This is a genomic window from Alicyclobacillus sp. ALC3 (genome assembly GCF_028751195.1).
GTDB lineage: Bacteria > Bacillota > Bacilli > Alicyclobacillales > Alicyclobacillaceae > Alicyclobacillus_L.
In genome coordinates, this window is the sequence record NZ_CP066784.1 from 4,032,751 (window position 1) to 4,090,421 (window position 57,671).

General features: G+C 56.6%; 58 protein-coding genes and 1 pseudogene (2 of these 59 only partly in view). 54 read left to right on the top strand and 5 right to left on the bottom strand.

What is annotated here, in order from left to right; translation table 11 throughout:
- The 5 genes from ltaE to JC200_RS18580 form a co-directional block, all read left to right on the top strand.
- A protein-coding gene (gene ltaE, locus JC200_RS18560; RefSeq protein WP_274433199.1) for a low-specificity L-threonine aldolase crosses the window boundary here: on the top strand, window positions 1–432 show its 3' end. 633 nt of this gene lie to the left of the window's left edge; the window shows 432 of its 1,065 coding nt (coding positions 634–1,065); its start codon lies off the left edge, out of view; its stop codon occupies window positions 430–432.
- Between the two features lie 32 nt (window positions 433–464).
- A complete protein-coding gene (locus tag JC200_RS18565) occupies window positions 465–1,754 on the top strand; it encodes a replication-associated recombination protein A (protein WP_274433200.1) in 1,290 nt (429 codons plus the stop codon).
- A complete protein-coding gene (locus JC200_RS18570) occupies window positions 1,751–2,161 on the top strand; it encodes an RrF2 family transcriptional regulator (RefSeq protein ID WP_274433201.1) in 411 nt (136 codons plus the stop codon). The genes JC200_RS18565 and JC200_RS18570 overlap by 4 nt, the downstream gene beginning before the upstream one ends.
- 18 nt (window positions 2,162–2,179) lie before the next feature.
- On the top strand, window positions 2,180–3,331 hold the full coding sequence (locus tag JC200_RS18575) for a cysteine desulfurase family protein (protein ID WP_274433202.1): 1,152 nt from the start codon (window positions 2,180–2,182) through the stop codon (window positions 3,329–3,331).
- 259 nt (window positions 3,332–3,590) lie between these two features.
- The gene (locus tag JC200_RS18580; RefSeq protein WP_274433203.1) at window positions 3,591–3,782 is read left to right on the top strand and encodes a hypothetical protein; all 192 of its coding nucleotides are present in this window, start codon (window positions 3,591–3,593) and stop codon (window positions 3,780–3,782) included.
- Between the two features lie 82 nt (window positions 3,783–3,864).
- On the opposite strand, the gene crcB is transcribed toward JC200_RS18580, so the two are convergent.
- Together crcB and JC200_RS18590 are read right to left on the bottom strand one after the other, a co-directional pair.
- Window positions 3,865–4,230: a fluoride efflux transporter CrcB gene (gene crcB, locus JC200_RS18585; RefSeq protein WP_274433204.1), complete on the bottom strand. Its 366-nt coding sequence runs from the start codon at window positions 4,228–4,230 to the stop codon at window positions 3,865–3,867.
- Window positions 4,231–4,268: 38 nt separating this feature from the next.
- Complete coding sequence (locus JC200_RS18590) at window positions 4,269–4,676, bottom strand: fluoride efflux transporter FluC (RefSeq protein WP_274433205.1); 408 nt, start codon at window positions 4,674–4,676, stop codon at window positions 4,269–4,271.
- Window positions 4,677–4,829: 153 nt separating this feature from the next.
- Between JC200_RS18590 and JC200_RS18595 the strand changes: the two genes are divergently transcribed.
- The 12 genes from JC200_RS18595 (at window position 4,830) to rsfS (ending at window position 16,468) form a co-directional block, all read left to right on the top strand.
- Complete coding sequence (locus JC200_RS18595) at window positions 4,830–5,891, top strand: AI-2E family transporter (protein ID WP_274433206.1); 1,062 nt, start codon at window positions 4,830–4,832, stop codon at window positions 5,889–5,891.
- Between the two features lie 376 nt (window positions 5,892–6,267).
- Window positions 6,268–8,934: an alanine--tRNA ligase gene (gene alaS / locus JC200_RS18600; RefSeq protein ID WP_443111835.1), complete on the top strand. Its 2,667-nt coding sequence runs from the start codon at window positions 6,268–6,270 to the stop codon at window positions 8,932–8,934.
- Between the two features lie 119 nt (window positions 8,935–9,053).
- A complete protein-coding gene (locus tag JC200_RS18605) occupies window positions 9,054–9,329 on the top strand; it encodes an IreB family regulatory phosphoprotein (RefSeq protein ID WP_443111836.1) in 276 nt (91 codons plus the stop codon).
- Complete coding sequence (gene ruvX / locus JC200_RS18610; protein WP_274433207.1) at window positions 9,310–9,750, top strand: Holliday junction resolvase RuvX; 441 nt, start codon at window positions 9,310–9,312, stop codon at window positions 9,748–9,750. Before JC200_RS18605 ends, ruvX begins: the two co-directional genes overlap by 20 nt.
- Before the next feature lie 141 nt (window positions 9,751–9,891).
- Window positions 9,892–11,331: a penicillin-binding transpeptidase domain-containing protein gene (locus JC200_RS18615; protein ID WP_274433208.1), complete on the top strand. Its 1,440-nt coding sequence runs from the start codon at window positions 9,892–9,894 to the stop codon at window positions 11,329–11,331.
- Window positions 11,332–11,359: 28 nt separating this feature from the next.
- Entirely contained in the window at window positions 11,360–12,067 is a 708-nt protein-coding gene (sigK, locus tag JC200_RS18620) for an RNA polymerase sporulation sigma factor SigK (RefSeq protein ID WP_274433209.1), read from the top strand.
- A 242-nt stretch (window positions 12,068–12,309) separates the two neighbouring features.
- Window positions 12,310–12,849 (top strand): YqeG family HAD IIIA-type phosphatase, encoded by a 540-nt coding sequence (locus JC200_RS18625; RefSeq protein WP_274433210.1) that lies wholly within the window; start codon window positions 12,310–12,312, stop codon window positions 12,847–12,849.
- Window positions 12,850–12,855: 6 nt separating this feature from the next.
- On the top strand, window positions 12,856–14,013 hold the full coding sequence (gene yqeH / locus JC200_RS18630; protein ID WP_274433211.1) for a ribosome biogenesis GTPase YqeH: 1,158 nt from the start codon (window positions 12,856–12,858) through the stop codon (window positions 14,011–14,013).
- A gap of 15 nt (window positions 14,014–14,028) precedes the next feature.
- On the top strand, window positions 14,029–14,883 hold the full coding sequence (gene aroE / locus JC200_RS18635; protein ID WP_274433212.1) for a shikimate dehydrogenase: 855 nt from the start codon (window positions 14,029–14,031) through the stop codon (window positions 14,881–14,883).
- 41 nt (window positions 14,884–14,924) lie between these two features.
- Window positions 14,925–15,533, top strand: coding sequence for a nicotinate (nicotinamide) nucleotide adenylyltransferase (gene nadD, locus JC200_RS18640; RefSeq protein WP_274433213.1), 609 nt, complete (start codon window positions 14,925–14,927; stop codon window positions 15,531–15,533).
- A gap of 15 nt (window positions 15,534–15,548) precedes the next feature.
- Window positions 15,549–16,118: a bis(5'-nucleosyl)-tetraphosphatase (symmetrical) YqeK gene (gene yqeK, locus JC200_RS18645; RefSeq protein ID WP_274433214.1), complete on the top strand. Its 570-nt coding sequence runs from the start codon at window positions 15,549–15,551 to the stop codon at window positions 16,116–16,118.
- Complete coding sequence (rsfS, locus tag JC200_RS18650) at window positions 16,115–16,468, top strand: ribosome silencing factor (RefSeq protein ID WP_274433215.1); 354 nt, start codon at window positions 16,115–16,117, stop codon at window positions 16,466–16,468. Before yqeK ends, rsfS begins: the two co-directional genes overlap by 4 nt.
- 40 nt (window positions 16,469–16,508) lie before the next feature.
- Here the strand turns inward: rsfS and mntR are convergent, their stop codons facing one another.
- Window positions 16,509–16,940 (bottom strand): transcriptional regulator MntR, encoded by a 432-nt coding sequence (gene mntR, locus JC200_RS18655; RefSeq protein WP_274436594.1) that lies wholly within the window; start codon window positions 16,938–16,940, stop codon window positions 16,509–16,511.
- 206 nt (window positions 16,941–17,146) lie between these two features.
- Here mntR and JC200_RS18660 point away from each other — a divergent pair, with 206 nt between their 5' ends.
- The 6 genes from JC200_RS18660 (at window position 17,147) to JC200_RS18685 (ending at window position 23,540) form a co-directional block, all read left to right on the top strand.
- Window positions 17,147–17,926, top strand: coding sequence for a ComEA family DNA-binding protein (locus tag JC200_RS18660; RefSeq protein ID WP_274433216.1), 780 nt, complete (start codon window positions 17,147–17,149; stop codon window positions 17,924–17,926).
- A gap of 117 nt (window positions 17,927–18,043) precedes the next feature.
- Complete coding sequence (locus tag JC200_RS18665; protein WP_274433217.1) at window positions 18,044–19,171, top strand: transglutaminase domain-containing protein; 1,128 nt, start codon at window positions 18,044–18,046, stop codon at window positions 19,169–19,171.
- A 104-nt stretch (window positions 19,172–19,275) separates the two neighbouring features.
- Window positions 19,276–20,811, top strand: a complete 1,536-nt coding sequence (locus tag JC200_RS18670; RefSeq protein WP_274436595.1) for a ComEC/Rec2 family competence protein — start codon at window positions 19,276–19,278, stop codon at window positions 20,809–20,811.
- Between the two features lie 119 nt (window positions 20,812–20,930).
- Window positions 20,931–22,115 carry an NAD(P)/FAD-dependent oxidoreductase gene (locus JC200_RS18675; RefSeq protein WP_274433218.1) on the top strand — a complete coding sequence of 395 codons (1,185 nt, stop codon included), beginning with the start codon at window positions 20,931–20,933 and terminating at the stop codon, window positions 22,113–22,115.
- A 45-nt stretch (window positions 22,116–22,160) separates the two neighbouring features.
- Window positions 22,161–23,207, top strand: a complete 1,047-nt coding sequence (gene holA, locus JC200_RS18680; protein ID WP_274433220.1) for a DNA polymerase III subunit delta — start codon at window positions 22,161–22,163, stop codon at window positions 23,205–23,207.
- A 99-nt stretch (window positions 23,208–23,306) separates the two neighbouring features.
- On the top strand, window positions 23,307–23,540 hold the full coding sequence (locus JC200_RS18685; RefSeq protein WP_274433221.1) for an alpha/beta-type small acid-soluble spore protein: 234 nt from the start codon (window positions 23,307–23,309) through the stop codon (window positions 23,538–23,540).
- A 19-nt stretch (window positions 23,541–23,559) separates the two neighbouring features.
- Here the strand turns inward: JC200_RS18685 and rpsT are convergent, their stop codons facing one another.
- A complete protein-coding gene (rpsT, locus tag JC200_RS18690) occupies window positions 23,560–23,832 on the bottom strand; it encodes a 30S ribosomal protein S20 (RefSeq protein WP_274433222.1) in 273 nt (90 codons plus the stop codon).
- Window positions 23,833–23,928: 96 nt separating this feature from the next.
- Here rpsT and gpr point away from each other — a divergent pair, with 96 nt between their 5' ends.
- The 12 genes from gpr to deoC all read left to right on the top strand — a co-directional run bounded on the left by gpr (window position 23,929) and on the right by deoC (window position 38,395).
- Window positions 23,929–24,963, top strand: a complete 1,035-nt coding sequence (gene gpr, locus JC200_RS18695; RefSeq protein WP_274433223.1) for a GPR endopeptidase — start codon at window positions 23,929–23,931, stop codon at window positions 24,961–24,963.
- Between the two features lie 169 nt (window positions 24,964–25,132).
- A complete protein-coding gene (locus JC200_RS18700) occupies window positions 25,133–25,672 on the top strand; it encodes a hypothetical protein (RefSeq protein WP_274433224.1) in 540 nt (179 codons plus the stop codon).
- A gap of 181 nt (window positions 25,673–25,853) precedes the next feature.
- Window positions 25,854–27,656 carry a translation elongation factor 4 gene (lepA, locus tag JC200_RS18705; RefSeq protein ID WP_274433226.1) on the top strand — a complete coding sequence of 601 codons (1,803 nt, stop codon included), beginning with the start codon at window positions 25,854–25,856 and terminating at the stop codon, window positions 27,654–27,656.
- Window positions 27,657–27,661: 5 nt separating this feature from the next.
- Window positions 27,662–28,843, top strand: a complete 1,182-nt coding sequence (gene hemW, locus JC200_RS18710) for a radical SAM family heme chaperone HemW (protein ID WP_274433227.1) — start codon at window positions 27,662–27,664, stop codon at window positions 28,841–28,843.
- A 102-nt stretch (window positions 28,844–28,945) separates the two neighbouring features.
- The gene (gene hrcA, locus JC200_RS18715) at window positions 28,946–29,980 is read left to right on the top strand and encodes a heat-inducible transcriptional repressor HrcA (RefSeq protein WP_274436596.1); all 1,035 of its coding nucleotides are present in this window, start codon (window positions 28,946–28,948) and stop codon (window positions 29,978–29,980) included.
- A gap of 43 nt (window positions 29,981–30,023) precedes the next feature.
- On the top strand, window positions 30,024–30,623 hold the full coding sequence (gene grpE, locus JC200_RS18720) for a nucleotide exchange factor GrpE (RefSeq protein ID WP_274433229.1): 600 nt from the start codon (window positions 30,024–30,026) through the stop codon (window positions 30,621–30,623).
- A 99-nt stretch (window positions 30,624–30,722) separates the two neighbouring features.
- A complete protein-coding gene (dnaK, locus tag JC200_RS18725; RefSeq protein ID WP_274433230.1) occupies window positions 30,723–32,552 on the top strand; it encodes a molecular chaperone DnaK in 1,830 nt (609 codons plus the stop codon).
- 144 nt (window positions 32,553–32,696) lie between these two features.
- Window positions 32,697–33,833 carry a molecular chaperone DnaJ gene (gene dnaJ, locus JC200_RS18730; protein WP_274433231.1) on the top strand — a complete coding sequence of 379 codons (1,137 nt, stop codon included), beginning with the start codon at window positions 32,697–32,699 and terminating at the stop codon, window positions 33,831–33,833.
- 73 nt (window positions 33,834–33,906) lie between these two features.
- A complete protein-coding gene (gene prmA / locus JC200_RS18735) occupies window positions 33,907–34,866 on the top strand; it encodes a 50S ribosomal protein L11 methyltransferase (protein ID WP_274433232.1) in 960 nt (319 codons plus the stop codon).
- Entirely contained in the window at window positions 34,866–35,633 is a 768-nt protein-coding gene (locus tag JC200_RS18740; RefSeq protein ID WP_274433234.1) for an RsmE family RNA methyltransferase, read from the top strand. The genes prmA and JC200_RS18740 overlap by 1 nt, the downstream gene beginning before the upstream one ends.
- Window positions 35,634–35,639: 6 nt before the next feature.
- Complete coding sequence (gene mtaB / locus JC200_RS18745) at window positions 35,640–37,100, top strand: tRNA (N(6)-L-threonylcarbamoyladenosine(37)-C(2))-methylthiotransferase MtaB (protein WP_274433235.1); 1,461 nt, start codon at window positions 35,640–35,642, stop codon at window positions 37,098–37,100.
- Complete coding sequence (gene deoC, locus JC200_RS18750; protein WP_274433236.1) at window positions 37,097–38,395, top strand: deoxyribose-phosphate aldolase; 1,299 nt, start codon at window positions 37,097–37,099, stop codon at window positions 38,393–38,395. The genes mtaB and deoC overlap by 4 nt, the downstream gene beginning before the upstream one ends.
- Here deoC and JC200_RS18755 read toward each other — a convergent pair.
- Window positions 38,366–39,316, bottom strand: coding sequence for a Na/Pi cotransporter family protein (locus tag JC200_RS18755; RefSeq protein WP_274433237.1), 951 nt, complete (start codon window positions 39,314–39,316; stop codon window positions 38,366–38,368). The genes deoC and JC200_RS18755 overlap by 30 nt on opposite strands.
- Window positions 39,317–39,525: 209 nt before the next feature.
- Between JC200_RS18755 and rpsU the strand changes: the two genes are divergently transcribed.
- From rpsU to JC200_RS18850, 19 genes and pseudogenes are all read left to right on the top strand, one after another.
- On the top strand, window positions 39,526–39,708 hold the full coding sequence (gene rpsU / locus JC200_RS18760; RefSeq protein WP_274433239.1) for a 30S ribosomal protein S21: 183 nt from the start codon (window positions 39,526–39,528) through the stop codon (window positions 39,706–39,708).
- Between the two features lie 38 nt (window positions 39,709–39,746).
- Window positions 39,747–40,193 carry a GatB/YqeY domain-containing protein gene (locus JC200_RS18765; protein ID WP_274433240.1) on the top strand — a complete coding sequence of 149 codons (447 nt, stop codon included), beginning with the start codon at window positions 39,747–39,749 and terminating at the stop codon, window positions 40,191–40,193.
- A gap of 148 nt (window positions 40,194–40,341) precedes the next feature.
- Complete coding sequence (locus JC200_RS18770) at window positions 40,342–40,638, top strand: YabP/YqfC family sporulation protein (protein ID WP_274433241.1); 297 nt, start codon at window positions 40,342–40,344, stop codon at window positions 40,636–40,638.
- Window positions 40,635–41,831, top strand: coding sequence for a sporulation protein YqfD (locus tag JC200_RS18775; protein WP_274433242.1), 1,197 nt, complete (start codon window positions 40,635–40,637; stop codon window positions 41,829–41,831). Before JC200_RS18770 ends, JC200_RS18775 begins: the two co-directional genes overlap by 4 nt.
- Window positions 41,832–41,897: 66 nt before the next feature.
- Window positions 41,898–42,875 carry a PhoH family protein gene (locus JC200_RS18780; RefSeq protein WP_274433243.1) on the top strand — a complete coding sequence of 326 codons (978 nt, stop codon included), beginning with the start codon at window positions 41,898–41,900 and terminating at the stop codon, window positions 42,873–42,875.
- A gap of 36 nt (window positions 42,876–42,911) precedes the next feature.
- A complete protein-coding gene (locus JC200_RS18785; RefSeq protein ID WP_274433244.1) occupies window positions 42,912–45,002 on the top strand; it encodes an HD family phosphohydrolase in 2,091 nt (696 codons plus the stop codon).
- On the top strand, window positions 44,999–45,451 hold the full coding sequence (ybeY, locus tag JC200_RS18790) for an rRNA maturation RNase YbeY (protein ID WP_274433245.1): 453 nt from the start codon (window positions 44,999–45,001) through the stop codon (window positions 45,449–45,451). The genes JC200_RS18785 and ybeY overlap by 4 nt, the downstream gene beginning before the upstream one ends.
- Complete coding sequence (locus JC200_RS18795; protein ID WP_274433246.1) at window positions 45,448–45,933, top strand: diacylglycerol kinase family protein; 486 nt, start codon at window positions 45,448–45,450, stop codon at window positions 45,931–45,933. Before ybeY ends, JC200_RS18795 begins: the two co-directional genes overlap by 4 nt.
- A gap of 22 nt (window positions 45,934–45,955) precedes the next feature.
- Window positions 45,956–46,894, top strand: coding sequence for a GTPase Era (era, locus tag JC200_RS18800; RefSeq protein WP_274433247.1), 939 nt, complete (start codon window positions 45,956–45,958; stop codon window positions 46,892–46,894).
- Between the two features lie 134 nt (window positions 46,895–47,028).
- Window positions 47,029–47,109: pseudogene (locus JC200_RS24510) on the top strand (YqzL family protein); the annotation flags it as partial.
- A gap of 41 nt (window positions 47,110–47,150) precedes the next feature.
- Window positions 47,151–47,954: a DNA repair protein RecO gene (gene recO, locus JC200_RS18810; RefSeq protein ID WP_274433248.1), complete on the top strand. Its 804-nt coding sequence runs from the start codon at window positions 47,151–47,153 to the stop codon at window positions 47,952–47,954.
- A 92-nt stretch (window positions 47,955–48,046) separates the two neighbouring features.
- On the top strand, window positions 48,047–48,667 hold the full coding sequence (locus tag JC200_RS18815; protein ID WP_274436598.1) for a transcriptional regulator CcpN: 621 nt from the start codon (window positions 48,047–48,049) through the stop codon (window positions 48,665–48,667).
- 38 nt (window positions 48,668–48,705) lie between these two features.
- Window positions 48,706–49,524, top strand: coding sequence for a pyruvate, water dikinase regulatory protein (locus JC200_RS18820; protein ID WP_274433249.1), 819 nt, complete (start codon window positions 48,706–48,708; stop codon window positions 49,522–49,524).
- Window positions 49,521–52,193: a pyruvate, phosphate dikinase gene (gene ppdK / locus JC200_RS18825; RefSeq protein ID WP_274433252.1), complete on the top strand. Its 2,673-nt coding sequence runs from the start codon at window positions 49,521–49,523 to the stop codon at window positions 52,191–52,193. Before JC200_RS18820 ends, ppdK begins: the two co-directional genes overlap by 4 nt.
- Before the next feature lie 353 nt (window positions 52,194–52,546).
- Complete coding sequence (gene dnaG / locus JC200_RS18830) at window positions 52,547–54,373, top strand: DNA primase (RefSeq protein WP_274436599.1); 1,827 nt, start codon at window positions 52,547–52,549, stop codon at window positions 54,371–54,373.
- Entirely contained in the window at window positions 54,370–55,518 is a 1,149-nt protein-coding gene (gene rpoD / locus JC200_RS18835; RefSeq protein WP_274433253.1) for an RNA polymerase sigma factor RpoD, read from the top strand. The genes dnaG and rpoD overlap by 4 nt, the downstream gene beginning before the upstream one ends.
- 181 nt (window positions 55,519–55,699) lie before the next feature.
- Window positions 55,700–56,833, top strand: coding sequence for an acyl-CoA dehydrogenase family protein (locus tag JC200_RS18840; RefSeq protein WP_274433254.1), 1,134 nt, complete (start codon window positions 55,700–55,702; stop codon window positions 56,831–56,833).
- 113 nt (window positions 56,834–56,946) lie between these two features.
- Window positions 56,947–57,537 carry a YdcF family protein gene (locus JC200_RS18845; protein ID WP_274433255.1) on the top strand — a complete coding sequence of 197 codons (591 nt, stop codon included), beginning with the start codon at window positions 56,947–56,949 and terminating at the stop codon, window positions 57,535–57,537.
- Between the two features lie 33 nt (window positions 57,538–57,570).
- Window positions 57,571–57,671: the beginning of a tRNA (adenine(22)-N(1))-methyltransferase gene (locus JC200_RS18850; RefSeq protein ID WP_274433256.1), read on the top strand. 661 nt of this gene lie beyond the right edge of the window; the window shows 101 of its 762 coding nt (coding positions 1–101); its start codon is at window positions 57,571–57,573; the stop codon falls past the right edge of the window.

The window sequence follows — 57,671 nt, forward strand, 5'->3', positions numbered from 1 at the left end:
CTCTGTGCGCCCGTCGGGTCGCTTGTTGTCGGACCGCGCGAGTTCATTGAACGCGCCCGTCAGTGGCGCAAACGGCTAGGTGGCGGCATGCGTCAGGCCGGCATCATAGCGGCGCCGGGCATCATTGCGCTTACAGAGATGGTGGACCGTCTCGCGGAAGACCATGCGAACGCCCGGTGGCTGGCTGAACACCTTGCCGAATTGCCTGGCGTCACGGTGAACCTCGAAACCGTCCAGACCAACATCGTCATCGCGGACATCGGCGGGACAGGCCTGTCGGCGCCAGAGTTTCTCGCCCGACTTCAGGAGAAGGGCGTTCTCGCGACGTCCTTCGGTGGTACGCGGATTCGCTTTGTGACCCACCACGACGTGACACGGACAGACCTGGAAGCGGCAGTCCCAGTGATTTCCCGGGTGATTGCTGGCGCGTAAGGCAGTTTTTCGCCGAGAAAGTGGTGACCAGCATGGATCTCTTCAGCGTCGCAAATGAACGGGAAAACGAGGCAAGTGCGCCACTCGCCTTTCGCATGCGCCCTCGGTCTCTGGATGAAGTCGTCGGACAGAAGTCCGTCGTGGGCCCTGGTACGCTGCTCCGGCGCGTCATTGAGGCTGACCGGTTGGTCAGCGTAATCTTCTTCGGGCCACCGGGGACGGGAAAGACGACTTTGGCGCACGTGATTGCCAATGCGACGAAAGCTCGGTTTGAAACGTTGAATGCGGTCTCGTCAGGGGTTGCGGACATCCGGCGCGTGGTGCAGGAGGCGCAGGACGAACGAAAACTTTACGGGCACAAGACAGTGTTGTTTATTGACGAAATCCACCGCTTCAACAAGTCGCAGCAGGACGCTCTGCTGCCGTACGTCGAAGGTGGTCTGCTGGTGCTCATCGGTGCGACTACAGAGAACCCGTACTTTGAGGTCAATCCGGCGCTTGTCTCGCGGTCCCACATCTTCCGTTTGGAGCCGCTTGCGCAAGCGGACGTGCGGGAGTTGCTGCAACGAGCGTTGGCAGACGAGGTGAATGGGCTTGGCAGGCTGCAGGCCACACTGTTACCAGAAGCACAAGCGGTGTTAATCCAGTACGCTGCTGGGGACGCGCGGCGCGCGTTAAACTCGCTCGAACTCGCGGCGATTTCGGCTCCCGTGGGCGCAGACGGGCACCCTGTGATTGACGCCGAGCAGGCACGCCAATCGATTCAAGAGCGGCAGGTGCTCTATGACAAGACTGGGGACGAGCACTACGACACCATTTCCGCGTTTATCAAGTCGGTGCGCGGTTCCGACCCGGATGCGGCGGTGCTGTGGCTTGCCAAAATGATTGCGGCTGGTGAAGATCCGAAGTTTATCGCGCGCCGGTTGATTATTCTCGCCTCCGAAGACATCGGCAACGCCGACCCGCACGGCTTGCCGCTCGCTGTCGCAGCGCTGCACGCGGTAGAAGCTGTCGGCATGCCGGAAGGTCGGATTCCCCTCGCACAGGCGACGACTTACCTGGCGTCGGCGAAAAAATCGAATGCGGCGTACAAAGCGGTCAATCAGGCACTCGCAGACGTTGGAACTGGCCTTGGTGTACGCGTGCCTGTGCACTTGCGCGGAACTGGCTACAGCGGGGCGGCAGCTCTTGGCAGCGGCCAAGGCTACTTATATCCGCATGACTACCCGGGCCACACTGTCAAGCAAAACTACTGGCCAGAGGGCGTGAATCCGAAAAAGTACTACGAACCAGATGGGGATGAAGGGAGAAAACCCGATTGAAGATTTCGACCAAGGGCCGATACGGGCTCATGCTCCTCGTGGACCTCGCAATTCACGGAGGGGAGTCGCCGATCTCTCTGAAGTCGATCGCAGAACGTCAGGGGCTCTCTGACCACTACTTGGAACAACTCATCGCGCCGCTGCGCAATGCCGGATTCGTGCGCAGTGTGCGTGGCGCGTACGGCGGATATGTGCTGGCTAGGCCGGCGACTGAAGTTGGAGTACGCGATGTGATTTTGACACTGGAAGGTCCGCTTGACATTGTCGATGAGGACTTCGACGATGGGTTGTCGCCGCTCTGGGACCGCCTGCGTGAAGCAGTCGACCAGGTCCTCCAGTCCGTGAGCCTGCAGGACTTGGTCGAAATGCGGCAGGCAGGACAAGGACCGTACATGTTTTACATTTGAGCCGAATGGGTGACTGTCGTGATCTACTTAGACAATGCGGCTACGACACCGCTTTTGCCGCAGGTGCGAACGGCGATGTTGCCGTTTCTCGATGAGCACTTTGGCAATCCATCCAGTGTCCACAGCATTGGCCGCGAGGCCCGTCGGGCGGTGGAGATTGGACGGGAGCGCGTGGCTCGACTGCTTGGTTGCTCACCAGAGCGAGTTGTATTCACGAGCGGCGGGACAGAGGCGAATGAGAGCGCGCTCGTCGGCGCCTGGCTCGCGGCACGAAAAGCAGGGCGGACTGAAATCGTGACGACCGCAGTGGAACACCACGCTGTGCTCGAGCCTTGCGAAATGTTACAGTCGTTTGCGGCGAAGGTGACTTACGTCGCACCACGGCCTGACGGCGGGGTAGAGATTGAAGACATACTGGCCGCAGTCACTGACAAGACGGCAGTGGTCTCCGTGATGTACGTGAACAACGAGCTCGGAACAGTCAATGACGTGGCTGCGATCGCTGCGGCAATACACGAGCGCGATCCGAACGTGATTGTCCACAGCGACATGGTCCAGGCGGCGCCTGTTGTGAGACTTTACCTAGAGGACACGCAGGTCGACCTGGCAACCATCTCCGCGCATAAACTCCACGGTCCGAAAGGCGTCGGTGCACTCTATGTGCGTAAGGGACGACCGTGGCAACCTGTGTTGCGCGGTGGCAACCAAGAACAAAGGCGCCGTGCTGGCACGGAAAACACAGCTGGCATCGTGGGCTTTGGCGAGGCCGCAGACCGGCTGAGCTCTGAATTCGAAGGTCACCTGCGACACCTCAAAGAGTTGCGCGCAGTGTTTCGCGCAGGACTTGCGACCATTCCGGAGGTAGTTGTAAACTCCCCGGACGACGCTTCACCTGCCATCGTCAACGTCCGGTTCGCTGGCATTCTGAGTGAACGCCTGCTGATGCGTCTCGACTTGGCGGGTGTGGCAGCGTCAGCCGGAGCAGCGTGTACAGCCGGATCGCTGGAACCGAGTCACGTACTCGTGGCGTGCGGGCAGTCTTTGTCAGCGGTGAAGTGCGCGGTTCGGTTCAGTTTTTCAAGTCAGACAGCTACCTCGGAAGTTCGTCGAGCAATGCAAATTTTGTCGCATGAAGTCGCGATGCTTCGTCAGACAAATCGGATATCATGACGATCCAATGAACGTTGTCTCTCTGCGTGAGTCCTTCCAGCATTTGCATTGCGCGATTTTTAGGGCGGGGAGTACGATGAAGACGAACTAGCCGCTTTGACTGATGTTCCGTGCAAAGTTTTCACTCAGGCGGTGGGTACGGATGGGGCCAATCACATGGGTTGAAGCTATCCCGTGAAGTTTATGGAAGCAGCCTGCTGGGCAGGCTATGTAATAAGACAGTCATATGATTCTGCAGCTGGCAAAGGAGATAGAGTGAATGAGATGCCCACACTGCAACTGCCGAGATATCGGTAAAATTGGAGCGAACCAGTTCTATTGCTGGGGATGCTTTATGGAGTTCTCCGTGACTGGAGAAGAAGTGAAGGTCTACGAAGTTGCGGAAGACGGTTCATTAATTTCTGTTGCGGACATGCCTGGAGAGGTAGAGGTCAGTACAGGCATTATCTAGCGGCAGTGACCCGGCGCCGATACGATGATAGATGCAGGGAGAGACTTTTGACGAAGTCTGTCCCTGTTTTAGTGGAACCGGCTTAGAGTCCATACAAGCCGATTCCGGCAGCCGCTAGTCCAAACAAAAAACTTGCAGCGGCGTAGGTAGCGGCGGCGCTGTAACGGCGCTCCCGCATTAGGATGACCAACTCGTAGGAGAAGGTGGAAAATGTCGTGTATGCGCCACACATCCCTACTCCGAGCAACAGCATTACGAAGGTATGAACCTGTGGCAACCATGCGGCCATTGAACGGGTGAACAAACCGAGCAAGAACGCGCCGGAGACGTTGATAAAGAGCGTTGCGATGGGAAAGGCGACAGTCATTCTGCCGCTAATGAGACGTGACAATTCATAGCGCATCAGTGCCCCAATAATCCCTCCGGCACCTACCAGCAAAAGTGACAATCCTCAGTACCCCCGTCCCCTGCTAAAGCGTACAACCGTCATCGTTGCGAATCAGACCCTACGGATTCAAACCGCAACCGGGTCTGCCACATGGCGATGTAATAGCCAAGACCAGCGGCGCCGACGCCGAAAACAAACGACAGTCCCACGTACAAGCCTGCTACTGCAAGCATATTCGCATGTACAAGCTGCCATGTTTCTACGCTGAACGTCGAAAAAGTCGTAAACGCTCCGACGAGCCCGGTACCGACGCCGAGTCGGATGTGCGGATGAATCGAGATGCGCTCCAGTGTAATTGTGTAGAACCAGGCGAGGAAAAGGGACCCGGCGATGTTAATACACAGCGTCGCGATGGGGAAGCCATTGACAGTACCGACCCATTCGCCAATCAGAAAGCGAAGACATGCTCCGATGAACCCTCCGATCGCAACGGCAAGGTAAGCCACTACCCAATTCCCCCTTTTGATTCGCCACCGGGTTGGACATCATAGCAAAAGTATACGGAAGGCTTGCTTCGTCGCGCAAGTTGCGAACACGCGAACGCAGCGGACAAGCCGGCGTTGTTCCTGCATATACTCTGTCCGAAGGGGGGTTGAAAAGTGGACGTGTCCAGCAGAACCCTGCGAGTCGTTCTGACGGTGCTGGCAGTTCTTTTGTGCATTTATCTCTTCGGGCAAATTCGCGGTTTCATTTACGACATTTGGGGAATTCTGCGGGCGCTCGTAATCCCCTTCCTCGTCGCGTTGATCATAACCTATTTGCTTGAACCGCTCGTCAACCTTCTGACGGCGCGAAGGGTGCCTAGAGGTGTCGCGATTATCGTGATTTACTGCGCGTTCATCTTGTCTATGGTCGTCGCAGTGCTCAACGCCATTCCGATGATCAATCGGCAAATTGCGCAACTCGGGCAGCACTTGCCCGCACTCATCGCTCAGGCAGACCACTGGCTCGACGAGCTGACACGCCGCAAACAGTACTTGCCGGAAGCGGTGCGTAAAGGGATTGAATCGTCGCTGCAACAGTCAGAGCAGCACCTGACGCAGTACGCCGCTGGTGCGCTCACCATGCTCAGCGGCACGATTAACGTTCTGTTCATAGCCTTTACGATCCCGTTTCTCGCCTTTTACATGTTGAAGGACGCGAAGGCGATTGGACGCGGCATCGTCAAGCTGTCACCTGAGCGGTATCGTGACGATGTGACGAGGACCCTGCGAGGGATTGACGAAACGCTCGGAAGTTACGTTCGTGGGCAACTGCTGGTTATGTTGGCGGTGGGCGTTTTAACCTACGCTGGGCTGCTTGTGGTCCGCATGCCGTACGCGTTGTTGTTGGCGCTTTTTCTCGCGCTCTCTGACCTGATTCCCTACATTGGCCCAGTCATCGGTGCTGCGCCGGCAGTTTTGCTGGCGTTCGCGATGAGTCCGCAGATGGCTTTAAAGGTACTCATCGTCATCGTCATCGTGCAACAAGCTGAAGGGAATCTGCTGTCGCCGCAGATTATGGGCCGGTCACTGAAACTGCATCCGATGGCGATTGTTGCGGCGCTGCTCATCGGTGGCGAAGTTGGAGGAATGTTGGGGTTGCTCGTCGCTGTTCCTGTCCTCGCTGTACTGAAGGTTGTCTGGCAGAACGTCCGCGAGATTAAAGCACCGATTGAGTAACAACAGTCCGTTTGACAAACGGACTTTGCTCTCGTACAATGGCGGCACTTATAGAGTATTGCGATGAGGGAAATAAGTAGGCGCACGCTCATCCGCGCAGAGAGGGCCTCACGAGCTGAAAGAGGTTCCGGAACGCGTCCGCTGAAGCCAGTCCTGAGTGCGCTGAACAGCGACGGGAGCGCCCGTTATCGCGCATCATGAGTGACAGTGCGGAGATGCCCCGTTGTGGGTGGCGCGCTGTAATCAGGGTGGTACCGCGAGTGTGCATCGTCCTCTCGTCCCTGGCCGGGATGAGGGGACGTTTCTGCGTTTTTGCACCGTAGCGTGACACGGCGCGCTTTGTGTCAGGGGAACTTGATTGAGAGGAGAATTTGTTGTGAAGAGCCTATCTGGACAAGAGATTCGAAGAATGTACAAGCAGTTTTTCGCGGACCGAGGGCACCTGGTGTTTCCGAGTGCAAGTCTGGTGCCGCACAACGACCCGTCGCTGCTCTGGATCAACGCTGGGATGGCTCCGCTTAAACCGTATTTCGACGGTCGGGAGGTCCCGGAGCGGCCTCGCATTGTCAGTTCGCAAAAGTGCATTCGCACCAACGACATAGAGAACGTCGGCCACACGGCCAGACACCAGACGTTTTTCGAGATGCTCGGAAACTTCTCGTTTGGCGACTACTTCAAGGCGGAAGTCATCCCGTGGGCGTGGGAGTTTTTGACGCACGACCTCGAGCTTGATTCAGAACGCCTCTCGGCAACGGTGCACTACACAGATGACGAGGCCTGGCACATTTGGCACGACGTTGTCGGAGTGCCAGAAGACCGCATTGTCCGCGGCGACGAAGATAACTTTTGGGACATCGGTGAAGGGCCGTGCGGGCCTTGTTCCGAGATCTTCTACGACCGTGGGGCGGAGTTTGGGTGCGGCACAGAAGACTGCAAGCCTGGATGCGACTGCGACCGGTTTCTCGAGGTCTGGAACCTCGTGTTCACCCAGTACAACCACGAAAAAGACGGGTCGCGCACGGAACTGCCAAAGAAGAACATTGACACGGGTATGGGGCTTGAACGGGTGGCATCGATTCTTCAGGATGTCCCGAACAATTTTGAGACGGATTTGTTCCGGCCGATGATCGACCACACAGCACAAATTGCGCACCGGCCGTACGGGGGTGACGCAAGCGCTGATGTTCACTTCAAAATCATTGCGGACCACATCCGCACCGTGGCGTTTGCTATCGGCGACGGTGTGTTGCCGAGTAACGAAGGACGCGGCTACATCATTCGCCGCCTCTTGCGTCGAGCCATTCGCAGCGGTCGCAAACTCGGCATTGAGCGCCCGTTTTTGAACGAATTGGCGACAACAGTCGCTGACGTCATGGGCGCGGACTACCCGGAGGTGCGTGAGAAACTGGACTTTATCCGTCGCGTGGTGCGCACCGAGGAGGAGCGGTTCCATGAGACTTTGGCAGAAGGCGAGGCTCTCCTCGGAGCGGCACTCGACGCTGTGCTCGCCAGTGGCGGCAGCCTGCTGTCCGGGGCGGACGCGTTCAAACTCTACGACACGTTTGGCTTTCCAATCGACCTGACCGAAGAAATCGCTGCGGAGCGTGGCGTCGCCATAGATCGCGAGGCCTTTGCGAATGAACTTGAAGCGCAGCGCACAAGAGCGCGCAGCGCACGTCACGTCGCGGAGGGAATGAACGTGTCGCGCGGACAGCTCGAATCCTTTACGGACGCAAGCAGGTTTGTTGGCTATGACACACTGCGCACCGAGAGCCGCATCCTCGCGCTGTTTCGCGACGGTGAACAGGTAGCTCAGTTGAATGCCGGAGAGAGCGGACAGGCCATTCTGGATGTGACGCCGTTTTACGCTGAGAGCGGTGGACAGGTGGGGGACAGCGGGCAACTGACCGAACCAAGTACCACTGTCGAGGTGACTGACGTGAAGAAGGCGCCTCATGGTCAAAACTCGCATCACGTCACAGTGACGGAAGGTACGCTCGTTCAGGGCGACACCGTGATGGCAGCTGTGAACGAGTCTGCTCGCCGGGACACCATTAAAAACCACACGGCGACGCACTTGTTGCACAAAGCACTGCGCGAAGTGCTTGGAACGCACGTGGCGCAAGCAGGGTCGTTGGTTGAGCCGGAGCGGCTGCGCTTTGACTTCTCACACTTTGGTCCGCTCTCGGAGGTCGAGTTGCGTGAAGTGGAGAGACGCGTCAACGACGCGGTTTGGAGAGACTACCCGGTGGTCACTGAGGAAATGGATATAGATGACGCCAAGGCCAAAGGCGCCATGGCACTGTTTGGTGAAAAGTACGGTCAAACTGTACGCGTCGTTCAGGCGGGAGACTACAGTGTCGAGCTGTGCGGCGGCTGTCACGTCCCGAGAACCGGTGTAATCGGCTTGTTCCAAATTGTCTCGGAGACCGGAATTGGGTCCGGTGTGCGACGCATCGAGGCCGTCACGGGCCGATTTGCGTACGAGCACGTGCTAGAGCGAGAGAACATGATGAAGTCCGCTGCCAGTCTGCTGAAAACTGCTTCTGCCGAAGAACTGGTCGGTCGAATTGAACGTCTGTTAGACGACATGCGGCAACTCGAACGCGACCTGGAATCTGCCCGTGGCCGCCTGCTGCACGCAAAAGCGGTAGAACTACTGGAGCAAGTGGAGACAACCGTCGGGATTCCTATGCTTGCCGCGATTATAGAAGATGCCGACGCTGATGCCCTGCGCCAGTTGACTGACGAGCTGCGTGTAAAACTCCAGTCCTACGTGTTGGTTCTCGGCAGTGCGACGAACGACAAGGTGACACTCGTTGCAGCGGTGTCAAGCGACCTCCAGAAGCAGGGGCTACACGCAGGGCAGTTGGTTAAGGAAGTTGCTGCAGTCACTGGCGGAGGTGGCGGTGGGCGTCCAGATTTGGCTCAGGCCGGTGGTCGAGACGCGGCGAAGCTGCCGGAGGCCATTGCGAAGGTGGCCGACATTGTAGTAGGCAAGTGGTTGCGTCCGCAGGAAAGCAGCAGTGGCGCAGAGAAGTAAGTTAAAGATTTGGGGTTTGGGCGTACGCCAAAATGGGCGCATGCCCAGTGGGCGGGGTGAGAGACGACACCAGGGTAGTCAGAGCGTCACACCCGCAGCTTTGGAATGAGGTGGCAATGATGGGGGAAGGGTTCGACAAGACGATGCGCTTCGAGTCGAAATCAGAGAACACGGACGCCCGACAGGCCTTTCAAGTGGCTTATCGGGCACTGGTGGAGAAAGGGTATAACCCAATTTATCAGATCGCGGGGTATTTGATTTCGGGTGACCCGGCATACATCACGAGTCATTTAGATGCGCGCAACACGATTCGGCGCATCGAGCGTGACGATCTCATTGAGGAGTTGGTCCGCGCTTACGCGGAGTACACCAAAGATGCGGATTCTCGCCGTTGACTACGGCCTCGCGCGCATTGGACTCGCACTTTCCGATGAGACAGAGTTTCTCGCGCAAGGGCTAACGGTGGTGAAACGAAGCTCCGACAAGCTGGCCTGTTCAGATGTAGCGCGCATTGCGCGTGAGCATGACGCGGGGCTCATCGTTGTCGGGCTGCCCAAACTGTTGAGCGGTGAGCTAGGTGAGCGTGCCAAACAGTGTCGGCGTTTTGCGCAACTTCTGGAGACGGAATCCAGACTGCCGGTTGAGTTGTTTGACGAGCGGTTGACGACGGTCCAGGCCGAGCGGATGTTGATTGGGGCGGACGTCAGCCGCAAAAAGCGCCGTCAAGTGGTTGATGCGGTGGCCGCCACGCTGCTTCTGCAAACCTATCTCGATGCGCGCCGGAATCGGAGACACACGGTGTTTCCAGAGGATTAGGTCGCTGCGTCTGCTGTTCCCATTGTGGCATGTATAATGTTTTCGCGCGCCTGCCAGACTACGACTATGCGCCGTCGACTATCGTGGTGTGTCACCGGATTTTTCCTTTGCTTTGCCGTCCTCACCGGACGGCTCTTTGTATTGTCGGCCTACCCAGAGTTCATTCATCGCCCTACAGACGCCCGTTGGCAGTCAAAACCTCAGGTGGCGGCGGAACTCGAACACTTGCAACTTGTCCAAACCGAAGATGCGCGCGGGCGCATTCTCTACGCGAGCGGTGAGCCGTGGACAGGCTCTTGGCAGTCTAAACGGCTCACAGGTGACAACATGCACTCTGTTCGAGTTGCACTGCACGACGAACGGCGAGCCACTACAAAGTTGCAGAGCACAGTGGTCGGCACTGTTGGTTTGCCAGACCGCTGGCCCGGGCCGAAGTCCGTGCAAGAACAAGGGCGGTCTGGCTTGGAAGCCACGTTCGACGATGCCTTGAGTGGTGCTCGGCCTGGCTATGCAGGGTGGTTTGAAAACGCAGGTGGGGCGGTGACGGGTCAGGTTCGACTGATCCAGGCGAAGCGCGGCGCTGACGCGCGTACAACGATCGATCACGCCTGGCAGCGCGCTGCCGACACTGCACTTGCGGCATCCGGTGTGCACGAAGGGGCCGTTGTTGTGCTCGATGTCCGGTCAAACCGTATCCTCGCCCTCGCGAGCAGGGGGAGAAAACCGACGACAAACGTAGCCCTCAAAGCGCAGACACCAGGATCGGTGTTCAAAATTGTGACGTTGTCTGCAGCGCTGGAATCGTATCGGTTTCACTTGCAGTCGGCTTTCACCTGCGTTGGTCACGTCGTTCATCCGGGCGTGAGGATGCAGTGCTGGACCGTCCACGGTCGGGAAACGTTGGTACAGGCGTTTGCGCAGTCTTGTGACGCAGCGTTCGCAGAGGTCGGCATTGCTGTTGGTCGGCACGCTCTGCAACGGATGGCGGAGCGCTACGGCTTGACACAATACGGTCTACAGACAAAGAGCGGCGCGCCAGTTATAGCTCAGACGGAACCAGGCGTGGTGTTTCGACGTGTTGGAACTGACGCGGGACTGTTGGCCAATACCGCAATCGGGCAAGAGGATGTGCGCATCTCGCCACTCGCTGGCGCGAACCTCGCGGCTACCTTAGGACGCGGCGGCATCGCCGGCCCGGCACAACTCGTCGCAGACCTGGAGCGCGGCGGCGAAGTGGTCCGCGTTTACGACAGCGGTCGGCGTTGGCGTGCCGTCAGTGCTGCGACTGCCGCACAGGTGCGCTATGCGATGCGACTCGCCGTGACGTTGCCGACTGGCACTGCGCACTGGCTGGCGTCTTCGCTAGCTCACCCGGCGGTCAAAACCGGTACTGCGGAACTGCCGGACGGTCGTGTCAACGCGTGGATTGTGGGACTGGCTCCGGCTGAGTCTCCACAAATTGCGTTTTGTGTCTATATCGGAGATACGTCATCGGGTCGTGGACATCGTGCGGCAAAGCAAATCACGCAGGCTGTCCTCACCTCGTACACGCAGTTTTCAGCTCGCTCCGTCATAGGGTAACAACAGCGACCTTGACGGAGGTGACCAGATGCCAGGACTGTTGACTTTTCTCGCACTTGCACTGAAGGACGTCTCGGTCTTCGTCTCCTACGTCAAAAGTAGTGCCTTTCCACAGCCGTTGAGCGCAGAGGAGGAGGCGAATTGTATCGAGCGGATGCGCTCGGGCGACACAAAGGCGCGCAATCGGCTTGTCGAACACAACTTGCGGCTGGTGGCTCACTTGGTCAAGAAATTTGAGGGGTCTGGTGAAGACAGCGAAGACCTCATCTCGATTGGGACGATTGGGCTCATCAAGGCGGTCGAGAACTACCGCAGCAACCGCAACACCAAGCTCGCGACGTTCGCTGCCCGCTGCATTGAAAACGAAATTTTAATGTACCTCCGGCGCACAAAGAAGCACCGTCGCGACACTTCGCTGCAGGACCCGATTGGCACAGACAAGGACGGGAACGAACTGACCTTGGTCGATTTGCTCGGGTCTGACCCGGACGACGTAATCGATCAGGTCGACCTGACGTGGGAAAAACAGAAGGTGTATCAAAGCCTCCCATACCTTGGTGAGCGCGAACGAGAGGTGATTTGCAAGCGCTTCGGACTGCCGGCGGGGGAAGAGATGACCCAACGAGAGATTGCGACCGAACTAGGGATCTCGCGGTCGTATGTGTCGAGAATTGAGCGCAAAGCGCTGAACAAGTTGTACGAACAAATGCGGTCGGGCGACGCAGCCGGTGAATGAGCACAACAACGAGCCCAGGGCGTATCATTTTCGGGACTAACGCCTTGGGAGCGCGTTATGAGCCTGAAAACGGGCATCTTACCCGCGATGACGCCCCAGAACAGCGTTATCGCTGAGTCGAGGTGCCGAAAGCCGGGGCCGAACTCAACAGGCCAGCCCTTTGATTTTGCGAGCCTCGGCGCAGGTATGATAGAGTAAGTCGCACATGTACTATGCACGGATTCGTCAGTCTGGAGGAAGACATGGGAAACTGGATGCTCGAATTGACACCGAACGAGTACATCGCCTCTGTCTACGACCTCGACTTGGACAGGCTGTGGCACAGCGGCAAACGCGCAATTCTCACTGACCTAGACAACACGCTTGTGCCATGGAATACCCCGCTGGTGCCAAACGCCCTCACGGACTTACTCGAGAAGGCCCGTGTACGCGGATTTCGCGTGTGCATCGTGTCCAACAACAAGGGTCAGCGGGTGATGGAATTTGCCGACCGAGTTGGCGTACCTGCGCTCTCCGGTGCGAAAAAGCCGAAACCTGCCGCGTTTTCGCAGGCCATGGCACTGCTTGAGGTTGCGCCGAGCGAAACTGTGATGGTTGGCGATCAGCTGTTCACGGACGTGCGCGGTGGCAATCGCAGTGGACTTTACACTGTGCTAGTGTTGCCGCTTCACCCTCGCGAGTGGTGGGGTACACGGATTGTGCGACAGGTCGAACGGTTCGCCATGAAGCGCCTGCAGGCGCGCGGACTGCAGGTGCCAGAGCGTAGACGGGAAGGGCGGTAAATCAATATGGACACTGTTTGTCAAGGATGCGGGGCACCGCTTCAGAGTTCTGCGCCGGATGCTCCCGGGTATGTCCCTGAGAGCGCGCGCACACGTGAACACCCGGTGTGCCGGCGCTGTTACCGGATTGCCCATTACGGAGACTTTACTCCGGTGAGCTTGACGCCGGAAGATTACGAGCGAGTGGTTCGAAACGTCTTGTTTGACTCGGACACGGTGTTGTACGTACTCGACGTATTTGATCTCGAAGGGTCACTCGTACCGATTCTTCCAGAACTGATCGACGAGCAGCGCGTTGTTGTCGCGCTGAACAAAGTAGACGTATTGCCAGAAGACGTCAATCCCGCAGCTCTGGTACGCTGGGTTCGTCGCGCGGTAGAGGAGCGCGGCACGTCGGTTGCAGACATTGTACCGGTCAGTGGCGTCAGCGGGTGGGGCATCGAGCAATTGATGAAAACCCTGTTTGACAAGGGACCGGATGGGACCATCTGCGTTGTCGGAATGGCCAACGTGGGGAAGTCGACGCTGTTGAACCAGTTGACGAAAGCTGCTCGTGTCCAGCCTGTATTCACTACCTCGCGCATGCCGGGGACTACCCTCGGTGTTGCAGCGGTCGTGCTAGATAGCGACGGTGGGCGTTCGCATGTGCTGATTGATACGCCAGGTTTGATCAACGGGACCAGGGCGACTGACCATCTCTGCAAAGACTGCCTAGAGCAGGCTGTACCTGCGCTGCGACTGCGGCCGCGAGTTTTTCAACTCGACAGCGAACAGACCCTGTTTCTCGGCGGTTTTGCCCGTCTCGATTTCAACTCCGGCCCACACCAGCCGCTGGTCTGCTATGTCAGCAATGACCTGGTGATACACCGAACCAAGTTGGTTCGAGCCGATAGCTTTTACCGCGATCACGCTGAGGACATCTTGGTGACGCCGTGTGCAACCTGCCGCCGCAAGTTGACCGGTTGGACGCAATACCGCATCACCACCCAGGCACCTCGTGACAACAAGACACTACACGTGAGCGCGAATGGCAGCGACATCGTCCTCGCCGGTCTTGGCTGGGTCAGCTTGTTCGGTGGTCCGTTTGAAGGGGTGCTCCATGCACCTGAAGGGCTGCAGGTGACTACGCGCCCTCGTTTAGTGGGCGAACTCAGCAGGCGTTGAGGGAGGTGGGCCGTGATGGGCAAACGGTGGTTTGGTGTTATGGGTGACCCCGTCATGCACAGTGTATCCCCGGCTATGATGAATGCGGCGTTCACTGCGCAAAACTTGGATGCTGTCTACCTGGCCTTTCACGTACCAGCCGAATCCCTCACAGAGGCTGTGAACGGCTTGCGAGCGCTGGGTGCGGCCGGAGTAAACGTGACCATTCCACACAAGCAGGCTGTTTTAGAGGTAACCGACTCGACATCGAAAGAAGCGGAACTGGCGGGGGCAGCGAATACCTTGTGGTTTTTGGAAGACGGGTCTATCCACGCACATAACACGGACATCGAGGGCTGGTGGGGGAGTGTGTCGCCAGTTCTACCGATGCATTGGGAACGCGCTGCTGTACTCGGGGCCGGAGGCGCATCGCGCGCGGTGCTGACCGCCCTGTCGCTGTACAAGCCAGACTGCAAGGTGGACATCGTGGTGCGAGATGTGGGCAAAGCAGAAGCTATCGCACGTCAATTCGCTGACCGTCTGACAATTGACATTCACGACTGGCAGGCGCGCGGTGAAGTGATTTCTGCGTGCGACCTCGCCGTGAACACGACATCTCTTGGCATGTGGCCGCATGAAGATGGTTCTCCGGTCCAAGACGCCGATTGTTTCAAAACAGGTCAAGTGGTCCAGGACCTGGTCTACGCGCCGCTGGAAACGCACTTCCTGCGGTTGGCGCGTTCCGGCGGTGCAACGCCCGTTGACGGACTTGGCATGCTTGTGGGACAAGGAGCGGCTTCGTTTCGGCTGTGGACGGGACTGGCAGCACCGCAGGCCGTGATGCGTCAGGCGGCGGAACAGGCGCTGGCACAGCGCAGGGCGAACGCCTAGCTGTGGTATACTGGGGGCGATGAAATGGGGGATATTCGGTCGTGCAGCGTGATGAGCGCCTAGTAGTTCTGTTTGGCGGTACGTTTGACCCGCCGCACGTTGGCCACTTGGCAATGGCACAACTTGCACTTGAGCAGACCCGAGCATCGCGCGTTTGTCTGTTGCCTTCGCCAGCACCTCCGCATAAAGAGGAACAGTCTCTGCCGTTTGCTGTGCGGGTAAAACTCTGCCAAGCATTGGTGGAGGGCTACGACAGACTCACAGTGTCGACGTTTGAAGCTGACCTGCCGCGGCCATCCTTCACAGTGGATACCGTGTTGGCGTTGCAAGCTCTCCATCCAGATACGCGTTTTCTATTTTTACTCGGTGGAGACAGTCTTGCACAACTGCCGACTTGGGAACGGGCACAAGAACTCGCACGGACCATCCCGTTTCTCGTCGCAGCACGAAGTACCCATCCGCTCGCGTCCACGCTCGACACGGTTCGCCAGCAACTACCGGGTATTCAGGTGCAGGCAGTCGAAATGCCGATTCTCGACGTGTCTTCGAGTTGGTTGAGAGCAAGGTTTGACCAAAATTTGTCTTTGTGTGGACTGGTGCCAGAACCCGTATTGGTGTGCTGGCGGTCTCAGAGTCACGCGAGACAATAGGGAGAGGCGGCACACTTGGAAGAGAAAGAGGTCGCCGAGCGAGTCCGGGCGGAACTGTCAGAAGCCCGGTTTGCACACACACAAGGTGTGGTCGACGCTACCACAGAGCTAGCACGTCGCTTTGGTGCTAACGTTCAAGCGGCGCGGCTCGCCGCGTGGGTCCATGACATCGCGCGCGAGTGGCCGCGTGAGCGACTGTTGCAAGCCGCCCTGCGAGTGGAAATGCCGAGCGGTTTTGCGCTTATCCCAGCCCTCTTGCATGGACCCATCGCCGCCGGTTTGGCAAATGAGTGGTTCGGTGTGTCAGATGCTGTAGCGGACGCCATTCGGTACCACACAACGGGTCGCGTCGGCATGTCTGTGCTCGAAAAGGTGGTCTGTCTCGCTGACGCGATTGAGCGAGGACGTGACTACCCGGGGGTCAATGACATTCGCGCGGCAGCTCTAACTGACCTCAATTTGGCGCTCGCCATGTCGTTTGATTCGACAATCCAATATCTTTTACTGAAGCGAGAACCTATTTTCCCGCTGACAGTAATGGCACGGAATGAATTTTGGGAACTGACCAGGGAGGTTCGTGAATGATCGAGTCGATCGACCACATTGCACGATTAGCTGCACAAGCCGCTGCAGATAAAAAGGCCAGCAACATCGTAGTTTTGGATATCCACGAGTTGACACCGATTGCAGACTACTTCGTGATCTGCTCGGCGAACTCCGGTACGCAAATAGAGGCGGTCGCTAACGCGGTGCGCGACAAACTCGAAGAGTCAGGAGTTTCCTGCCGAGGTGTCGAAGGGCTCAGTGAAGCGCGATGGGTGCTGCTTGACTTTGGTGATGTGGTTGTTCACGTCTTTCGAGCGGAGGACCGTGAGTTTTACCATTTGGAACGGCTGTGGGGCGATGCCAAGACAATCGAGTACGAGGTTCTTTGACACGTCGCTAGTAGTCGGAGGCGCTAGGCCGGACGGACGTTCATACGTTGTCAGTCGCAGAGCTGCCGCCCGACCTACGCTCTTGGCAAAATTCCTCAAACTGCGTACGGCAGTCTTCGTGACTTTCAAAGAACAGAACCAGCGATTGCAGGGTATCGAGTGTTTTGGGACTGACGTGATGCTCGATGCCTTCTACATCGCGGGTAATCGTTTCTTCTCCGACGCCAAGCATGCGCAGAAAATCTGCCAGCATGCGATGGCGTTCTTTCATTTGCTTTCCGAGCCGTTGACCCCGTGACGTCAAGATGATGCCGCGGTACTTCTCGTACGTGACGTACTGGTTATCGTCGAGCTTCTGAATCATTTTTGTGACAGACGAGGGTTGAACCTCCAAAGAAGACGCGATATCCGATACGCGTGCATAGCCCTTTTCGTGCATCAGTTCGTAAATTTTCTCCAGGTAGTCCTCCATGCTTGGCGTCAGCACACGATTCCCCTCCATCTACTGGTTTGTTTATCTTACCCCACCGGGGTGTAGGATGTCATCTCCAAAGTCATCTCAAACTGATCCTCTTTCGAACAGGGGAGCGCGTGCAGAAAGGAGAATCTGTTGATTTAGACCTGCGTTCAGGTGTCGCGTTTCTGTGGTAGGAATGCCGCTCAGGAGGTGGCCAGTACATGCAAGATGAGTCGCCAGAAGGCTGCAACGGTTTGTTGACAGAACCGACAGGGCTCGACGATTGGTTGCCAATCACTGAGGAGGTGTTGCAACACAGAGTTGCACGCCCTCAGTTCCGTCGGTGGGGCGGTCTTACGCTTGCCTTTTTCCTTGGTGGTGGAGTTTGCGCCTTGTTCTTTCTATCCATTGGTCCGAGTCACGTTGTCACACATCGCGCAGTGCCTGTTTCAGCGGTGGGTCAGAGCGGCCATGTGGTCGACAACGCAACGAGTAGCACGAGTACGGTCATGAACGTGATTGAAGTGGATGTTCACGGCGACGTGAAACACCCTGGCGTTTACACCCTGCCGTTTGACGCACGAGTTAAGGACGCTGTCAAAGCTGCGGGGGGTTATCTGCACGCTGCTGACGCCGATAATGTAAATGCTGCCTCCCAATTGACGGACGGGGCAGAGGTGGTCATCTCTGGTCCTGTCCTTTCACAAGGTCCTGATACGTCGAGAGGACCTGTCGGTGCGGGTTCCCCTGCTTCGCCGAGCGGACCGTCGACACCATCGGGGAGCAGCACAACAAATCGGGTTGACCTGAATACGGCGGACCTCGCCACGCTGGAAACGCTGCCGGGGATTGGGCCGGCTCGAGCGTCCGCGATCATCACGTATCGCACACAACACGGTCCATTTGCGAATGTGTCCGACTTAACAAACGTGAGCGGCATTGGGCAGGGGATTTTGAGCCGCATTGCGCCCTATTTGTACGTTGCGTCGAAGATCGGTTGAGAGAACTCGTATAGAATGGTGACAGTGTTGCGCGCCGTGCCGAAATGCTCGGTGACTTGGCGCAGTCCGACACAAATTCGACGGGCGCCTCGCAATTTTATGGGGGGAGGGTGGCAGATGCATGTAAACTGGCTGACGGTCGCGATTGTCGTAATCATACTGTGGTCTGTTGGCTACGGGGCTGTACGCGGCTTTGCTCTTGAAACCGGACACCTTGTCGCAGAACTGATTTCTCTGGCTGTCAGCGCGGTCGCCATTTGGGCCGCCTGGGTCGGTAGTTCACGCCTCTCAGCCTATGCTGCACACGTGAAAACCACCCACTGGCCGCAGTTTGCGGTGCAGGTACTGCAGTGGTGGCAACAGGCACCAGGCATTGCCAGGGCTATCGCGTTTGTCATCGTCTACCTGTTGGTATCAGGACTTTTGCACCGGCTGTTATATGGCTTTACCGCGCTTCTGCCGCGAGCCATTCCCGGTCCAATTGGGCGAAGCCGATTACTCGGTGCGGGGCTGGGGGCGGTTGCCGGCGTCGCCCACGCGCTCATTTTTGGAGGGCTGGTGTTTTTGCTGCTGCAATATGTGTCAGTACCAGCAATCGCAGCGATGGCAAAACAGTCGCCGCCTTACCAAGTGATGCGGACCCGCGCCTTTGAGCCCGTGCTGCGCCCCCTTCTGACCAGCGAATTGCCGGTGTACGCTCGTGGGGCACTGGCACCGCTGACCAAAAACATCAACCTTTTCGTGGTTCCAACGGGCGTTGGTAAGGAACGCGGGATTTTGGTTGTGCCAAAACAGATTGCCACTCTTGCCAAGCAGATTGCCGGCAATCAACCGACAGCAAAGGCGAAAGCGTACGCGCTGTACGAGTGGGAAATTCACCACATACGGTACGACTGGCAGAAGTATTACGCGTACGTCAAGTACGGTAAGTGGGAACAGCAGTCACCGCTGCAGACACTTGAGACGGGTACGGGAGTGTGCGCAGACTATGCGCTCTTGTACGCGGATTTAGCGCACAGCGTCGGGCTCACTGTGCAAATCGACGAAGGACTAGGCGGCACACCAGGCCAATACGGATCACACGCTTGGAACAAGGTTTATCTGCCGTCATCAGGCCAGTGGATCCCGGTCGACACGACCTGGGGTTCGCAGCAGGACGCGTGGTTTGACCCACAGCATTTCAGCAACACGCATATTCAACAGACTCAGATCACGATCGATGCCGGACAGGGAGCCGCATCCTGACAGTTTGGCGGGCCAGACAGACAGAGGCCTGCCTGGTCGTTTATGCTATCGGCTTCGGATTTTCACTCCAGACTAATACGGGGACACGAATCGCCGCCGCATTGGTGTTGGGGCTCAGCCTGTTAGCAGTAATTGCTGGGTTCGGACGAGCGGTTGGCAAGTTTCGACAGAGGACTGTCCGTTCAGCGCTGAAGTGGATTGTGATCGGCAGTGGCGTTGCGGCAGTGGGCGTCGCGTACGGCGTGTGGCAGGCGGTCCAAGACCCAGTACGTATTGACGCCTTGGTTGGCCAACCGGTCATCGTCGAGGGCAGTGTGCAAAGCGCAAAGGACGTCGCTGGAGGGCGGATGTACGAACTGTTCATCGACCGCGTTCAGCGAACCGGACAAGTCACTCGCACTCAGGTCAAGGTGGACTGGACCGCGTGGGCCCCGACTGGCGAGTTAGCGCACCTCAGTGCTGGAGAAGACGTGACCGCGTCTGGAGTTCTAGTGTTTCCGCCGGTGACGACGAATAAGGGGGTGCCCCTGCGCAAGGAGTTGGCACAGGGGGGGATTTTCTACGAGTTTGAAGGCCACCTGGAAACGTCAGCGATGCCTCCCAACACTCTGGTGACGCGTGTGCGCGGTCGGTTGGCAAAAAGTGTGGCGAGTCTCCCTTACGGCACGGCAGAACAGCAAGTCCTTCTCTCGAGCGTTGTGTTTGGTGGGGAAAACGTCGCTGCGAGCGAGAAGCAGGCGTTTTTAAAAGCTGGACTTTTGCACGTGTTGGCGGCGAGTGGGGCGAATTTGATGTTGGTGGAGCAAGCGTTCGTGCGCATCTTTCGACCAATCTGGAACAAACTCCGCCTGCCTGCGGTGATTTGGGCACTCTTGCTCGTCGCGTTCAATTGGGGATTTGCGCTGTTGTGCGGGACTGCGCCATCACTTACCCGAGCAGCTATCCTGGCATCGTACCGGCACACTGCTCAAATGCTCTCTCGGCGCGTCCGAACGTTGGACGGATTGGCTGCGACAGCCGTAGTCCAGGCCGTGATTTGGCCAAGCCAAGTGACTTCCGCCAGCTTCCTTTTGTCGTTCGTCGCCACGGGAGCACTAGCGCTTGTCCTTGAACACTCGTTCATTAAGGCATCTCGTCGTCTTGGCACAGGACGGTTAAAGAGAATGGTGAGAGTACTGACGGTGCGCTCGTTGACAACAGTGGCGACATCCGTCGCAATTGAACTCGCGCTGTTCCCGTTGACCTTGACGCTGTTCCAACAGATCACGCCCTACGCCATGCTGACAAACGTCATCGCCGAGCCTCTCCTCACCTTACTGCTCCCGCTGGCGGCTCTCTACATTGGCGTAGCGGCTTTGCTGTCGGTGGCGGCGCCGTTGGTGGCTTGTGCAGCTCCACTCGCCTCAGTGACTTACGGCATGTTGTCGGCAGTATCATGGCTGGCTAACACGGTTGCCGCGTGGCCAGGGGCGTTAATTTCGACGCCGTCGCTGTCGAACTCGGACTTTGTTGCGACAGGTCTTTACGTGTTGGCTGGACTTGTTTTACTCACAGCTTCAGAGCGGCGCAAGCGGCGTTTGCAAACGAGCGGTCAAACGCACATTCGTCCGCTAAGCCGGGAACACGCACGGAAATTGTGATACAATAAATCTGTTTGGTCTTGGTACAATTTTCAGGTTGTGAAACCGGGATGTGCAAGACCCTTTACGCGTATTGTAAGCACACCTGAACTTTTCAACCGGGAGAGGGCGAATCAGCAATGAAGCACAACATCTTAATTCTTGGAGCGGGCTATGCTGGGATGCTGACTGCGACCCGACTGGAGCGCCTGTCCGCGCCTTTTACGATGGTCAACAAAAAACCGTACCACTACTTCACGACTCTGCTGCACGAGGCGGCCGGGGGGCGGGGCAACCCGACTGATTACACGGTTCCAATTGAAAAGGTTTTTCATAAACAGACATCACAACTCGTGGTCGACGAAGTGACGTCGATTGACCGCGGAGCGCGCACAGTCACCGGTAAATCCGGGACCTATGAGTACGAGTATTTGGTCATTGCACTCGGCTGGGTACCCGAGTACTTCGGGATTCCTGGGCTCGCTGAACACAGCCTGCAGTTGTCGAGTGTCGATGCCGCAGCACACATCCGCCAACACATTGAGAATGAGTTCAAAAGCTACCTTCAGGACCGCGATTTGACACACTTACGGATTGCAGTCGGGGGCGCGGGTTTAACCGGGATCGAACTCGTGGGCGAGTTGTTGGACTGGGTTCCTAAATTGTGTGTCGAACTCGGGATTGACCGGCATCTTGTCGACGTGCAGAACATCGAGGCGATGCCGAACATTCTGCCCCAAGTCTCGCCTGACCTGCGCGAAGTTGCCAAGTTGACACTGAGTGAGCGCGGGGCGAAGTTGCGCACGAACACCAAAATTGTCAAGGTGGAAGCGGGCGCCGTCTACGTAGAAGGCGATGAACCAGTGCAAGCGGGCACGATCATTTGGACTGGGGGCGTGCGGGCGAACCCTATTCTGGCGGAGTCGGGATTTACCGTAGATCGGCGCGGTAAGGCCCAGGTCAACGCATATCTGCAGTCCGTTGACGATGACCACATCTTTGTCGGTGGGGACAGTGCCGGGTTCCAAGATGAACATGGGAAGCCAGTGCCCCCAACCGCCCAGACTGCATCACAGATGGGTAAGCTAATCGCGGACAACGTAACCGCGTTGATGCATGGACAGCCGCTGAAAGGCTTTGAGTACAAGTCGAAAGGCACGCTGGCTTCGCTTGGACCGGAGGTTGGGGTCGGCGACGCGTTTGGGATTCCTGTACGAGGCGTGGTCGCAGGACTGGCGAAAGAGGCCACAAAAGTTGAACACCTGTGGGAACTCGGCGGGATTAGACTGATCGCTGACAAGTCTGGGGATGTCGTACACCTGTGATTTTCGTCTGCTGGAAAAGTCGTGTCAAGGGTGGCGCAGTACGAGATGGCGGATTACATCAGTGCGCGTGAGGCTGTGGGGCGGCATGGAGCCGCCCCTGTGTATGTTCTATTTGGGACCGAACCTTATCTCATGAAATCATTTATAGCGGCCGTTGCCCGGCAACTTGGCGGCGATGATAGTGCGGCGGTGGATATTAACCACCATTCGTTCGAGGATGAAGGATGCCAACCGGCAGTTGCAGGCTGCCAGACGGTGTCCTTATTTGCTTCCGCGTCTGTGGAAGTACTCGACAACTGCACTGCGTTGCTGTCGAGCACGAAAGCGAAGCAAGACAAAGCAGATACAGCAGTTCTCGAGGAGTACATCGTGAATCCGATGCCTGGCCACGTATTGGTCGTTACTGCCTATGGCGAAAAGCTCGACGAACGAAAAAAGCTCGTGAAGACTGTACGTGGTCATGCGACTGTTGTGGATTGTAACACGCCGAACGAGGCCGCTGCGGAGAAAATCCTCAAGGACCTGATTGCAGGGCGCAAAATCTCAGTCAGCGCTGGGGTGCTTACAGATTTGTACAAGAGGAGTGGAACTCTGTCGATGGCTGTCTCGGACCTGGAAAAGGTCGCCACCTACGCTGGGGGGCGGACGGTGACGATGGAGGACGTTGCGGAAGTTGTGACGGCACTCCCTGAAGACAACATCTTTGCGTGGATTGACCTCGTACTTCGCGGCCGTGCAGACGAAGCTATCGGAAGACTCGATGACCTGCTGTTGGCTGGCAACGACATATTTGCCATCCTGGCACTGCTCGCCCGACAGTGGCGACTGGTCGCTCGCGCCAAGGAAGGAGCCGCTAAGCGTGAAGCACAGCGGGACACGGCTGCCCGCCTCGGAGTTCACCCTTATGCGCTGAAAGTGGCAAGTGAACAGGGTGAGCGGTTGTCTCTTCAAGTAGCCGAAGACATGTTGCTGCTGGTTGCTGATGCGGAATGGGCTTTGAAAACTGGCCGCCGCGAACCACGACAAACGCTGGAGTGGTTGGTGTTGGTTTTTGCGAGCGTACGAGGACCTGGGCGACGGATACACGCGTGAAACAGGGCTTGTTCGGGTACAGTAATCGGCACGGGTGAGGTGCAAGCTGTGTGGGTGGCTCTGGGTTCATCATCCTGTACACGAGGCGGTGAAGCTGTCATGGCACGCAGGCACAGGCTGCTTATACCGGAGGCAAGAGCTGCATTGGACTCGATGAAAGACCGCGTTGTAGACCAAAAGCAAGTGCAACTGCCGCGAGGCGATGGCGGAGACATGACCACACGTCAGGCAGGAGCTCTTGGTGGTGAAATTGGCGGGTCGATGGTGCAAAAGTTGATCGAAGTGGCGGAACAGACATTAGTTGCGGAACAAAAAATTCCCCCTCAGGACTGAGGGGGAATTTACACTCGATTTACTTTGCAACGTTCAGAGTGTTAAAGCGACGAGTCAAACGCGACTTTTTCCGACTGGCAGTGTTCCGGTGGATGACACCTTTGGTCGCTGCCTTGTCCAAAGCCCGAGTCGCAATACCCAAGGCAACTCGCGCATGCTCCACATCGTTCTGAGCCAAGCTGGTCTCAAATTTCTTCAACGTTGTACGCAACGCCGAACGCAAGGAGGCATTCCGCAACGACCTCTTCGCGGTCGTACGGACGCGTTTTTCCGCGGATTTAATATTCGGCACAGTCTCACCTCCTTGACATCCCTTCTTGCAGACAGAATCGACTATATCACATTGCTTGCTGCAGCCGCAACTGTGGCAGAAGGAGGAGTCCCGGCTATGACACGTTCCAGTCACGATTCATCCAACTCCGAAGTGGCACGCGGTCCGGTGATGCCGGTAACCGGATTTAGCCCTCGAACAGACCTGGCGATTGAAGCTCACGAACTCGCTCGCGGCGAAAAGCACAGCCTCGTTGGCGTAGAGGAATCCAGCTCCGATTACGACGACTTTCAAGTCACCCGCGTAAACGTCAAGACCGCTAGCGGGGCAATGGCGATTGGAAAGCCGGTTGGCACCTACATCACGGTGGATGCACCCGGCATTCGCCGCCGTGATCCGGAACTTCAGGACAGTGTCGCCATGCAGTTGGCGAAGGAGTTTGCGACACTCATCGACGTGCCGGCAGATGCTTCCGTCCTGATCGTCGGGCTTGGTAACTCCCACGTCACGCCAGACGCGCTCGGACCGCTCGTGGTTGAGCGGGTTTTTGTCACCCGTCACCTCTTTCAGTACATGCCAGAGGCAATCGGTGAGGGTTATCGCACTGTCAGTGCTGTAGCCCCAGGAGTGCTTGGCATCACCGGCATTGAAACCAGTGAAGTCGTTAAGGGGATTGTCGAGCACGTCAAACCCGACTTAGTGATTGCTGTAGATGCTCTGGCTTCACGGTCGCTGTCACGTGTCAATGCGACGATTCAGGTCGCGAACACCGGGATTCAGCCAGGAGCCGGCGTAGGCAACAAGCGCAAGGCCCTCGACGAGGAGTCGCTGGGTGTACCTGTCATTGCTGTCGGTGTCCCAACAGTTGTGGACGCTTCGACAATCGCGAACGACAGCATCGACCGGTTGCTCAACCAACTTAAATCGTCTGTTCCTGAAAATGGGGCTAGCCAAATTTTCGACCAGTTCAGCGCCCAGGAAAAGTGGCAGATGATTCACGAAGTGCTTGAACCGCTTGGTGATAATTTAGTTGTCACGCCGAAGGAAATCGATGAGTTTATTGAAGATATCGCACATGTTGTGGCCAAAGGGCTGAACCTGGCCCTGCACACGGGTATGACGCCTGATGATGCTGACGCTGTGACCCATTAAGTCGGCGGCACCCGTCGTCGTACGAATGCGAGTCAACTGAAATGAGGTCATCCGTCAGGGCATGCCTACTATTTCGTTCCACAGGCTGCTAGAGTGCTAATCTAGCAGCCTGTTTCATATACATCCCTCGAAGGCACAAGGTGCTGTTGGCAAGGGGGATGATGGGAAGATGACAACCAACGAAGATTCGCTGACAAAGCAGATTCGACATGGGCTCAAACATGGTCTGGCCATGTTCTTGTTTCTTGGCATCTTATTGGGCGGCGGCACTGCTGCGTTTTCGCTGCTGGCGGCTAGTATCGCTACACTGTCCAACTTGTCGTCGAACACGCAGATAGTTGGCGTCACGCCTTCCGCTGCGCAAAGCAGCGTGGGGCAAAGCGGTGGACAGTCGTCTCTGACCCGGACGAGTTCAACGGTCACTGCGCCCCCACAGGGGAGTACCGGCACAGCCACGTCTTCGAACACGACGAGTACTGGGCCCGGCAATAGTTTGCCTGCGTCGACAGGAGAATCCGCGTGGACCGGCGGTAATCAGACGACAGGACAGAGTGTCATCAACCAGCTGAACAATCAGGTAGACCACATGCACAGCCCGCTCATGGGAGTTGTCGACAGCGGCGGTGTGGTCGTCGGGGACCGCGTCCAGGCTGCATTTGGACACGTCCTGGCTAGTTTTGTGAAGGCTCTTTTTCTTGAACAAAACTGAGCGCTTGGACGGTCTTTTCGGAACTCCGGCGGGAATGTTATAATAAATCGCAACAGACTTCGGCAGCCGCGCCCTGTGCGCGGCATGTTTCATGAAGGGGGCGCGCCCCAGCGGCGTGTCTAGTTCACCAGTAACAGGTGATACACACGGGCTGATCTGCCCACAGGGAGGACAAGCGGCGGTGCAGGAACGGCAACAGAAGATTCGAAACTTCTCCATCATCGCCCATATTGATCACGGTAAGTCCACCTTGGCTGACCGGATCTTAGAGTTCACGGGTACTGTTTCGGAGCGTGAAATGCAGGAACAGTTGCTCGACCAAATGGACCTCGAGCGCGAGCGGGGAATTACGATCAAATTGCAGGCAGTCCGACTGAATTACAAGGCTTCGGACGGCGAAACGTATGAACTGAACCTGATCGACACCCCAGGTCATGTCGATTTTACCTATGAAGTGTCGCGCAGTCTCGCGGCCTGTGAAGGAGCTCTACTCGTCGTCGACGCAGCCCAGGGGATTGAGGCACAGACGCTCGCGAACGTCTACTTGGCGCTCGACAACGACCTTGAGATTTTACCTGTCATTAACAAAATTGACTTGCCTAGCGCTGAGCCCGAGCGTGTGAAGCAAGAGATTGAAGACATCATTGGCCTCGACGCCAGCGAGGCCGTACTGGCCTCCGCCAAATCCGGTATCGGCATCGAGGAGATTCTTGAACAAATTGTGGTCAAGGTGCCGCCTCCGACAGGTGACATCGCCGCACCGCTGCAGGCACTCATCTTTGACTCTCACTACGACCCGTACCGCGGCGTAATCACATACCTGCGCGTGGTCAACGGTGAAGTCAAACCGGGCATGAAGGTGCGGATGATGGCGACTGGTGCGCAGTTCGAAGTCATCGAAGTGGGGGTCTTCTCACCGCGAATGACGCCTGTTGGCAGCTTGGCAGCTGGTGAGGTTGGGTACTTGGCAGCCAGTATCAAGAATGTTCGAGACGCGCGCGTCGGCGACACCATTACCGATGCCGTGCACCCAGCCGCCATGCCGCTGCCTGGATACCGCAAAGCCAACCCGATGGTCTTCTGCGGACTGTACCCGGTGGATAGCAATGAATACCACGACCTGCGCGACGCGCTTGAGAAGTTGGAATTGAACGACGCTGCGCTCACATATGAGCCAGAGACGTCGAACGCGCTTGGATTTGGCTTCCGCTGTGGATTCCTTGGCATGTTGCACATGGAAATAGTACAGGAGCGACTCGAGCGGGAGTACGACCTAACCCTCATTACGACGGCGCCGAGTGTAATTTACCACGTGTATCAGACGGACGGACAGATGATCGAGATCGACAATCCGAGCAACATGCCGTCACCCGACCGCATTGAACGGGTCGAAGAACCGTATGTAAAGGCGTCGATCATCGTACCCAATGACTACGTGGGCGCTGTGATGGAGCTTTGCCAAGAAAAACGCGGTAACTACAAGGACCTTCAGTACCTGGATGGAACACGCGTCACCCTGGTGTACGAACTGCCGCTTTCAGAAATCGTCTATGACTTTTTTGACCGATTGAAGTCTTCTACAAAGGGCTATGCGTCGCTCGACTATGAACTCATCGGGTACCACGAGTCGTACCTTGTGAAGATGGACATTCTTCTCAACGGTGAAATTGTTGATGCTCTGTCGTTTATTGTGCACCGAGACAAGGCGTACAACCGTGGGAGAATTCTCTGTGAAAAGCTGAAGGACCTGATTCCACGGCAGATGTTTGAAGTGCCCGTGCAGGCCTCGATTGGCAATCGTGTGATTGCGCGGGAAACCATCCGGGCGATGCGCAAGAATGTGTTGGCAAAGTGTTACGGCGGCGACATTTCGCGCAAGCGTAAACTCCTTGAAAAGCAGAAAGAGGGCAAGAAGCGGATGAAACAGGTCGGCAACGTGGAAGTGCCGCAAGAAGCGTTCATGGCCGTCCTGAAGATGGAGTGACGCTCATGTCTCGCCATCTTCCACTCCGCCTGCGCGACCGGGGTCGTCGTCAGTCTGCCCGGTCGCTTTACATTCATATCCCGTTTTGCGCGAGCCGGTGCTACTACTGCGACTTTACGACCTATGTCGCGCCGCCTGGTGTGATTGACACATATCTTGAACACCTGGCTCGGGAGTTTGAACTTCTCAGACCAGACGTGACGGAGCCCTTGCAGACTGTCTTTTTTGGCGGTGGGACGCCTACGTTGCCAAGTGCCACACAACTCGAGGTCTTACTTCGGCGCATGCGCGATACTCTGCCGATTGTCAGCGGCGCCGAGGTCACGATGGAGGCAAATCCGGGAACGGTCGATGCAGAGAAACTGGCTGTCCTCCGTCAGGCTGGCGTCAATCGCCTGAGTTTCGGGGCACAGACGTTTGAACCACGACTGTTGATGACTATTGGCCGTCTCCACGATGTGGACGCTGTCTACCAGAGCGTAGATGCTGCGGTCGCCGCTGGCTTTGAGCGAATCAATCTCGACTTGATGTTTGGTCTGCCAGAACAATCGCTATCCGATGTTGAGGATTCTTTGCGACAGGTATTGTCGACCGGGGTTAATCACGTCTCGGCCTACTGGCTCAAAGTTGAAGAAGGCACACCGTTTGGGCAGTGGCAAGCGCGTGGATTGTTGCCGCTCCCAGGAGAAGACTTAGAAGGGGATATGTATGACCTTGTCCGGGACACTCTGCAGCGGTCCGGCTTTGTTCACTACGAGGTCAGCAACTTTGCCAGACCGGGCGAAGAAGCTCGTCACAACTTGGTGTACTGGCGCAACCAGCCGTATTTTGCAGTGGGAGTGGGTGCGCATGGCTACGTTCGCGGCGTGAGAACCGCCAACGTGCGCAACCTTGCACAGTACGGTCAGGCAGTACAGGCTGGAACGCGCCCCTTTGCGACTAGTGAGCCCGTGTCCTTGCGCGAGGCTTGCGAGGATACGATGATGCTTGGTCTGCGTCTTGCAGAAGGTGTTTCGAAACGAGAGTTTGCCAAGCGGCATGGTCAATCCATGGGGGCGGTGTTCGGACAAGAGATCGAGCGACTGCAGAGGCTGAATTTACTGGAGTGGGTGGGTGACCGCCTGCGCTTGACGCGGCAGGCTTGGCCAATTGCAAACGCCGTGTTCGAAGCCTTTATTGGAGTATGATCACCCCTTTGCTTCATTGACAATGTAGGCACCATTTTGTTATCGTCAAGAAGTGGTTTAGCACTCGATGGTGATGAGTGCTAACAGGAGAGGTGATTCTTGATGCTCAGTGACCGTCAAAAGTCGATCTTAAGTATGGTCGTCGAGGATTACGTTCGTTCCGCGGAGCCGGTGGGGTCTCGTGCTCTGTCGAAACGGGGCGAAATTCAGCTGAGCGCGGCCACCATCCGAAATGAAATGTCAGACCTTGAGGAACTCGGTTACCTCGACCAACCGCACACGTCCGCTGGCCGTATTCCCTCCCATAAGGGGTACCGCTTCTACGTCGACAACCTGCTCTCTCGCAGGGAGATTGACAAGGATACGTTGTCGGTGCTGCGCGAAGTGTACGTCGAGAAAATGACCGAAGTGGAGCAGGTATTCCATCAGACGGCAATTCTGCTCTCGCAGTTAACGCAGTACACAGCAATCGTCTTGGGTCCACAGGTCTACCAAGAAAAAATCAAAAGCATTCAGCTTGTTCCACTGCATGAGCGAGCTGCTGTTGCCATCTTGGTGACAGACTCCGGTCAGGTGCAAAGCCGTCAAGTGCAATGGGTTGAAGACATTTCAACCGACGACATGACGCAGTTAGTGAACCTCCTGAACGCACGCCTTCAGGGAGTTCCTGTTGCCAATTTGCGGTCGCGTTCGTACCGGGAAATTGCGAACGAGCTGGCAAACGTCATGGAGCACTGTGAGAATGCCGTCGCTATGCTGGATGAACTGCGAGCGGCTGTAGAGGACCAGGACGACCGACTATATGTCGGTGGCACAAACAACATTTTGGCGCAGCCGGAATTTCGCGATGTGGACAAGGTGCGTCCCGTGCTTGCCTTGCTGGAACAAGCCCATTCCGCGAGAAAGTTGTTGGCGACTGGGGGCAAGGGGGTTCAGGTGCGGATTGGGCTCGAAAATGGGGCAGGACCGCTGCAGGACTGTACGGTGATATCTACGTCTTTGCACGTAAACAATGAACCGTTTGGCAGCATTGGTGTCCTCGGGCCGACGCGAATGGACTATGCCCGCGTCATGCAAATCCTTGATTATGCAGGCCAAACACTGACGCGTGGAATACAACGCGCCGAGGCTGACTGAGTTCAGCGGGCGCGGTAGTTGCATAGACGAAAGGAGTTTCAACATGAGTGAACAAGCTCGTGAAAGTACTGCGGATCAAAATCTCGAGACTGAGCCCAAGGCTATCGACGAGAACAAAGCGGACGATGGGCCAGACGAAGTTGATGGGGCGCAGGCTGTGGAACTCGAGGTTGAAGAAATCGGAGAAGTGGAACAGGAGAGTGCTGTTCAAACTTCTGAGAGTGAACAACTGCGTCAGCAACTGATGCGACTGCAGGCCGATTTCGACAACTTTCGCAAACGCACCCGCCACGAGCGGGAGGAGCTGCAGTCGTTTGCGACGCGCAAGCTACTCGGTGAGTTGTTGCCGATCGTGGACAACTTCGACCGTGCGATGTCCGCTTTGACGGCCGCAGACGCGCAATTGCAAACGGTTCGGACTGGAGTTGAAATGGTACAGCGCCAGTTGCTGACGCTGCTGTCGCAATATGAAGTGCGTCCGATGGAAGTGCTTGGACAGGCGTTCGATCCAAATGTGCATGAAGCGGTGTTGCAGGAACCTGCAGGCGATGGAGCCGCCGGAATCGTCCAAGCAGAGTTGCAGAAGGGATACTGGCTGGGAGACCGCGTGCTTCGCCCTGCCATGGTCAAAGTGACCGTTTAATGTGGCCGGTTTTCCTGGGCCGGTCCGGGCCAGTCAATCCGTTCAGGTAAAGGCGATGGACCTAGTGATTACTTGGCAATCGATGAGGAGGAGACACGAATGGCAAAAGTGATTGGCATTGACCTTGGTACCACGAACTCTTGCGTGGCGGTCATGGAGGGTGGAGAGACAGTTGTCATCCCGAACGCTGAAGGCAACCGGACCACTCCGTCTGTTGTGGCGTTTAGCAAAGACGCGGAGCGCCTTGTTGGCGATATAGCAAAGCGTCAGGCGATCACAAACCCTGACCGCACCATTATCTCGATTAAACGGCACATGGGAACCGACCATAAAGAAAACATCGACAATAAATCGTACACGCCGCAAGAGATCTCGGCGATGATTTTGCAAAAATTGAAGTCCGACGCCGAAGCGTACTTGGGTGAAACCGTCACACAGGCGGTTATCACGGTGCCTGCATACTTCAGTGACAGTCAGCGCCAGGCGACGAAAGACGCTGGTCGAATTGCAGGGCTCGACGTCTTGCGCATCGTCAACGAGCCGACCGCAGCTGCGCTTGCGTATGGGCTCGACAAAGAGGGCGAGCACACCATCCTGGTGTATGACCTCGGCGGTGGCACATTCGACGTGTCTATTCTTGAACTCGGCGACGGCGTCTTCGAGGTCAAGGCGACAAGCGGCAACAACCACCTTGGTGGCGACGACTTTGACGAGCGCGTAATGCAGTACCTGGTCGATACATTCCGCAAAGAAACCGGCATTGACCTGTCCAAGGACCGGATGGCGATGCAGCGCCTCAAGGACGCAGCGGAAAAGGCGAAGAAGGAACTGTCCTCGACCTTGACGACGACCATCTCGCTGCCCTTCATCTCAGCAGATGCCAACGGCCCGAAACACCTTGAGATAAACCTTACACGGGCCAAGTTTGAAGAGTTAACCGCAGACCTAGTCGAGAAGACACTGGGTCCGACACGTCAGGCGCTGTCTGATGCTGGGCTGTCTGCAAACCAGATTGATCGCGTCATTCTAGTTGGGGGCTCGACTCGCATTCCGGCAGTGCAAGAGGCGATTAAGAGAGTGATTGGTAAGGAACCTTCCAAAGGTGTCAACCCGGACGAGGTTGTCGCTGTCGGGGCCGCAATTCAGGCAGGCGTGCTGACGGGTGAAGTAAAGGATGTTGTGCTACTCGACGTGACGCCTTTGTCGCTTGGCATCGAAACGCTCGGTGGCGTATTCACGCGACTCATTGACCGCAACTCGACGATTCCAACGTCGAAGAGCCAGGTGTTTTCCACTGCGGCAGACAACCAGACTTCCGTTGAGATTCACGTTCTCCAGGGTGAACGCGAGATGGCGCGCGACAACAAGACGCTCGGTCGGTTTACGCTCAGTGACATTCCGCCGGCGCCGCGTGGCATCCCACAGATTGAGGTCTCGTTCGATATCGACGCCAACGGCATCGTGAACGTGTCTGCTAAGGACCTCGGCACCGGTCGTAGTCAGCGCATCACCATCACATCGTCAAGCGGGTTGAACAAAGACGAGATCGACCGCATGATGAAAGAAGCTGAACTGCACGCGGATGAGGATAAGAAACGCCGCGAGCAGATTGAACTGCGCAACCAGGCAGACACACTCTTGTATCAGACCGACAAGAGTTTGAAAGACCTTGGTGACAAGGCAGATGCGGAACTGAAGGCGAAAGCCGATGACAAGCAGAAGCAACTGCGGGACGCCTTGGCTGGTGACGATGCGGCTGCCATCCAGAAGGCCTATGACGAGTTGACAGAGGTCCTGCATCAGATTTCGACGAAGCTGTATGAGCAGACTCAGTCTGGCGCAGCGCCTGACTCCTCTAGCAATGAGGCAACTGGCGAACAGGACAACGTCGTAGACGCTGAATACAAAGTGGTTGACGAAGACAAGTAATCTATTTTGGGGATTGGGAGTGCCAACTCGGTCGCTTCGCGACTGTGACGGCAGCGACACTGGCAGGGACAGTTTGTCCCTGCCAAGTTCTTACCCGCGTGTGATACCATAGTCACGGTGGCATGTGGCGGGAGGGAGACGCCTGTGAATAAACGAGACTACTACGAGGTCTTGGGTGTCGGCCGAGACGCCACTCAGGACGAGGTCAAAAAAGCATACCGCAAATTGGCTCGACAGTATCATCCGGACGTGAACAAGGAAGACCCGGATGCAGAGCAGAAGTTTAAAGAGGTCTCCGAAGCGTACGAAGTATTGTCTGACTCGAACGAGCGGGCTCGCTATGACCAATTCGGGCATGCCGACCCAACCCAGGGGATGGGTGGCGGCTTTGGCGGTCAGGGTGCTGGCTTCTCGGACTTCGGAGGCTTTGGTGATATCTTTGACATGTTCTTCGGCGGCACTGGGAAAGCACGTGGACCACAGCGTGGCGCAGACCTCGAATACGAGTTGGAGGTCACGTTCGAAGAAGCCGCTTTTGGTACTGAAAATGACATCCTGGTACCGCGTACGGAGACGTGCGGCACCTGCTCCGGTACGGGTGCGCGCCCTGGTACACGCGTCGAGACGTGTCCGACATGCAACGGGAGCGGGGAGCAACAGACGGTCGTCAATACTCCCTTTGGCCGGATGGTCAATCGCAAGGTTTGTGGTACTTGTCACGGCACTGGCAAACGCATTGCGAGTCCGTGTCCGGATTGCCATGGGCAAGGGCGGCGGCGTGTGCGTCGTACCGTCAAAATCAAAGTGCCGGCGGGCGTCGACACTGGCATGCGCCTGCGTATGCCAGGCGCCGGTGAAATGAGTCCAAACGGTGGCCAACCGGGTGATTTGCACATCGTCATTCGCGTACAGCCGCATGACGTGTTTGAACGCGATGGGAACAACGTGTACGTCGATGTTCCGCTCTCCTTTGTGCAAGCTGCGCTTGGCGATGAAATCGAAGTGCCCACCCTTGACGGCAACGTCAAGTTGCGCATACCTGAAGGTACACAGACCGGAACGATGTTTCGACTGCGCGGCAAAGGCATCCCGAAGGTCGGTGGCGGCGGGATTCAGCGTGGCGATGAACACGTTCGCGTCCACGTCATCACGCCGACGAATTTGAACGAGCGGCAACGCGACTTGTTTCGTGAATTGAGTGACGAACTTGGAGAGGCGCCACAGGAGCAGTCACGTACGTTTATCGAGCGCATGAAGAACGCTTTTTTGCGCGACCACTGAGTCCGTCCGAGGTTTTTGCCGGAAGGATACGGGAGCAGCGGGGGTTGAAACTGGGGATTGAGGTGGACATCCTTTGTTGTGGCGACAGGTGACATTTGAAATAGCGAGCGAGGCGGCCGATGCGGTTGCCTCGCTGCTTGGCGATTGGCCCGAAGTGAACGGTGTGGAGCTTGAAGGCGAGACGATTCAGGTCGCACACCCGGAGTATGGGGAGTGGCACGAACTTGCGCCGCGCGAGAACGACGATGTAACGGTGACAGTCTACGTTCCAGAGTCTGTAACCGAGGCGGACCTTCAGGCACGGTTGGAGGTTGCATTCGCGGCCGTCGAGGCAGGCGGGCTACCGCTTGGGGTTGCAAGGCAGGCTGTCCGAACAGAGATTGTCGATCCCGCAAGTTGGGCGAATGCGTGGAAAGAACAGTTTCACGCCCATCGAGTGGGTGAACGCCTGCTGATTGTCCCAAAGTGGGAAGTTGACGACAGCGAGGTTGAACGAATTCTTGAAAGTGAACGGCGGCATCCCGTCGTCCTGGAGCCGGGAATGGCGTTTGGCACGGGTTTGCACGCGACATCACAGATGTGTCTGGAGGCCCTCGAGGCCGCCGCTGTGGCTGGGCGCACCGTACTTGACGTCGGCTGTGGAACAGGGATTCTGGCAATCGGCGCGGCTCGTCTCGGGGCGGAGAAGGTGTTTGCCGTCGATCTCGACCCGGTAGCGGTGCTTGCCGCGACGAACAATGTCGTGGAGAACCGTGTCGAGCATGTTATTGATGTGAGCGAAGGTAATTTGTTGTCGTCTGCGCCGGACATCCACTATGATGTCATTGTTGCGAATCTCCTGCGTGACCCGGTGATTGCCCTGACGCCGGACGCGACAGAGGCATTGAATCCGGGAGGGCGCTACATTACCTCGGGCTATGTCGAGTCACAGCGTTCTGCAGTCGAGGCCGCACTGACGCAAGCGGGTCTTGAAATACTTCAGACTTTCAAGCGCGAGGACTGGATTGCGACGATGGCGGTGCGTCAGCGTTGATGCGCCGGGTGTTCGTTGCAGACACGCTTGTTCCGGGGCAATCACTGGTGGTGGATGGACAAACCGGGCACCACTTCGCGCGTGTCCTGCGCCTAGAAGTTGGGGAAACACTCGTGGTGGCAGGAACCAACGGTCCGCACGACGCAGTGGCTGTGTCGGTGGACAGCAAGCGCGGCACTGCCACCTTGGAGATTGGCGGTGGGACTCCCCGCCGAGATCCAATAGTTCGGGTTCTCATCGTTCAAGGGATGGCGAAAGGCGACAAGGTTGACGAGGTCATACAGCGCACGACTGAACTAGGCGTCTGGGGTGTGTGGATCACGGCCATGGAGCGCACAGTTGGGCGGCTTACAGCTGACCGCGCCAGTGCTAAAGTGGTGCGCTGGCAGCGTATTGCAGAGGAAGCTGCCAGTCAGTCCCAACGTGACATCGTGCCGCAGGTTGCCTACTACAGCGCGGCCCCGGGCCTGCAGACGGTGCTCGCAGAAGTTAGTCCACACAGAGTCCTTCTGCTCGATGAGCGAGAGACGAAGCGCGGCATCAGACAGGCGCTGAAAAGCAGCACTTCGAATTGGCGGGAGTTGCCTGGCCCCGTGGTCTTGGTCGTTGGACCAGAGGGCGGCTTCAGCGATGCGGAGCGTTCATGGTGGGTCGATACGTTTCGCGCTGAGTCCGTGACGCTGGGAGGGCGTATCTTGCGAACGGAGACTGCGGGTTTGGTCGCAGCTACGGCCGTGTTCTGCGAAAGCGGGGAATTAGGGGGGTGACGGAACATGCCGACTGTCGCACTGCATACACTCGGGTGCAAAGTCAACTTTTACGATACGGAAGGCATTTGGCAGACCTTTCAGCACGCCGGGTACACGCAGGTCCCGTTTGAAGAACGGGCCGATGTGTACGTGGTCAATACCTGTACGGTGACCAACACTGGCGACCGCAAGTCGCGCCAGATGATTCGCCGTGCAGTGCGAACGAACCCAGACGCAACGGTTGTTGTCACGGGTTGTTACGCGCAAGTCGCGCCTCGTGAAGTCGCAGCGATTGCGGGCGTCGACCTAGTGGTTGGAAATGACCGGAAGTCCCAGATTGTCTCCCTCGTGGAGGCAGCTCGCAGCGAGCAGCACCCGTATGCGGACACAGAGGAAACCGTCCTGCCCAGTGCGCCTCAGGTTGGAAATATCCTGCGCACACGCACGTTTGAAGAAATGGACGTGCCGTGGTTCGAAGAGCGGACTCGCGCGAATTTGAAGATTCAGGATGGCTGCAACAACTTCTGTACGTTCTGCATTATTCCCTACGCGCGCGGTCTAGTGCGCAGCCGGAAGCCCGAAAATATTGTGGCGCAGGCAACAAAACTGGCGAAGGCAGGGTACCGAGAGATTGTGCTCACCGGGATCCACACTGGCGGGTACGGTGCCGACCTAGACGGCTACAGACTCGCACATCTCCTGCGCGCGCTGGAGGACATTCCTGAACTTTACCGCGTGCGCATTTCTTCGATTGAGGCGAGCGAAGTGGATGAAGAACTTGTCGATGTGCTTGCATCTTCCACGAAGGTCTGCAACCACTTGCACATCCCTTTGCAGGCTGGCCACGACGCTGTGCTGAAGCGGATGAACCGTCACTACACGGTGGCCGAATTTGCACAAACGCTCTCTCACTTGCGCCAGGCACTGCCGGAACTCGCTGTCACAAGCGATGTCATTGTTGGCTTCCCAGGTGAAACGGATGAACAGTTTGAGGACACAATCCACTTCATCGACGAACAGCAGTTCTCGCAGTTGCATGTGTTTCCGTATTCTCCACGCAAAGGTACGGCCGCAGCGCGGTATACCGATCAGGTGGCGGCTGGTGTTAAAGAGGAGCGCGTGCAGCGCCTGCTCGCGTTGTCTGAGCAGTTGACACTGAGGTATGCAAAGAAGTTTGTCGGCCGTACGCTGGAAGTCATCCCTGAAGAGCCACTGGCGGTGTCTGACGCGAGCAAAAACGGCGGTACGCTAGCGCGCAGTTCTGCGGCTGATGAACCCGTTTGGTTGGTCGGTCACGCGGATAACTACTTGAAAGTCTCCTTCTCCTTGCCGCGCGGAACTTCAGCGCCGGACTGGGTAGGGGAAGTATGTACGGTTCGGTTGACGGAAGCAGGGAGTGACTTGCAGACTGGGACTGCCACGGGTCGAGTTACTTCGTCAGATGACCAGTCTGATGCAGCAAGAGAGGAAGGTCGATACGCATGACCAAAGTGGAGCGAGCAGCGGGTGGTTTGGTGGTGCGCGGTGAAGCAGAGGCTCTAGAGGTGCTGCTGATAGACGACGCGTACGGGAAGGTTGCGTTTCCCAAAGGGCACCTCGAACCAGGCGAAACTTGGGAAGAGGCAGCTGTCCGGGAGATTGCGGAAGAGACCGGGATAGAGGCGCATGTCCTTGCTCCGCTTGGGCGCCTTCACTATTTCATCAAACGCGATGGCGTAGATGTCCGCAAGGAAGTGCGTCTGTTTCTCCTGCGCGCGGTGGATGAGTCAGATGAACCACAGCCGCAGGTCGAGGAGCTTGAACGCGCCTACTACATGCCTTGGAAGCAGGCGCAAGCCCGCCACGACGAACTTGGCTATGACAACTGGCGATGGGTGTTTGAGAAGGCAGCACTACAACTGACGTGGCACATGAATGGCTGGGAGTCAGTGCGACGCCTGGACCCTGACAAAGACCGGGGGCAGTTGGCGGCCGTTTGGCCGAGTGTGTCGACTTGGGTTGAGGCATTCATCGACTCTGTGCGCGCTGAACTGTCGGCCACAGCTCCAGATTTGGCCCCGCAAGGTTCAGTGTGGCGAAACACGGCCAACAATGACGTCTCACTCCCACGCGACGTCTTGGCGCCCAAGTCAGCCCTGCTGGCCGCTATCGAGCATACGCTGTTAAAGCCGGAAGCGAGTCGGGTGGATGTTGAGAACCTCTGTGAAACTGCCGCAAAGCACCATTTTCACGCGGTTTGCATCAATCCGCAGCACGTCGTGGCGGCAAAAGCTGTTCTTCAAGACAGCGACGTGGGGGTTTGCACCGTTGTCGGTTTTCCACTCGGCACGGCCCACCCGGACGCACTTCGCGCCGAAACCGAAGCGGTGATTGCAGCGGGAGCGACGGAAGTGGACCTTGTCATTCCCGTTGGTTCGATGCGGGAAGACGACGTGTGGAGCGTCGCTGAGGCTGTGAGAGTAGTTGCGCAGGCTGCACACGCTCAGTCAGGGGTACTAGTGAAAGCAATCCTGGAGACGCATTTTCTGTCTGTGGGTCAGGTGGTGAAAGCTTCGCTGGTGGCTGTTGCAGCTGGCGCCGACATGGTCAAAACGTCCACCGGATTCGCCCCGTCTGGCGCTCGACTGTTGGACGTGGCACTAATGGCGGTAGCGGCTGGTCCGGGTCACGGCGTGAAAGCAGCTGGAGGCGTTCGCACGCGTGAGGCGGCACTCGAGTTTCTGCGCTGGGGTGCGACGCGACTAGGGACGTCATCGGGCCCGTCGCTTGTCCGGGAGTAACCACTCCACAAGCGCGGAAAACTGGCGAATGAATGGCCAAGCCAGCAGCGTACAGACAATGTTGAAGACGGTGTGTGCGTTCGCGACTTGGCGAGCGGCATTGCCACCGAGGGCGACGATTACGTCTCCGAAGCCTTCAAGGAAAAGCACTCCAAGTACTGCGCCAGCGACGTTCAAAAGGACGTGCGCGAGCGCAACCTGGCCTGCGGAGCGCGGTTGCCCAATCGCAGCGATGACTGAAGTCACACACGTTCCGACGTTCGCACCGAGGACGATGGCGATGGCTCCTTCGATCGGAATTAAACCGTCCATGGACAAGGCCATCGTGATGACTGTGGTCGCCGTGCTAGACTGCAGCATCGCGCTTGTGACAACGCCTGTGAGCAAGGCGAGCCAGGGATTGTCGCCGGCGGTCTCTAACCAGTTGGCGAACCACGGCATGCTAGCGACAGGGTGAAGGGATTGGACGAGGACCTGCAGTGAGATCAGGATTCCCGCAAAACCGGCTAAGGCCAAACTTGGTGGGACAAGTGTAGGTCGGTGTAGAGAACGCGCAGCAATCAGGCCTGCGATGCTGACTGCTAAACACGGCACAGCCAAGTTCCAGAGTGGAAAGGTGAGGAGTTGAGGCGTCAGCGTAGTGCCGACGTTCGCGCCGAGGACAACACCAACCGCGTCGCGAAAGAGCAGATTGCCACCTGCCACGAGCCCGACGGTTATCGCTGTGACTGCGGAACTGCTCTGAAGCACGGTCGCGAGGGCTGTGCCAGTGATAATGCCGCGCGTGGGGGTGCCAGCGAAGCGGCGCAGTAGCTGCGGGAGACGACCATTCGCGAGGCCTTCGAGACCTGTGCGCATCACGCGCAGGGCGGAGATGAAGGCGACTACGGCAGCAAACGCCGCCAGAAAATTCCATGTCATAGGCGCTCCCCCCTGTCGATTATGCTATGTTCGAGTTTGTCCTGCCATGACAAGCGGGTGTTAGCGCGCGGGGTGTGAGGAGAAGGCTCCGTCAAAACGCCGATTTCACAGGAATTCTGTGGGATTTGTGTGTTTGACACCCCTTTTTCGGCTGTACTATAATCATTCTGACCGACGGTTTGCGTCTGGGTTGGAGGGAGGGAGAGAGAATGTCCGATATCAAGGTTCGGAAGAATGAATCCCTGGACAGTGCGCTGCGTCGTTTTAAGAAGCAGACTGCCAAAGACGGGGTTTTGGCTGAAATGCGCAAACGCAAGCACTACGAGAAGCCGAGCGTGGCGCGTAAGAAGAAGTCCGAGGCTGCAGCACGGAAGAAAAAACGCGCATTCTGATTGCACCACTGTAGGGACGTTGATGAGGAGGCCGACGCATGGGGACGTTGTCTGAGAGACTATCGGACGACATGAAACAGGCGATGAAGGACAAAGAAAAGGTTCGTTTGTCCGTGATTCGAATGGTGCGAGCGGCAATCCGAAACAAGGAGATTGACAGCGGTGCATCCCTGAACGACGAAGAGGTTTTGGCTGTCGTACAAAAAGAACTCAAACAGCGTCGGGACTCCCTCCAGGCGTTTGAGAATGCAGGTCGTGCCGACCTGGCAGACGCGGCCAAAGAGGAAATTCGGATTCTTGAAACGTACTTGCCTGCCCAGTTGTCCGAAGAAGAGGTGCGTACCATTGCTGTGCGTATCATTTCAGAAGTCGGGGCGTCAGGAAAGTCGGATGTCGGCAAAGTGATGCCGAAACTGATGCAGGAAATTCGCGGGAAGGCGGACGGGAAGCTGGCGCAACAAGTCGTATCTGGATTGTTGCCTTAAGGCGCCCTGAAAAGGACCGCAAAAGACCGCATGTATGAGACGAGGCTGGCCCAGTTGGGTCAGCCTCGTTTGATTGTGCGCCTGGAATCAGACAGATGTACTAGCCTTGCCCCGGACCTCATATCCATGTTTGGGAGGGGGGACAGCCATGCGCACATTCGGAAGCCGGTTCAAGCAGGCTGCAACAGAGTGGTTTGCCCTGCCGCCTGACACACTGCTCGATGTGTCGCGGTTGACATGTCTGAATGCAAACGAACTGACACTCTATAACGTCGAGTCGCTGATGAATGTCTCTGACACCGAACTCGTCGCTGACCTCGGCCTTCATGCAGTACACGTGGAGGGGACCGGGTTTACAGTCACATTGGTGGCCGCGAAGGAAGTTCATCTAAAGGGCGATATCACACGCATTACGTACGACAAGCACGGGGGACCTAGGCCATGAGCGGTCGCGTGTCGTTATGGTTATCTGGGAGCCTCTGTATGCGTCTGTCTGGTCCAGCGTGTTCACAAGTTGTCAGTGCGCTCCACCAATCTGGCATCCCTCTTTACGACATCCGCGTGGCAGGTACCACGTGCACGCTGGAGATCGCCCTACCACACTTTTCGCTACTATACCGCGTGTGTCGTCGACACCGCGTGAAAATACGGTTTTTGGAACGGCGGGGGCTCCCGTTTTTGGTTCGGGTACTTTTGCGCAGAAGGTTATTGATTGGCGGTGCCGGAGCATTCATCGTCTTGCTTGTCGCCGCGAGTTCGATGGTGTGGCAAGTGTCAGTCGTTGGCGCAAACCCGGATCAGATACAAACTGTGCTGGCTGCCGCGCGGGAAAGCGGTCTGTACCCGGGCGTGTGGAAACACCGGCTAAAAGATGTCAACGACATTCAACGTGCACTCCTGAGCAAGTTGCCTGACGCCATCTGGGTAGGGGTGCGCGTGGTCGGGGTCAAGGCAGAAATTGAAGTGGTCGAGAAGATTCCGGGTGTGACTGCGCAGAGTGCAACGCCTAGCGACATCCGTGTTACCAAGCCTGGCGTCATTCAACGCGTCATTGCCGAACGCGGCATCGCACTTGTTCACCCCGGGCAAGCTGTTGTGCCAGGACAAATCGCCATTTCGGGAAATCTGGGTGATGGGACCAAACAAATCGCCGCTCGAGGTGAAGTACTGGCCGAAGTGTGGTACAAATCGACAGTTGAAGTTCCTCTCACAGTGCGCCAAGCGGGGTTGACAGGCGCTTCGGTCACACGGGACTACCTGACCACAGGTGGCTTCCACTTACGCGTGTGGGGGTGGTCGGAACCAGGCTATACGGACGCGGTGGCTCGCGATACCGAAACGGATTGGCACATTGGCCGCTGGCGGCTACCAATCCAATGGCAGCAAGTACAACTGCAACAAGTTTTGCCACAGGTCTGGCAGCGGTCGGTTACACAGGCTGAACAAGTGGCGCTTGACATGGCCCGCGCGGACGTGCGCCGGCAAACCGGGAAGACGGGCGTTGTCCTCGGGCAAACTGTTTTACACCGACAAGTTTCGCGTGGTAATCTATATGAAACAGTCATGACGCGAACGGAAGAGGACATTGGCGCCCCGGCAGCTATGGCCCCTTTGCAGTCGAACGAGCAAACCCCGTAACTGGGAAACTCACAACGGCTGTGATCAACGCGCTTCTGGACAAACCATGAAGGAGTGGGTGAGCGCTTGACAAAGGACGAAGTGGTCCGCAAGTGGTCTTTTGCCAACAACGATGAGGCGAAGGCCGTGCTAGGACCCAACGACACCTTACTCGGGTTGCTCGATGACAGCTTTGATGCGAAAGTCACGACACGCGGCACAGAGGTGTCATTTTTTGGGGGAGAGGCCGAGGTTGACCATATGATCGGCATCCTCCGGACCGTCACGCAGCTCTCTCAACTGGGTATGCAGTTGTCCGACAATGATTATCGGTACGCTATTGACCTCGCCAAGCGGGATGAGCTCGGCGAGTTCGTCGCTATGTACACTGCTGAAGTCGCAACGACGCATAAGGGTAAACCGGTCAGAGTCAAGACGCTCGGGCAGCGACACTATGTTGATTTGATTCGCAAGCACGACATCGTGTTTGGCGTTGGGCCTGCTGGTACAGGCAAGACTTACTTGGCGGTGGCGATGGCTGTAATGGCGCTTAAGCGCGGCGAAGTCAAACGGATTGTGCTGACGCGGCCTGCCGTCGAAGCTGGCGAAAATCTTGGTTTTTTGCCTGGTGACCTGCAAGAGAAAGTCGATCCCTACTTGCGCCCACTGTACGACGCACTGTATGACGTGTACGGATTAGAACAAGTGCAGCGAGCACTCGAACGTGGGAACATTGAAGTGGCTCCACTTGCCTACATGCGCGGCCGCACACTCGACGACTCGTTTGTCATCCTTGACGAGGCGCAGAATACTACGCCGGAACAAATGAAAATGTTCTTGACGCGTCTAGGCTTTGCCTCGAAGATGGTCATCACGGGCGATGTGACGCAGATCGACCTGCCGTCCGGACGGCAATCAGGACTGATTGAAGCGACGCGCATCCTGCGGGACATCAGCGAAATCGCGTTCCAGTTTTTCTCTGAGCAGGACGTGGTGCGACATCACTTGGTCAGGAAGATCATTCAGGCGTACGAAGGCGTTTCACAGACACAGGCTTTTGTGTAAGGGGTTATCGGGATGTTTGCAAGGTGGACTCAAATATTGCGCCAGTGGATGGATGATCCTAGGTTTCGGGAGAACCGCCGCGTGCGCGTCGGGATCTACGTTGGCCTTGGCATCGCCATGTTCGCGCTCCTCGTCGGCAGCGTTCTCCCACCGAGATATCAGTTTCAGGTGGGACAGACGAGCCCTGTTACGATTGTTGCGCCTGTCACTGCAGTAGATACAGAGGCGACTTTACAAGCACAACAGGCCGCAATGGACCGCGTCACCAAGCAGTATGTGCAGTCCTCCTCTGTCGAAACGACAGCGGAGAACCAATTGACGAGTCTGTTTCAAGTACTTGGCCAGTTGTCGACAGATAAACAGCTCAGTTCCTCAGACAAACTGGCCAGTCTCACGGCCTCTGCACCCAAAGGTATCACTTCAGCGACGCTCTCGGCGCTGCTTGCCATGAGCCCCCAACAACAGGGGGTGATTCAGAGTGTATCGCAACGGATTGTGCACGACTTACTTGCGACTCCGTTTTATAAAGAGACATTGCAGGAAGCTCAGCTTCTGGTGGACCAACAAATTGTCAAGTACAACCTGGGCCACACATCGAGCATGCTTGTGCAAAACTTAGTCGTCAGTACGCTCCAACCGAACATGATCTACGATAAGGCGGCGACAGAGGCAGCTCGCAAAGCTGCAGCGAAGGCGGTTGGCAACGTCTACATTCACCAAGGTGACATCATCGTGTCAAAAAACGGTGTCATCACACAAAGTGTCCTGCAGCGGATGAAAGACGTGGGCCTGTCTAGTGGCCAACACGACTACGGCATGACCATCGGCTTTCTGCTGTTTGTGCTCGTCTCAATCAGTTCGCTAGCTGCGTATATTGAGCGTCGGCCACCGCGCCGCAGGTTAGACAATGTGTTGCTCTTGGTCACCGCTCTCGTGTTGCTCTTAATGGGCATCGCGATTAGCGTCACGAAGGGGCTCATCAACGGCGGAGCCCCTTCCTCCGCTGCGTTTATTCTGCCCGTTGCGGTCGGAGCGATGTTGCTCGCGGTCCTGACAGATGCGTCACTCGCTGTTGTCGCTTCGTTTTTTGTGTCGTTCTGGTTCGGCGCTGCGATGGGGTTCAACTTTTGGTACGCGTTTATCAGCTTTCTTGGGTCCCTCGTCGGCGCGTACAGTGTGGCGACTGTCACACACCGCTCGACGTTCATGCGAGCGGGCTTTCTCGTCGCAGGGATGAACCTACTGTCTATTTTGACCATGCACCTGCTTCAAGCTGATAACAGTGCGACTTTTCACTCGTTCGCACTTCACGCGGGCTTCGGGATTCTCAACGGCATTCTTTCCGCAGTCTTAACGATGGGCATTCTACCGTTCTTTGAAAGCGCGTTTGGTCTGCTGACAGCCATCCACTTGCTCGAGTTGTCGAATCCGAACAACCCACTGTTGCGCAAAGTTCTGCTGGAGGCCCCAGGCACGTATCACCACAGCCTAATAGTCGGGAATCTGGCGGAAGCGGCGGCTGAAATTGTCGGCGCCGACCCCTTGCTGTGCCGGGTTGGCGCATATTATCACGACGTCGGGAAAACCAAGCGACCGCTCTTTTTCGTCGAAAATCAGATGACGAAGCAGAACCCGCACGAGAAAATCGCGCCGAGTCTCAGCCACCTCATCATCACGTCACATGTTTCGGACGGGCTCGAAATGCTTCAAAAGGCGGGTCTGCCAAAGCCGATTCGCGATATCTGCGCTACCCATCACGGGACGACTGCACTGTGGTACTTTTTTAACAAGGCACGTGAACAGGATAAAAATGGAACCGTCCAGTTGGACGACTTCCGCTATCCCGGTCCCAAGCCTAAGACTCGCGAGTGCGCAATTGTGATGATCTGCGACGCCGTCGAAGCTGCGGTGCGCGCAATGGCGAAACCGACGCCGAACCGGGTGGAAGGCGTGATCCGCAAAATCATCCGGGATAGGCTTGAGGATGGGCAGTTGGACCAATGTGATTTGACACTGCAAGACCTTGATGTCATGGTGCCAGCCTTTATGAAGACATTGAGCGGGATCTACCACGCGCGTATTGAATACCCTGATCCGGACAAAATCCGAAAGGAGATGGCGAAGTGAGTGCAGGCCTAGAAGTCGATGTTGACGTACGTGTAACAGATGCGCCGGCGGAAGTGACGTCGGGCGCGTTCGTGGCCCGTGTACTCTCTGCTGCGGCCACGCGAATCAACGCGGTCGGCGAAGTTTCTGTGTCGTTTGTCGATGATGAGGAAATTCACGAGTTGAACAAGGCGTACCGCGACGTCGACCGGTCCACGGACGTTTTGTCGTTTCCGATGGACGAACAACTGTCAGTCGATTCGCCAATGCTTGGCGACATCGTGGTGAGCTTGCCAACTGCCGTTCGTCAGGCACAAGAGTATGGCCACAGCCTGGCGCGAGAAGTTGGCTTCTTGCTTGTTCATGGTTTTCTTCACCTCAATGGATATGACCACGAAGAGCCTTCCGATGAACAGACCATGTTCGCGCTCCAAGACGAAGTGCTTGATGGTATCGGTCTCGCGCGGTGAGTTCAGTCGGACGCTTTGCGCGCGGCTTCTTGTATGCCGGTCGGGGCGTCGCGCGTACGCTCAAGACGGAACGGAATATGCGTGTTCACTTTACAGCCGGTTTGTGCGTGCTTGCGTTTAACGCTGCGGTTCGACCGCGCGCAGGACTTGTCGCGCTCGACATATTTGTCTGTGCAGTCGTGATTGCGACGGAACTCGTCAATACGGCGGTAGAGGCTGCCACCGACCTGGCGACAGATGGGCAGCGGGTTTACCCGGCAGAGGTGGCGAAGGATGCTGCAGCAGGCGCGGTACTGGTCGTCGCGGCTGGGGCAGTTGCGATTGCGCTGTATGTTGGATTCGCAACCTGGCCTTGGCGAATGAGGATTTTCAGTGCGGTTCACGTCAGTGGACTTGTGATTACCTCAGTCGCATTTTTACTGTGGCTGTGGTGCGTGGTAGGCGCTTTTACGATGAGCCGGGACGGACAAGCTCCGGCATAAAACTGTGATAGGAGGTCATCGCGTGCAGGGTCAGAAGGGCAAGGCTGCTGGGGACGGGACGCATAACACGTTTCGCTCTGGGTTTGCTGCGTTGATTGGCCGGCCCAATGTCGGTAAATCGACGCTCCTCAACGCATTTGTTGGACAAAAGATAGCGATTATGTCGAATCGACCTCAGACCACACGCAACCGCATCCATGGTGTGCTGACGACGGATGATGCGCAATTGGTGTTTATCGATACGCCAGGGTTGCACTCACCGCGTCACAAACTCGGCGAGTACATGGTTACGGCCGCAGAGAACGCGCTCAAGGAAGTAGACGTCGTGTTAATGGTCACTGACGCCACAGAGAATCGGCCAGACTTAGACAAGGTCGTGATTGACCGTCTGCGTTCGGTAGATACACCTGTGTACCTGGCGATCAACAAAGTCGACGCGGTCTCAAAACCAGACGTACTGACGTTTATTGATACATATCGCAAGCTATACCCGTTTCGGGAGATTATTCCGATCAGTGCTCGCGACGGGACACAACTTGACACGCTGAAGGCCTTGATCCTAAAGGAAATGCCAGCAGGTCCAAAGTACTACCCTGACGAGATGCTGACAGACCACCCTGAGCAGTTCATTATCGCAGAAGTCATACGCGAGAAGGTGCTCCGACTCACGCGGGAGGAAGTTCCGCATTCTGTCATGGTCGAAATCGAGCAGTTGGGACGAAAAGAAGGCAGCGATGTACTACACATCGGCGCGGTGATTTACACAGAGCGGGAGAGCCAGAAGGGGATTCTGATCGGCAAGCGCGGCGATATGCTCAAGCGCGTGGGCCAATTGGCTCGGCAGGAACTCGAGGCGCTGCTGGGAACGAAAATTTTTATGGAACTGTGGGTCAAAGTGAAGAAGGATTGGCGCAACGAGCCGAGTTTCCTGCGCCGATTCGGATTTGATGAGCAGGAGTAGAGCAATTTAGACAGAGCCAGTGCCCCGACTGGCAAACGATGCATAGTATAAGCCGGTAGGACGGCGGCAACCTAATTACGACGGCACCTCAATCCACGCAGCTGAACTTGAACTCTGGACAGGGGGCGATTTGGTTGCGGGAGTTTTCCTGGCGATACTTTACCTTGACGGGTGACATCGGTGCTTACTTATTGTATAAAAAACATGAACAACTTGATCGGCCGAAGACAAACCACAAGACGGAGACGAAGTAAGTTTGAACTATAACACAGAAGCGGTGGTGGTGCGTGCCACCGCCTACGGCGAGACCCATACGATTGTGAACCTGCTGACTCCGAGCGGAATCGTGGCTGCAATGGCTCGGGGTGCCAAAAAGCCGCAAAGTCGTTTGTCAGCAGGTGTGCAGCTGTGTGTACGCGGGATGTATGCACTGTACCAGAATCGCGGAATGGGACAGCTGAACCAAGTGGAAGTACTGGACGCAAGGAGGACCTTGCGCGAAGATTTGGAGCGGGCGGCGTATGCCGCCTATTTTTGTGAGTTGGTGGGGGCAGTTGCGGAAGAACGGCCACACGGGAGTAGCGCTGTGTACACCCAGTTTAACGGCGCACTAGACCGGCTAACCAGAGGCAGCGGCTATGGGCAGTCGGACGCGACAGGCTATGGCACGGCCCCAGCCATCGTGGCTCGGATATGGGAGGCCAAGGTGTTGCGGATGCTGGGGGCAAGCCCGACGTGGACCAGATGTGCACGTTGTGGGGCCGAACTTGTGCAAGGCGGCTGGTACAGCCCGGAAGAAGGCGGATGTGTGTGCGGCAGTTGCAAAACCGCGGATGACGCTGCTGGCAGCCGGCGCCAAGGAATTGCACTACAACGCGCACTGCCGCGAGTTTTGGAAAGTTTCAGTGTCATCCCTTGGGAACGGCTGGGAGACGTTCGTCTGACCGCACAGAGCGTTCGGACGCTCGACAACGTCTTGCGCACACAGATGTTTGACTATGCGGGTCTGTCACTGAAATCTCGCGAGATTTTACAGAGCCTCACCGAGTGGGAAAACTAACGAACATCGGGTGCAAACTGTGTTTGAATGATATATACTAATGCCAAGAATTCGATATATAGTATGGCACAATTGTGAGCGGGTGATGTTTCATCGAACTCTCGAGTCGTCAGCAGGCGATTATCGAAATTGTCAAACGCAACGGTCCGATTACCGGAGAGCAGATCGCTGAGTCACTCTCTTTGACTCGAGCGACACTGCGCCCCGATTTGTCGATCCTCACAATGGCTGGGTTCCTTGATGCGCGTCCACGGGTCGGATACTTTTACAGCGGCAAAAAGAATGCTGACCTGTTTGGCGAGACGTTGCGAAAACTGTATGTCCGCGACTACAAGTCTGTTCCTACGGTGCTTGAGGAAGGCAGTTCCGCGTACGACGCTGTGGTGGCACTGTTCGTGGAGGATGTTGGGACGATTATTGTTGCGCGCGGCGGTCGTTTGTGTGGCATTGTCTCACGCAAAGACCTGTTGAAGGTCGCGATTGGCGGGTCGGACATTCACAAGGTCCCGGTCAGTCTCGTCATGACGAGAACTCCGAACGTGATTACGGTGGACGTCGACGCTACGCTCTACGAAGCAGCTGTCTTGATGACGCGCCACGAAGTGGATTCGCTGCCTGTGACGCGGGGAGACCATGATGAAGTCGTTGGTCGCGTGTCAAAAACCACCATTACCAAGGCGTTTGTGGAACTCGGCCAGGTTCACGAAATTTAGGCGCACATCGAAGATAGCGCGGGGAGGACGAGAGTCGGTTGGAGACACCGGTGATTTACATCGTATCGGACTCGGTTGGAGAGACAGCAGAATTTGTCGCCCGGGCGGCGGCAAGTCAGTTTGACGGTGGCCATGTTGAACTCCGACGTGTGTCGCACGTGCATGAGCCGTCCGTGATCGATGAAACGGTCGAAAGTGCGAAGGAAGAAAACGCAGTGATTGTGTTTACAGTTGTACTACCGGAGTTGCGCGAGTATTTGCTACATCAAGCTCGACGCCTCGAAGTACCTGCGGTCGACATCATGGGGCCGATGATGGAAGCACTCGAATCCCTCATCGGTGCTCCCCCGCAACGCAAACCCGGGTTGGTTCACCAGCTTGACGCTGAGTACTTCAGACGGGTAGAAGCCATCGAATTCGCAGTGAAGTACGATGACGGGCGCGACCCGCGTGGCTTGGCGCGAGCTGACATTATACTGATTGGCGTCTCCCGCACGTCGAAGACGCCACTGAGCATGTACTTGGCACACAGGCGCATGAAGGTGGCGAACGTACCGCTCGTCCCTGAGGTGCAACCGCCTGAGGAACTGTTTGCACTCAAAGACAAGCGGAAGATTGTTGGTCTTCGCATTCGTCCAGAGAAGTTGAACCTGATTCGGCAAGAGCGTCTGCGCACTCTAGGTCTGACTCCACAGGCGAGCTACGCAAGCTACGAGCGAATCTCGGCCGAGTTGGAGTTCGCAGAAGATGTGATGCGCAGACTAAACTGCCCAGTGATCGACGTCAGTGACAAGGCTGTTGAAGAAACCGCAGGAATTATCCTCGAGATTGTGTCTCGAAAGGGGAGCGAAGCATGACGCAGTGGGTCCATCCATTCGCTACAGGTACCGCAGCAGATCGCTATTTGTTAGGCGGGAAGGGTGCCAATCTCGCGGAGATGACGAAGGCTGGACTGCCGGTGCCCCCTGGATTCACACTTGGGACGACTGCGTGTCACGCGTTTTATGACAGTGGTGAAACGCTGCCGGAAACGATGTGGACAGAGGTTCAAAGCGCAGTTCAGGCACTTGAGCAGGAGACTGAGAAGTCTTTTGGTGGCGCGGTGAACCCGCTCTTGGTATCGGTTCGCTCAGGGGCTCCGATCTCGATGCCAGGCATGATGGACACGGTGCTCAATTTGGGGTTGAACGACACAACAGTCCGTGCTCTTGCAGCGCAGACAGGCAACGACCGATTCGCATTTGACTGTTACCGCAGGTTTATCCAAATGTTCGGAGACGTGGTGCAAAGCATTCCGCATTATCAATTTGAGCACATCTTGGACGATGTAAAATCGGATGTCGGCGCGAAAGATGACCAGGCTTTGACCGCCGAGGACTGGCAAAGAGTCATTGCGGGTTACCGCAAGCTCGTAGAGCGGGAGACCGGCAAAGCGTTTCCACAAGACCCGTACGATCAACTGCGTCTTGCGATAGAAGCAGTGTTTCGTTCCTGGAACAACCAACGTGCGATTATTTATCGTCGCGTACACAAAATCGCGGACGACCTTGGCACCGCCGTCAACGTGCAAAGCATGGTCTTTGGCAATATGGGTGACAATTCTGGGACGGGTGTCGCTTTTACACGCAACCCATCGACCGGTGAACCGAGCGTGTTTGGCGAGTATCTGACAAACGCGCAGGGTGAAGACGTCGTTGCCGGTATACGCACACCAAAGCCGATTGCCGAACTTGCTCACGATATGCCTGAAATCTATACGCAGTTCCTACAGGTCTGCGAGCAGTTGGAAGCACACTACCGTGATGTACAAGACATTGAATTCACGGTGGAAGAGGGCAAACTGTTTCTCTTGCAGACGCGCAACGCAAAGCGTACAGCTGCTGCAGCCGTCAAAATTGCTGTCGCTCTTGTGGAAGAAGGCAAGATCGACAAAGCGACAGCTGTCTCTCGCGTCGACCCGGACCAGCTTGATCAATTGCTCCACCCAGGCATTGACCCGAATGCGCCTGTCGACGAACTCGCCCGCGGTCTCCCTGCGTCTCCTGGTGCGGCGTCGGGACGGATTACGTTTGATGCAGATGAGGCAGAGCAGTGGTCGAAACAAGGCGAGGCTGTCCTACTGGTGCGGACGGAGACGACACCGGAAGACATTCACGGCATTCTTGCCGCACAGGGGATTTTGACAAGTCGCGGGGGCATGACGAGTCATGCAGCCGTCGTGGCGCGCGGGATGGGGAAGCCTTGCGTTTGTGGCTGCGATGCACTGACCATTAATACGCGCGACGGATACGCCCGAATCGGTGACCGAACCTTGCGCAAGGGCGACGTGATCTCCATTGACGGCGCGACGGGGCGAGTGCTCCTAGGCGAAGTCGTGCGCGTCCAAGCAGAACTCTCCGCTGACTTTCAAGCCCTCTTGTCTTGGGCGGACGAAATTCGTCAACTCGGCGTCCGAGCGAACGCGGACAATCCGGAAGACGCCACCAGAGCGCGAGGGTTTGGCGCGGAAGGCATCGGACTGTGCAGAACGGAGCACATGTTCATGGCAGCTGAGCGGGTACCTGTTGTTCAAGCCATGATTTTAGCGTCCACACCGACCGAACGCGGCCAAGCGTTAGCGGCACTACTGCCAATGCAGCAGGACGATTTTTACGGCATCCTGAAGGCGATGGACGGACTACCCGTAACGATTCGCTTGCTGGACCCACCACTTCACGAGTTCCTGCCGAACCTCGAACAACTCGTCACGCGCCAGGCTGTACTTCAGACTCGCTTGCAGTACGAGAACGGTGCGGCGCGGACCTTGATTGAACAGGAACTAGCGGATGTCAGTAACCTCTTAGGCAAGGTACGTCAGTTGCACGAACTAAACCCGATGCTTGGGCACCGTGGTTGTCGCCTTGGCATCACCTTCCCGGAAGTGTACGAGATGCAGGCCAGGGCAATCTTCCAAGCGACAGCAGACCTCCAGAAGGAAGGTCTAAATCCCCAGCCTGAGGTGATGATCCCGCTCGTTGGAGTGAGGGAAGAGTTGCGTCGAATGAAAGAACTCGTCGAAACCACCGCACGGTCGGTCGAAGCCGAGACTGGGCAGACTCTGCCGTGTGTCATTGGCACTATGATTGAAGTGCCGCGCGCTGCGCTGACGGCAGACGAGATTGCAGAGGAAGCGGAGTTCTTCTCATTCGGGACCAATGACTTGACGCAGACAACGTTTGGGTACAGTCGTGACGATGCCGAAGGAAAGTTCTTGCATCACTACACGACCGAAAAAATCCTCCCAGAGAACCCATTCGCCGTACTCGACGCGACGGGAGTCGGCCAACTGATTCAGATTGCGACACAAAAGGGTCGCTCTGTCCGCAATGACCTTAAACTAGGCATCTGTGGCGAGCACGGGGGCGAAAAGCAGTCGATTCACTTCTGTCAAGTTCAGGGGTTGAACTATGTTAGTTGCTCACCGTTTCGGGTTCCACTTGCGCGTCTAGCAGCTGCCCACGCTGCACTGGTTGACCCTCGTACATAAGTGCGCCGTGTCGACCATAGGATTGAGTGCGGGCGAAATACAAGGATAAATTTAACTGACCTCGTCGATACTAGTGTTTGTTGAAATCGGGGTATCCCAATTGTCCAGTTTGATGTATACCGTGTATCGCGGCTTGCCAAACTGGAAACACCCGCGCCGAGTGTACACCCGGCGCGGATTTCGTCACAGCGGTGTCGGATTTTGGCGAAGCCCGCGATGTCATTTTCGAAACGAAGGAGGAAAAGAACTGAGCTTGTAGAATATAAAAATGCGGGTCAACGAACGAGTTCCTGCTTGCGCGTCTTCGCTCGGCGAAGTTGCTGAACCGCAGGAGGGGTGATCGTTTGGCTAGGATGGACGAATCGTTCGTTGAGGAAGTGCGTAAGCGTTCCGACATTGTAGACGTGGCGTCAGACTACGTCCAACTGCGACGCAGCGGGCGTTCGTATGTCGGACTATGTCCGTTTCACAATGAACGTTCACCTTCCTTTTCTGTTTCCGCAGACCGACAGATGTACTACTGCTTCGGTTGCGGGGCGGGAGGGACCGTCATTGGCTTTGTGATGGACATCGAAGGGCTTTCGTTTCAAGAAGCCATCCTTCGACTGGCGGAGCGTGCGAATGTTCCGATTCCGGACTTGGGCCCGGTTGACCATGACTCAGCTATTCGTTCGGCGAGTCAGCGAATGAAGGAAGCACACGACCTTGCGTCGAAGCTGTACAGCTACATTCTAATGAATACGAGTGCTGGTGTGCAAGCCCTGTCTTACCTGCAGTCCCGCGGATTGACGCGCCAAACTATGACGGAGTTCGGTGTGGGCTACGCTCCGAAAGACGGTCGGACAATCGTGAATTTCCTCAAGCGAAGGGGATTTGACGAGCGTCTCTTGGTGGAAGCGGGGTTGGCGGTGGACTTGGGGGGGCAGACAGTAGACCGCTTCCGCGATCGAGTGATGATTCCTATTTTCGACGCGCAAGGGGCTGTCGTTGCGTTTGGCGGCAGAAGTTTAGCGGCTGACGCGAAGCCAAAATACCTCAATTCGCCGGAGACACTGGTCTTTAAGAAGGGACTGCAACTGTATCATCTGCACAAAGCCCGGCGCGAAATGCGACGAGCACAGACTGCGATACTGCTGGAAGGCTACATGGATGTCATGTCGGTCTGGCAGGCTGGGGTAAAGCACTGCGTAGCTAGCCTCGGTACGTCGCTGACTGAAGAGCAGGCAGTGGTCTTGAAACGCAGCGCAGACCGTCTCGTGATAGCGTACGACGGAGACGCAGCAGGCCGAAAGGCGGCGATACGTGCCCTTGAAACAGCCCAAACGGCTGGACTCGAAGTGGGTGTTGTTCTATTCCCTGACGGGAATGACCCGGACGAGTTCATTACCAAGCGTGGTGCACAGGCGTTTCAGTCGTTCCTGCAGTCGTCTGTCCTTGCTCCTGTGGACTTTCTGATCGGGGAAGAACGGGTGAGAGCGAATTTGAGTTCGCCTAGTGGACGTACAGACTTCTTGCGACGTGCCCTGCAGTTGGTGGCGGAGCGTGCTTCGCCAATCGAGAAGGACCGGCTAGAACGTAGCCTGGCGTCTGAATTTGGTGTTTCTGTGGCAGCTTTGCATGAGGAACTTGCACTCATCAGTAAAGACGTAAAACGCAGCGATCGTCGCCAACATCGAACATCCGATCGTCCTGCAGAACCGAGCCGGGTCAAGAATGGCGCGGTGCGCGCAGGGGAACGTATTCTTCAAGCGATGATGGCCAGTTCCGGCATCGCTGAGTGGTTGATGAACCGTGGCGTGGACGAATTAGCCTCTCCGGAGCAAACGGCTCTCTTGGCTCTGTTCTACAGTTTTCGCGCCGACTTTCCGCAAGGGGAGTCGAGCGCGTTTATAGACAGCTTGGAGGACCCCGCGTTACGTGGGTATGCCTCGTCGCTGTTAATAGATGATAGCCCCGAATCAGACAATCGGGTACTAGAGGACTACTTGCGCACGATTCAACTTCACCAGTTACAGGCTAACCTGTTGACCTGTGCTAAAGAGAGCGATGAAGCACGACGCCGTGGCGACAGCGAACTTGCTGAAGCACTAGGCGCACAGGTGGAGGCTTTGAACGCTGCAATAGTTGCTTTGAAAATGCCCCACGACGTATTAGTGGGTAAAGGAGGCGGGGACCAATGAAAGAGATACAAAGAGAAGCGGCCCGCGAAGAGGAACGTGGACTCACCCTTCCAGAAGCAAAGAGTGCATTAGTGGAACTGGGGAAACGTAGAGGGTCCTTAACCTACACAGAGATCGTCAATCGATTGGGGTCGTTTGACCTTGACCCTGATCAACTCGATGAATTCTTTGACCACCTGTCCGAACAAGGCGTCGACATTTTGAACGAACGTGAAGATGACGACAGTCTGGATGACGAGGAAGAAGAATCCTCTAGTCGACCTGAAGAAGAAGAAGAGCGGTTCAACCTAAACGACCTTACCATGCCTCCTGGTGTCAAGATCAGCGACCCTGTACGCATGTACCTCAAGGAGATTGGTCGTGTTCCCCTCTTGTCCGCTGCAGATGAGATTGAATTGGCAAAGCGGATTGAGGCGGGCGATGAGGAAGCAAAGCGTCGCCTAGCGGAAGCAAACCTGCGCCTCGTCGTCAGTATTGCGAAGCGCTACGTCGGGCGGGGTATGTTGTTTCTTGACCTCATTCAGGAAGGCAACCTTGGTTTGATTAAGGCTGTCGAAAAGTTTGATTATCGCAAGGGTTACAAGTTCAGCACGTACGCCACGTGGTGGATTCGGCAAGCGATTACTCGTGCGATTGCCGACCAAGCGCGGACCATTCGCATCCCGGTACACATGGTCGAAACGATCAATAAATTGATTCGCATCTCCCGTCAGTTACTGCAAGAACTCGGTCGTGAACCGACTGCCGAGGAGATTGCGGCTGAGATGGACATGACGCCTGAGAAAGTGCGTGAGATTCAGAAGATCGCGCAGGAACCTGTGTCGTTGGAAACGCCGATTGGTGAAGAGGACGACTCCCATCTGGGCGACTTCATCCCAGACGATGAAGCCCCGGCGCCTGCCGACGCGGCCGCCTATGAGCTGTTAAAAGAGCAACTCGAAGATGTGCTCGACACTTTGACGGAGCGTGAGGAGAATGTGTTGCGTCTCCGGTTCGGTCTTGATGATGGTCGCACACGGACGCTCGAAGAAGTCGGTAAGGTGTTTGGCGTGACGCGGGAGCGCATTCGGCAAATTGAGGCGAAGGCGTTGCGTAAACTCCGCCACCCGAGCCGGAGTAAGCGGTTGAAGGATTTTCTGGAATAGGTCATTCACCGCCTTTTGACTGACACGGGCGGTGGGGCTGTCAGACGGTGCAGGCATGTAATACGTTCCCTGCGAACTGACTTCCTCACCGCCCTTTTGCGTCTCTAGGATGTAAACGCTTTGACTCGTATAATGGAATCGGTAGACTGCTTGGAACTGCTCACTTACGGGAGGAGATCGCTTGGATTTCGAACTAACCAGAGAACAGCGAATGATTCGGGACACGGTGCGGGATTTTGCGGAGGCAGAGATTGCCCCTCATGCGTCAGAGTGGGATAAGACAGAACACTTTGCGCATGATGTGTTTGCCAAAATGGGGGAACTTGGTTTCTTGGGAATACCCTTTCCTGAAGAATACGGTGGTTCTGGCGGGGATATGGTCAGCTATTGCTTGGCCGTGGAAGAGGTCGGTCGCGCATGTGGGGGGACTGGTCTTAGTTTTGAAGCGCATGTGTCGTTGGCTTGTACACCGATTTTCCTTTATGGCACTGAGGAGCAAAAACAGCAGTACCTGGTCCCGCTTGCTTCAGGCAAAGAGCTTGGTTCGTTTGGCCTGACGGAACCAGGCGCTGGCTCAGACGCAGGAGGTACGCGTACGACAGCGGTTGCGGACGGGGATGAATGGGTAATTACCGGCACTAAGATTTTTAACACCAACGGCGGTGTCGCATCGACAGTGGTCCTCACAGCCGTAACCGATCCGGTGAATCGCGGCATCAGTGCTTTTATCGTGCCGACGGACACGCCAGGGTTTTCGGTCAGCAAGGCGTACGACAAGTTGGGCATGCGCGCCTCCAACACAGTGGAACTCATCCTGGACGGAGTTCGTGTACCGAAGGAGAACCTGCTTGGCCCCCTGAATGCCGGTTTCAAGCAGTTCCTGACGACTTTGGACGGCGGTCGCGTGGCCATTTCTGGGCTCGCCATCGGCATCGCCAGAGCGGCTTTTGAGACAGCACTCAACTACGCTAAGACAAGAGTGCAGTTTGGTCAGTCGATCTCGAAATTTCAAGCCATCCAGCATAAACTTGCGGACATGGCGATGCACATTGATCTCGCCCAGAACGCAATGCTGAAGGCAGCATGGCTGTGCGACAACGGTAAACCGTATAGCTTGGAGGCGTCATATTCGAAGCTGTTTTCATCCGAAATGTGCACCCGGACGTGTGAACAGGCTGTGCAAATTCTCGGCGGCTACGGGTACATGCGCGAATACTCGGTCGAACGCAATTACCGCGACGCCAAACTGATCGAGATCGGCGAGGGCACCTCAGAGGTCCAGCGCCTCGTGATTGCCCGTCAACTCGGCTGCTAAAATCACTTCTAAGTTGGACATCCCGTCGTACATTATAATGATGGCCGATGACCGGTCAGAGGACCCGGTGGCCGTTCAAGTGCCGTGGAGGAACGACGGGAGGCGCAGCACCTGTGTGGCGATTCTTGGGGTTTGCACTCATTGGCATTGCCCTTATGGCTGTGTTGGCTGCAGTTCTTCTCAGGGTGGCTGCGTATAAAATTCGGAGTATGGGGCGACATGAAGTCCCGAGGCCGTCCGACGCAGCCATCGTCCTCGGAGCCTATACTGATGGGTTCCGGCCAAGCCGGGCCTTACTCGCTCGACTGCGCGCCGCTCTGCACTTGTTTCGACAAGGCTATGTCGGAGCCGTCATCGTCAGCGGCGGTCGCGGAGAGGACGAAACAGTGACCGAATCCAGTTCCATGCGCCGTTTTTTGATCCTCAACGGAGTTCCAAGCGAGGTCATCTTGGAAGACCGTTACTCGCGCGATACCTGGGAAAACTTGCGCAACAGTCGACATGTCATGAGCGATCACGGATTGCGCTCAGCGGTCATCGTGACCAGTGACTATCACTTGCCGCGGGCACTGGCTGTTGCGCAACAACTGGACATGCAGGTGAGTGGGTTTGCCGCTTGGTCGTCCAAGTCAGAAATCCGTTACGCGTATCGGGAAGTCATCGCGCGCATCAAATACACACTGACGGGGCAGGCCGCATTATGACGGGCCTGGGTCCCGTCCCCGTGAGGTGAGCGAGTGGCCGTCACGCTGTCGGCTCGGTTACAGGCAATTGCAGACTTTGTGCCACACGGCGCACGTGTTGTGGATGTTGGAACAGACCACGCCTTACTGCCCAT

Coding starts and splice junctions, on each gene's coding strand:
- JC200_RS18565 (WP_274433200.1), top strand. CDS start 465: ATGGATCTCTTCAGCGTCGCAAATGAACGGGAAAACGAGGCAAGTGCG.
- JC200_RS18580 (WP_274433203.1), top strand. CDS start 3,591: ATGAGATGCCCACACTGCAACTGCCGAGATATCGGTAAAATTGGAGCG.
- JC200_RS18605 (WP_443111836.1), top strand. CDS start 9,054: ATGGGGGAAGGGTTCGACAAGACGATGCGCTTCGAGTCGAAATCAGAG.
- ruvX (WP_274433207.1), top strand. CDS start 9,310: ATGCGGATTCTCGCCGTTGACTACGGCCTCGCGCGCATTGGACTCGCA.
- sigK (WP_274433209.1), top strand. CDS start 11,360: ATGCCAGGACTGTTGACTTTTCTCGCACTTGCACTGAAGGACGTCTCG.
- JC200_RS18625 (WP_274433210.1), top strand. CDS start 12,310: ATGGGAAACTGGATGCTCGAATTGACACCGAACGAGTACATCGCCTCT.
- yqeH (WP_274433211.1), top strand. CDS start 12,856: ATGGACACTGTTTGTCAAGGATGCGGGGCACCGCTTCAGAGTTCTGCG.
- aroE (WP_274433212.1), top strand. CDS start 14,029: ATGGGCAAACGGTGGTTTGGTGTTATGGGTGACCCCGTCATGCACAGT.
- rsfS (WP_274433215.1), top strand. CDS start 16,115: ATGATCGAGTCGATCGACCACATTGCACGATTAGCTGCACAAGCCGCT.
- mntR (WP_274436594.1), bottom strand. CDS start 16,940: ATGGAGGACTACCTGGAGAAAATTTACGAACTGATGCACGAAAAGGGC.
- JC200_RS18660 (WP_274433216.1), top strand. CDS start 17,147: ATGCAAGATGAGTCGCCAGAAGGCTGCAACGGTTTGTTGACAGAACCG.
- JC200_RS18665 (WP_274433217.1), top strand. CDS start 18,044: ATGCATGTAAACTGGCTGACGGTCGCGATTGTCGTAATCATACTGTGG.
- JC200_RS18675 (WP_274433218.1), top strand. CDS start 20,931: ATGAAGCACAACATCTTAATTCTTGGAGCGGGCTATGCTGGGATGCTG.
- holA (WP_274433220.1), top strand. CDS start 22,161: ATGGCGGATTACATCAGTGCGCGTGAGGCTGTGGGGCGGCATGGAGCC.
- JC200_RS18685 (WP_274433221.1), top strand. CDS start 23,307: ATGGCACGCAGGCACAGGCTGCTTATACCGGAGGCAAGAGCTGCATTG.
- gpr (WP_274433223.1), top strand. CDS start 23,929: ATGACACGTTCCAGTCACGATTCATCCAACTCCGAAGTGGCACGCGGT.
- JC200_RS18700 (WP_274433224.1), top strand. CDS start 25,133: ATGACAACCAACGAAGATTCGCTGACAAAGCAGATTCGACATGGGCTC.
- hemW (WP_274433227.1), top strand. CDS start 27,662: ATGTCTCGCCATCTTCCACTCCGCCTGCGCGACCGGGGTCGTCGTCAG.
- hrcA (WP_274436596.1), top strand. CDS start 28,946: ATGCTCAGTGACCGTCAAAAGTCGATCTTAAGTATGGTCGTCGAGGAT.
- grpE (WP_274433229.1), top strand. CDS start 30,024: ATGAGTGAACAAGCTCGTGAAAGTACTGCGGATCAAAATCTCGAGACT.
- dnaK (WP_274433230.1), top strand. CDS start 30,723: ATGGCAAAAGTGATTGGCATTGACCTTGGTACCACGAACTCTTGCGTG.
- JC200_RS18740 (WP_274433234.1), top strand. CDS start 34,866: ATGCGCCGGGTGTTCGTTGCAGACACGCTTGTTCCGGGGCAATCACTG.
- mtaB (WP_274433235.1), top strand. CDS start 35,640: ATGCCGACTGTCGCACTGCATACACTCGGGTGCAAAGTCAACTTTTAC.
- deoC (WP_274433236.1), top strand. CDS start 37,097: ATGACCAAAGTGGAGCGAGCAGCGGGTGGTTTGGTGGTGCGCGGTGAA.
- JC200_RS18755 (WP_274433237.1), bottom strand. CDS start 39,316: ATGACATGGAATTTTCTGGCGGCGTTTGCTGCCGTAGTCGCCTTCATC.
- rpsU (WP_274433239.1), top strand. CDS start 39,526: ATGTCCGATATCAAGGTTCGGAAGAATGAATCCCTGGACAGTGCGCTG.
- JC200_RS18765 (WP_274433240.1), top strand. CDS start 39,747: ATGGGGACGTTGTCTGAGAGACTATCGGACGACATGAAACAGGCGATG.
- JC200_RS18770 (WP_274433241.1), top strand. CDS start 40,342: ATGCGCACATTCGGAAGCCGGTTCAAGCAGGCTGCAACAGAGTGGTTT.
- JC200_RS18775 (WP_274433242.1), top strand. CDS start 40,635: ATGAGCGGTCGCGTGTCGTTATGGTTATCTGGGAGCCTCTGTATGCGT.
- ppdK (WP_274433252.1), top strand. CDS start 49,521: ATGACGCAGTGGGTCCATCCATTCGCTACAGGTACCGCAGCAGATCGC.
- dnaG (WP_274436599.1), top strand. CDS start 52,547: ATGGACGAATCGTTCGTTGAGGAAGTGCGTAAGCGTTCCGACATTGTA.
- rpoD (WP_274433253.1), top strand. CDS start 54,370: ATGAAAGAGATACAAAGAGAAGCGGCCCGCGAAGAGGAACGTGGACTC.